Source organism: Staphylococcus sp. HMSC061G12, assembly GCF_001838465.1.
GTDB classification, from domain to species: domain Bacteria; phylum Bacillota; class Bacilli; order Staphylococcales; family Staphylococcaceae; genus Staphylococcus; species Staphylococcus simulans.
The window spans coordinates 26614-84284 of record NZ_KV837157.1 but is presented as its reverse complement, the minus strand read 5'-3'; the positions used below and the strand labels follow the sequence as shown (position 1 = coordinate 84284).

The window sequence follows — 57671 nt, the reverse complement described above, 5'->3', positions numbered from 1 at the left end:
CTATTTAAAGGTAAATTTACGCGTCCATCATTATCAGGACAATCAAAACAAGATAAGGTTGAATTCCAAAATGATGAAGTTGAAGGTTCATTTGTAGACCGTTTATATGATGAATCATCGCATGTGACTGGTTATGATGATAAAGGTTCTACAAAAGGTCGCGACTATGTTTTCTTAGAAACATTCGGAAAAACTTATGAAGATTTTATCAACTCATTAGCACCAAGTGAAAGTGAAACAGTTGTTAAGTCAATGAAAGATAGCACATCACCAGAGGACTCAGAAGAATTACAATCACTATAAAACTTTAAGAGGGGAATTCCCCTCTTTTTTTAATGAAAAATTTAAAATCAGAAAGAAGGAATATAATTATGACAAGAGCATCAATTGAACTTATTACAGGATATACAAAAACAGGTAAACCACAGACTAAAAAATACTTAGCAAAGCCGATGATGTCACTTTTTGACACAATTCAAGGTTCAAAGTTATCTGCAAAACTAACAAAAACGTTTAAACAACCGGATTTTGAAGATTTAACACAAGAGGAATTTGACAAGTTGAGTGAAACAGAACAAAAAGAATATCAAGCTAAAGTTGAAGAGTATCAAGAATTGGTTTCAGAACAATTTGAAGTTTTAGATGAAGTTACAGCATTTGTAGCAGAAGGATTTGATAACCAATTCACATCAGAGGAGTTGCAAAAAGGTATTCCAGCAGGCGCTGAAGGTCTTAGTACTTTAGTTACTGTTTTAGAAACACTTATTTCAGGAGATTTAGACGATACAAAAAAGTTCGTGACAGAGAAGAAGAAATAAACCTTGAAGATTTAACTCCTGAAGGCAGATATAACAACTATATGAAGCTTGCAAAAAAGTTGATTGAAGATGGTATGGATGCTGAAAAAGTAGCAAATATGCCTATTCATTTCTTTTTAGAAATTGTAAGCAGCAAAGTGGAAAGCAAGCAAAAAGCAAAAAGCTTTGCAGATATTTTCTAAAGAAAGGAGGTTAGTGTATGGGGAACCCAATAGGTAATATGGTCATAAGAGTTGATTTAGATGGCTCAGGTTTTAATAAAGGAATGGCCGGATTAAATCGACAAATGCGCATGGTATCTCGTGAAATGAGTGCTAATTTATCAAAATTTGGTCGTTATAATCAATCTCTTGAAAAATCTAAAGTTAAAGTAGACGGGTTAACTAAAAAACAGCGTGTACAAACTCAAAAAGTAAAAGAGTTAAAACAAGAATATGACAAATTATCTAAAGAAACTGGGGAAAATAGCGCGAAAACTCAAGCAGCAGCTGCAAAGTATAATGAAGCATACGCCGAATTAAATAAGTATGAAAGAGAACTGAAAGAAGCAACTGAAGAATTGAGAGCTCTTGAACGACAACAACAAGCTATGAATACTACTATGGGAAAGATAGGTAGTAAGTTCTCTGAAATAGGACCTAAATTCCAAGAAATAGGTCAAAAAATGCAATCTGTAGGACGTAGCATGTCTATGTATGTTACTGCTCCTATTGTTGCAGGTTTTGGTGCTGCTGCTAAAAAGAGTATTGATTTTGATGATTCAATGCGAAAAGTGAAGGCTACATCTGGTGCTACTGGTTCAGAATTCCAACAATTAAGAGATAAAGCCCTTGAAATGGGAGCTAAAACTAAATTTAGTGCATCTGAATCAGCAGAAGCTCTTAACTATATGGCCTTAGCCGGCTGGGATACCAAAGATATGTTAGGCGGTATCGATGGTGTTATGCAATTAGCTGCTGCCTCTGGGGAAGATTTAGGACAAGTGAGTGATATCGTTACTGACTCGTTAACAGCATTTGGTATGAAAGCTAAAGATAGTGGACGATTTGCAGATGTATTAGCACAGACAAGTTCTAAAGCTAATACCGATGTACGTGGTTTAGGTGAAGCGTTCAAATATGCTGCTCCAGTTGCAGGCGCATTGGGATATACTGTGGAAGATACATCTATAGCTATCGGTTTAATGTCCAATGCTGGGATTAAAGGTGAAAAAGCCGGTACAGCATTACGTACCATGTTTACAAACTTAGCTAAACCAACAAAAGCTATGCAAAACAAGATGGAAGAGTTAGGTATATCTATTACTGATAGTAACGGTAAGATGCTTCCTATGCGTGATGTAATGGATCAGTTGCGTGATAGGTTCAAAAACTTATCAAAAGACCAACAAGCAAGCGCAGCTGCAACTATCTTTGGTAAAGAAGCAATGAGTGGTGCATTGGCTGTTATTAATGCTTCAGATGAGGACTACAAAAAGTTGACTAAGTCTATTGATAATTCAACAGGTGCAGCTAAACGAATGTCGGATGAAATGGAAGGCGGAATTGGTGGTTCAATCCGTCAAATGAAATCCGCTTTAGAATCTTTAGCTATAAGTATCGGAGATGTGTTAGCACCTCACATTAAAAGAGCGGCAGAAACTTTAGGTAATTTAGCGCAAAAGTTGTCAGATTCTCCTGGTTGGGTTAAGACTGCAATAGTAAGTGTTGGTTTATTTGCTGCAGCATTAGGACCAGCTATTCTTGTTACAGGGATGTTTACATCTGCAATAGGTAGCATTATGACTACTTTAGGTCCTGTGATGACAGGCATAGCTAAAGCTGGTGGAGTAATGAATTTCTTAGGAAACAAAGCGCCGTTTGCTGCTAAAGGCTTGACTTTAGTAGGTGGAGCTTTTAAATTCATGCTTGGTCCAGTAGGTTTAGCAATTGCAGCAATAGTAGCAATCGGTACAGCATTTGTAATTGCTTATAAAAAATCTGAAACATTCAGAAATATAGTTCACTCTGTAATAGATCCAGTGATGAATGGCCTAAAAAAGATGTGGGATGTTGCTAACCAAATATTTAATGCTTTAGGAAGTTTATTATCTGGTAAAACATTACCAACAGTGGATTTATTATCCAAGATTATGCCTAAAGAAACTGCTAGAAAAGTGACCGTTACTTTAATGCAAATTAGACAAGTATTTATAGACGCTTTTAAAGGTATTTGGTCATATATACAAGAAATAGGTAAGAAGTTATCTGATTTTTGGAAGGAAAATGGAGATACTATCATCCAAGCATTAGCCAATATTTGGAGTGTCATATCGACTGTCTTTATAGAGATTAAGAACTTTTTATGGCCTATTTTACAAGAGTTAGGCGGTCTTGTTCAAACTATATTTATGAATGTTATAGTTCCAATTATCAAAATAGCAATGGGAATTATATGGAATGTAATGAACTTTTTATGGCCACTAATCAAGATATTAATCGTTGATACTTGGAATAATATCAAAAATATTATCAATGGAGCTTTGGATATCATTTTAGGTATTGTTAAGATATTCAGCGGACTATTTACTGGCCAATGGAAGCAAGTTTGGAATGGTGTTAAACAAGTATTCAGTGGTGCATTAACGCTTATATGGAACCTTATTCAACTTTGGTTCATCGGTAAAATACTTAAAGTAGTTAAGATATTCAGCGGACTATTCAAAGGTGTTATAAGTTCTGCTTTTAAACATATCAGAAGTGTAATAAGTACAGTACTGAAGTTTATTTGGTCTATTATCAGCACGATTTTCAAACGGATATTAAGTATCACTAAAACGATATTTGGTGCCGTGGCAAAATTCATTAAGCATATATGGAATGGTATAAAAAATGCCATCGTTGGAGCAGTTAAATTTATTTATAACGGAGTTAAACGTTACTTTACCGCAGTTAAAAATACAGTGAACAAAATATTTACTGCTGTAAAAAGTTTTGTCGTCAAAACATGGTTGAATATCAAAAACACCGTTGTAAAATATGCTAAAAGCTTATGGACTGGCGTACGTAATACATTTAACTCTTTATCCAAAGGTGTTCGTAATATTTTTAGTCGCTTACGCAGATGGTTAGCAGATACTTGGAGAAATATTAAAAACACAGTAACTAGATACGCCTCTCAGTTATGGGCATCAGTCAAGAAGACTTTTAATAATTTATACAACGGTACTCGTGATATAACTAATAATGTTAAGAGAAAAGTAACAGGTATCTGGCAAGGAATAAAGAAATCTGTAACTGGTATTGCTAGTGCGTTATGGAGTTCTGTTAAGAAGACCTTTACAAACATGCGTGATGGATTAGCTAATATCATTGGTAAAATTAAAGATCATATCGGCGGCATGGTAAGTGCTATCAAAAAAGGTTTGAATGGTCTTATCAAGGGCTTAAACTGGGTAGGTTCTAAGTTGAGCTTGCCTAAAATACCTAAATTATCAACTGGTACACAAAGAATTAATCGCCACGTTAGAACAACATCTGATGGTCGATTAAAAGATGGCACTATGGCTATTGTGGGTGATAGAGGACCGGGTAACGGAAAAGGTAAAGACGGTCGTCGTGAATTAATACAGTATCCTAATGGACGAATGGCTATGACGCCAGCAAAAGATACAATGACATGGTTGCCAAAAAATTCAAGAGTAATAAGTGGTAGCATGAGACAACGTTATGAAGAGGCAGAAGGTGCAGGTATGGCGCCTAGATTTAATTTAGGTACGATTCCTAGACTTAGTACAGGTACTTGGTTTGGCAACGCTAAAGATTGGGTTGGAGATAAACTGAAAGGTGCCGGTAAAGTTGTTGGCAATAGTGCAAAATGGCTCTCTGAAAAAATCGGAGATGTTATGGACTACATGGACGAACCAGGAAAATTACTTAACAAAGTGCTTTCCATGATGGGTATTGACTTTAGTTCTCTTACAAAAGGTATGGGTATCGTTGGAGATATTACACGTGCTGCATGGAAAAAAATAAAAAAAGGAGCACTAGATTGGATTAAAGGTGGGTTTGAGGCTCAAGCAGGAGATGGATCTGTGTTTGAAGGATATGGAATTCTACAAAAATATTCTGCTCCGCCATATCCGCCGAATCCTAATTATCCTTTCAATGGCGGAGTCCATCACGGTGTCGATTATGACATGCCTGTTGGTACGCCTGTGCGTACACCGATGGCTGGTCGAGTTAGAAGTTGGTACGATAACTACGGCGGCGGTAATGCTATCACTGTTTCAAAAGGTAAAACATTTTTATGGTTCATGCATCTTAGTAAGCAACTTAAGAAGACAGGAGAACAAGTTAAAGCAGGACAACTTATTGGTAAATCAGGTAACACGGGTTCAATGACTAATTATCGACATCTTCACTTCCAAGTCAATCAGGGCGGAGAATCCAACAGTAACTCTGTAGAACCGCTTAGCTGGTTAAAGAAAAATGGTAAAGGTATCGGCGGTAAATCAGGAAAATGGAATGGTAATATTCGACAAGCATTAAAATTAGCCGGTTTGCCTACATCTCAAGCATACGTAAATGCGTGGGCGAGACAGATTCAAACGGAATCAGGTGGAAATGCTAAGGCTATCGGTGGTACTGATGGTTTAGCGGACGGTCGTGCAATGGGGCTTGTGCAAGTTAAACCTGGTACATTTAATGCTTTTAAATTACCAGGACATGGTAATATCATGAATGGTCTAGATAACTTAATTGCTGGTATGCGTTATGCAAAAGCTAGATATGGAAGTAGTATATTATCAGTAATAGGTCGTGGACATGGGTATGCGACAGGTGGACTCGTCCACAATGGCTTATATCATTTAGGCGAAGAAGGGTACCCTGAATGGATAATACCTACTGACCCAAAACGAGCAGATGATGCAGCTAAATTACTTGCATTGGCTAATAAGGATATTAGTAAAAACAAACGTCCTAGCCAATTGAAAAGTGTCAATAACCTTTCTGATGATGGTCATACAGTGAGTGTCTTAGAGAAGAAAATGGATAAAGTAATTGGTTTGCTTGCTAGATTGGTTAGTGCTGGTGACACAATTGCAGATAAGGATTATGAACCAGTCATTGATAAATACGCACATAAACAACAAGTTTTTGACGCAATAGATGATTATAATAGACAAAAACAAAGACATAGAAGGTTTAATCCTGGAGGAGTTTAAAATGCTAGATACAATAAAAGTTAATAATAAAACAATTCCATGGTTAGTAGTAGAAAGAGGGTTTAAAATACCCTCTTTTAATTTTGAAATAGAAACTGAAGATGTACCGGGAAGAAAAGGTTCAGTTTTTAAAAAGAGAGAGGTGAAAGGTTATGAATTTGACTTACCTTTAATAGTAAGTAATGAACATCTCTCACACGGTGGAATGAAAAAACACGATGATATTTTAAATGAGATAGTACGTTTCTTTGATTATGATTATGAAGTTCCATTACAATTCATGACACAAGATTGGTACTGGAATGCTTTTTTTGAAGGTCCTGTAGAAATTGATAAGACACCTAGAGGAGTATTGTCATTTGTTATAAAGGTTGTTTTGGTAGACCCATACAAGTATGCAGCAACCGGCAACTACAACACTGCTATATCAGACCAAGTGTCTATTGTGAATAGCGGTACAGCTGATACACCCGTCACAATAGAAGCGAGGGCATTAAAAAATGCTAACTTCTTCCAAATTGCCAAAGGCGATGAGGACTATTTTATGATTGGTGACGATGATGTAGATAAACCACTCAATGACTATTCACCACTCATTTTAGGTGATGAATTGCGCGTGTTTAAAGGCTGGAATAAACAAGATACCAAAGACTTCACTGATAACCATACAGGCGGTGACGTTGGTGGTGCTTTCAGTCAATCTTCAAGCAAGGAGTCATTCTACCTAAACACAGAAAGCGTAACGGGTAGTGGTTGGCAGGGCGCTATGTATAAACGTAGCTTTGTCAATTATGCGAGCGCTCAAGACTTTTCAACGACTGTTAAGTTTGGCCTAAATCAACGTCGTAAAGGCGCAGTACACTTCGCACAGTACCTCTACGATACAGACGGACGAGTGATCGCTTCAATTGGTTACAGTAATCCTAACGCCAACTCAAACACAGGACGTATCATTGTTACACTGTTTAACCAAAATGGCGACCAAGTTAAGATATACGACTATAAAAACAATCCTAGCTTATACAACATGGATGAGTTTGTGGTCTATATTAAGTTGGAACGTCGTAGCAATCAATTTAAAATAAAAACCTGGAAATATAGAGAGATTCCTTATCCGTTAAGAAAAATCGCGTTTGATCAGCATGAAAAAATTTATATGGATAGCGGTAAATTCTACACACGACCTATTGCTTCGTTATCTTTATATTCTGCTAAGAATGGTAATAATCCAGTCATGCCGCTATATATTTTCGGTACTTATACGAGAGAGCTATTGCCTAAACCTAAAGGGGCAAGAGATATGATTATCAAAAAAGGCGATGAAATCTTGATTGATATGCGTAATCATAATGTATTAGTAAATGAAGAGCCTTTTTTATCTGAAAAAACTTTTGGTTCTAACTATTTCAATGTAGAAAAAGGGCATACAGAATTAATTATCTCACCGTTAAATACATTTGATACAACGGTTCGTTGGCAAGATAGATATTTATAGAAAGGAGGTTGCAATTTGCTGCATATTTTAGACTATGAAGATAAAATTATAGACTTTATTTCCGAAGATGACGCATCAATTATTAACGCAAAACATAACCGTGATATTAATAATCGCTCAGAAACGTTTGACTTTACAATACTGTCAGAACGAGCTATAAATATGCAAAAGAATTATAGAGTCATTATTCAAGATAGCACTGGTCAGTATAGAGAATTTATTATCGAACATATTTCACAAGATATGGATGGATATACTGAAATAGAAACAACAGCTTCATATTTAGAAGATATAACCGGTGCGCCTCCTTATGCACCAGGGAGCTTTGAGAAAAAGACAACCACAGAAGCCTTATATGATGTATTGAAAGATACGGGATGGCAAGTGTCAGAAGCTACTGAATATGGGGGTATACGTACGACATCATGGACTGGTTTTCATACACGTTACGATATACTGGTGCAATTGTGTACGACTTACGATATGATAGTTGATTTTTATATCGAGTTAGGTAGTAATACAGTTGATGGTCGCTACGTTGTGCTGCGTAAGCGAAATCCTATATTTCAAGGTAAAGAAATAGTTAAAGGTAAAGACTTAACTGGTTTAAAGCGAATTGTTGATATGAGCGAAGTTAATACCGCATTATTATGTGTGGGTCCTGAAAAAGAAGATGGTTCACGTATTACTTTAACCGTCAAAGATGATGAAGCCCAAGCGCAATTTGGATTGCCAGGAAGATATATTTGGGGTATCTATGAACCTGAAACTGAAGATGAGAATATGACTGAAGCACGATTACGTTCATTAGGTACAACTGAATTGAACAAACGTAAAAAAGAAAAAATTAGTTATGAAGTAACATCTCTAGATATAAAAGAATACCAACCACATGAAGTTGTTCATATCGGCGATATGGTACGTATCAAAGATAGAGATTTTACGCCTCCGTTGTATTTAGAAGCTGAAGTAATCGCTGAAGATTATGACATGGTTACTAAAGAATCAACATATTCCTTTGGCGAGTATAAAGAATATCGTGAAGATGATTTACGACAAGAGTTTTATAAGCATCTTAGTAATATTAGACAACGAATGAATGATAACTTCAGCAATGTAAATACTATTGTTAGGGAGACCAACAGTCAATTACAGTATTTCGAAAAGAAAATTATTAAGTCGCAAGATGCGCCGGAAAATCCAGTCAATGATATGTTGTGGTTAGACACAAGTAATCCTAAAGTAGCAGTGTTACGTAGATACTGGAACGGACAGTGGATAAATGCGACTGCCGAAAAAGCTGATGATATTGACGCAGTTACACGCGAGAAAGCTTTGTACGATGATTTAAATAACACATTTATAAACCTGAACATTCAACACAGCAAATTATTAAGTGAAGTGTATGAAGTTATAGACAGTGAATACCTTGTCGATACTATATTGAAACAACAAGTTCAACAAAACTTAGATAGTACAATCAATGTTTATAATACTATCAAGACAAATCTTGAAAGTATGACACCAGAAACAGCAACAATCGGCAAACTTGTCGATACACAAGCACTGTTTTTAAAATATCGCGAATTGCTGAAAACACTATACAATTCATTAGAAAACGCTAAGATTGCAATAGATGATCGTTTCAAATTACTGCAATCTCAATACACAGATGAGAAATTCAATGATGCAATGTCTAAAGTAGCTGAAGGCATCGGCGGCACATGGAACGCTGAAACAGGTCAATTACTTGCAGATATTCCAAGTCAACAAGAATTAGAAGGCGCGTTGAAAACCTATATTAACGGCCAAGACGCCGCATTAAAGCAGCTTATTGACGGTGAAGTCAACAGCAAGATAACACAAACTAAGAATGAATTAAGCAGCAACATCAGCGCAGTGAGTGCTAAGGTAGACGGCATTCAAGTAGGCGGACGCAACTTGTTACCTACTTCTTATGGTTATTACAATGTCACCGGTTTGTATGGCTACATTAAAGTAAGCGATGACAACACACAAAAAGTCATAACAATTACAGATAATGACAAAACTATTGATATGTCTGGAGTATTCTTTGGTTTTACAAAAAATGGTTATGACGCAAACGCAGGTGTACGTTGGGAACATTCAGCAGGAAAATTGATACGAAATTTTGATAACGATGTATCGTTGAAAAATTATAATTTCTTTTCATTTTTCCCTAAAGACAAAGCTACATTGGATAAGATATTCAAGCGGTATAAAATCAAACTTGAAAAAGGTACGATTGCGACTGATTACACAGTAGCACCAGAAGATGTTCAAACTAATATTACAAAGGCGCAATCAGAGGCGACTATTGCCGCAAAAGCTTATGCGGATGCCCAGGACACATTGAGAAAAACAGAATTACAAGCATACGCAGACGGTGTTGTAACTAAAGAAGAACAAAGAGCTATCGCAGATGCTCAAGCAAAATTAGAAGAAGCTAAGGCATATGCAGAGGAAACTCAAAAGGCAGCACAAGCTTATACCGATGAAAATCTTGAACCAATTACAACAACGCAGACACAACAATCATCGGATATTAAGCAGCTTAAAGGCGTTATAACATTGAAAGCTGACAAAACAGAATTGACAACGATGTATGATACAAACATCAAGCCGCTGCAAACGCAAATCAATGAACAGAAAGCGCAATTAGATGTGTTACCGGAACAAATCAGTAGTAAAGTATCGCAAACAAGTTACGACGCAGACCAAAATAATATAGTCACGCGTTTAAACAGCGCAGACACGCAACGCCAACAATTAAGTAATGCGATTAATGACCGTGTGACCATCAAAGAATATACAGATAACAAGACAGCGACTACTAATGAAATCAATACAGCAATTAATAATGTACAGGTCGGCGGCAGAAATTTATTAGAAAACAGCGTAAATATTAAAAAGGCTATCAATGATACTTCGAACAATTATAATCAGTATTGGGCTACTTTAATCACAAGTGCACATAGTAAATTACAGTTGGGCGAAACCATAACGATAAGTTTTGATGTGCAAATGGAACGCGGTGAAATACTAAGAGTATATGATACTTTAACCAACTTTGATTTCATGTTTGGAGAAAAGGTATTTAAAAATATCGGCAATAAAAAACAAAGGCTGTCATTCACTTTACCATTAGTATCAACAACTAAAAGCAGTACAGTTTGGAACTTAAGTTTTTACAACAATAACAACGGCGACCGATTTACAATTGAAAATATCAAGATAGAAAAAGGAAATAAAGCAACGGACTGGACACCTGCACCGGAAGATGTCAAAGCAGATATTGATAAAACAAAAGCAGAAACTGATAAAACGCTTAGTGTTATGCAAACACAGATTAATCAGAATGGTACTGACATCAATGCACGTGCAACAAAAGAAGAGTTTAACGCCAGTAAGAAAACACTATCGAATGTAATAAGTGATTTATCTATTAATACGACAACAGGTCTGACACTTTCATATGATGAAAATGGTAATATTCAATCACATACTGTTGGCCCCGATGGCATTATGTTGAAGGGTGACCGTGTCAATATCAATGTGAACAAAGATTTTCAAGTGTTAGCTGGTAATGTAAATAATAAAGTCGGTAAAGATGAAATCATTAATCGTTTAAACTTATCACCAGAAGGTTTAGACATCAATGTAAATAACTTAGGTATACGTGGCGGGGATACTACAAATTATTTATCAATCAAGAATCAAGAAATATTATCCCGTGGTACATTCACAAGGACATGGGGCGGCGTAACTGATACACCTAGTGCAGAAATTGGAATTAAAGATGGATATATTCTTTCCAGAAATAAAAAAACAGGATATAACCTTTATATGACTGAAAAAGGACTATCCACAATGATGTCCGGCGGCGTCGGTTCAGAACAAGCTGGTGCATTAGAATTTCATTACGATTTATTTAATGATAATTCACGTGGTGTGCGCCTTTCGTCTACTTATGGAGTTGTATTCCTGCACTCTGAAAATAGTCGTATCTATACTCGATCCAGATATACAACAAATATTGAAACTTGGGAAGCGTCTGTATATATTCGACCTCAAGTTTATTCTCGTCCAGGTACTAACGAATTCAGTTTTTATCTCAAAGATAATGACAATGCTAAAGATACGGATGGTACATTGCTATTCGGTGAAATCTATGACGATAAAGGTCAAGCGGGGTCTGGTATTAGATTTAAAAAGGCAGGATTTTCAGGACAAACTGAAGGGGACTATGAACCTGTCGTATATGCAACAGATAAATTTGGAAACATCGGAACAGGTAGTTTTCACGCAAGAAACTTTTATGGGGATTTCCAATCAAGAAGTGGTTATTTGTATCTCAAAGCTGATGACAGGGTTCGTATCACAGACTACAAAGGTTATAACAACGGTAATCCGACATATGGTGATTTGCAGTGCAGATGGATACAATCAGAAAGTATCCGTACAACAAGCACCAACTTTTATATCGGTACATCAACAGGTGAAGTAAGAATTACTAACAACTTACTTTATAACGGCGGGGACATTGGCTATAAAGATATACGTTTCAAAAACTATGTAGCAATGTCATCAGAGAGATATAAATATGATATTAAAGAGTGGAATTATAGTGTGCTTGATGCATACCGCAATGATCTAAAATTATATTCTTATAAAAACAAATCTGAAAAAGAGGAAGAATATGTTCGTGACCATCACGGTATTATTATTGAAAGAGAAATACCGATTGAATGGAGACATCGTGATGGTTTTGATGGCAATGAAGTGTTGTTTTGGAATACTAAAGCTATACAAGAATTGATTGAAAAAGTAGATGAATTGGAGGAACAAATAAATGAATCAAAATAACCAATTACAAGCAGATCCAAATAAAGTGATTAACAACTTATTGAACAGAATCACTGAGCTGGAAAAAGATAATGCAATTTTGTTCGCATTGTATCAAGAGGAATTAGAAAACAAACAAAATACTGATGAAAATGACCGTGGTGTAAGTGAGTAACTTATACCACTATTTTTATACAAATTTTTAGGAGGAATTTATTATGGAAAGAATCAAGGAATTTTACTTAGTGGAAATTAATAAATATGGAGAAGAGAGTGCATTAATGCAAAATTATTCGAATGGCTTCGTCAGAGGGGCTTCGCCTAATACTGCTTATAAATTTCAAGAAAAAGAACAAGTAATCCAAGCTTGTAAGGTTCAAAATATGCTTGCTACTATTTTGAACAATGGGACTAAAACTTATTTTGTGGAACAAAATATTGAACGTGAAATGTATGATGAGAAAGGTGAAGTATATGTAAAAGGCGAGGTGCAAGAGGTATAGCCTCTTTCCCTAACTTTTTTAGAAAGCAGGTGAATGGATGAAAAAGCTGAATCTATCAGAGATGATAGCAAGCACCCTATTATTCGGAACAGGGTTATTCACGTTGTGGAGAGGGTTGTTCTGGACAATTGAGCAAGACTCGATTTTAGGCGATTCTGCTTTTTATAGAGAATTACACAACCTGTTACCGATATGGATATGGGGTGTGTTGTTTTTACTTTCAGGCATATTATTAATGTGTGCAAGTTATTTACTACCTAAACAAAATCAAAAAAGTTATTGGCTAATCACAATCGGAAGTCTTATATCATTCGTTATGTATTTTATTATAACAAGTGCAAGTGTTTACAACGCAATTAATTGGTTATCTCCTATTCAATTCGCTACACTTTCAGGGGTTTATTTAGTGCTGATGTTTTTCGGAGGTTTCGAAATTTATGCCGAGCGAAGATAAATATGTACTACGTCATGAATGGGAAAGAGCGAATCGTAATATAGATGGGAAGATTAATGAAGTAGATAACAAGCATATAGCATTGCATAACGATTTAAAACTACTGGTCACACGATTAAACGATAGTAACGATGCATTAATTCAAAGCCAATTAACTACAAATAAGACTTTGGAAAAAATCAACGACAATCTTATAGGATTTAATAATCGTATCAAAGACGTTGAACATACTTCTGATATAACAATAAAAAGGTTAGATTCGATTGAAAACTTTGTATCTGAAAGGCAAAAAGGAAATATGCAGATATGGGTTGCAATCATTGGTGCTATATCTACTGTATTAGTCGGAGCATTAGGATTTGCAGCAACATTCTTTTAAAGTCGGTACTTCGGTATCGGCTTTTTTACTATATGGAGGGATTTTATGAATTGGAAATTAAGAATTAAAAATAAAACAGTGTTGACTGGGATAATCGGCGCTTTACTATTATTCATTAAACAAGTCACAGAATTATTCGGGTTAGACTTATCCACACAGTTAGAACAATTGAGTGCCTTAACGGGTACAATTATTACTTTACTTGTCGGCTTAGGTGTTATTGTAGATCCGACAAGTAAAGGTATTAAAGACAGTGGTATTGTACAAACTTATACAAAGCCTAGAGATAGTAATAATACAGATGAAATGGTTCAGTGGCAGAATCAAGCGATTGATAAAGAATTTGCCTACGCTGGATTTAACGATGTTATGGCGGGAGAAGTTGAATTCGAAGAAGGTCTGAGAGATATTGAAGACAATAACCGTTTGGTTAGAAATTATGATAATAGTATTGAAAATTCAGGCGTAATGCTTGATACAAATGAACAAGTGAGTGGGGTGATTGAAGATGACCAAAACACAAAATCAAATTAACAATATAGTCAACGGTTATCTTGGTAAATATGTAGATTTTGATGGGTATTATGCTTACCAGTGTATGGATTTGGCAGTTGCTTATGTATATGATTTGACGGAGGGAGCAACAAGAATATGGGGGAATGCAAAAGATGCGCCAAAAAATTCGTTCCCTAAAGGTTGGAAAGTTATAAGAAATGAAGTGTCTACTGTACCTAAAAAAGGTTGGATTGCCGTTTGGACTACCGGAATGTATTCAACTTATGGTCATATTGGTATCGTTTATAATGGGGGTAATACTTCCCAATTGCAAGTATTGGAACAAAACTACGATGGATTAGCCAATTCACCTGCTAAATTAAGATGGGATAACTATGCAGGACTCACACACTTCATCATTCCACCAACAAATGGTAGTACAAATCCTACAGGTTCAGGTGTTAAGACAGGAGTAAGTGCTAAAACACCATTGAAAAAACGTAAAATAATGCTAGTTGCAGGTCACGGATATAACGATCCAGGCGCCGTTGCAAATGGTACAAATGAACGTGACTTCATTAGAAATAACGTTACTAAAAGAGTTAAATCATATCTTGAAAAAGAAGGGCATGAGGTTGCATTATATGGTGGAAATTCTCAGCCACAAGATATGTACCAAGATACTGCATTTGGTCAGAATAAAGGCAACTATAAAGACTATGGGCTATATTGGGTGCAGTCACAGGGGTATGAAATTGTCGTTGAATTCCATTTAGATGCTGCAGGTAGCAGCGCAAGTGGTGGTCATACTATTATTCCTTATGGCACTAAGGCAGATAGTATTGACAGCAATATTCAAAACGCAATTCACAAACATGTCGGAACAATCAGAGGTATTACTGGTCGAGCTAATTTATTAAATTGCAACGTTGCAAAACAAATCGGCATTAACTACAGGCTCGTTGAGTTAGGTTTTATCACGAATAATAATGACATGAATAACATTAAAAACAATCTTGACGCTTATTGTAAAGATATTGCCGAGGCAATTAACGGTGGCGCTATCAAAACTGGGCTAGGTAGTGCTAAGAAGAAAGTTAAAATGGTAAATACACCTAGAGGTTGGAACAAGAATAAATATGGCATATTGTGGAAGAAAGAAACTGCTAATTTCACTTGTAATGTACCTCAAGGCATTATTACTCGACGTATTGGCCCAGGTCGTAAATACCCACAAGCTGGGGTTCTGAAAAAAGGTCAGACTGTTAGGTATACAGAAATTCAAAACAACGATGGTTTTATTTGGATTAGTTGGATGACTAGTTCCGGATACACTGTATATATGCCAGTAAGGCAGGTTAAGTCAGACGGAAGTTTAGGGCCACTGTGGGGAAGTATTAATTAAAGGCTGGGCTACATGCCCGGCTTTTTTCATGTTATAATTACTATGAAGTTATTAAACAAGGTGGTTAAAATATGAATGTTGGTGATAAATATAATATGTTGGAGTGTACAAAGTACATAGGTAGCGATAAAAGAGGAAAAAAGTTTTTGTTTAAATGCGATTGTGGCAACGAAGTAGAATATATTGGTACATATGTTAAAAATAATCGCTATAAATCATGCGGTTGTAGAAAATATAATAAAAATAAAGATGAAGATATATTGAGAACAAAGTTCAATAGATTAAAACCTATTGAAAGAGTTGATAATATAAACAGAGGCAAAGCTTTTTTATGCAGATGTGACTGTGGTAACACTAGTGTAGTTCCGTTGGGTTCTTTAAAAAATGGCAGGATAAAATCTTGTGGATGTCTAAACAGTGAAGTTCAATCTGAGTTTATGAAAAAATATAACAATAAACATGGGAAATCCAATACACCTGAGTACAAAGTTTGGAAAGGTATGAAAAGTAGATGTAATAACCCTAACTCAAAAGGATATAAAAATTATGGTGGAAGAGGTATTCAAGTTTGCAAAAGATGGGAAAATTCTTTCGAAAACTTCATGAAAGATATGGGCGAACGTCCAAACGAAGATTATCAAATAGATAGGATAAACAACGACAAAAATTATAGCCCAGATAACTGTAGGTGGGTTACTAGATCTGATAACACATTAAACAAACGACATAAAAAAGGCGCTTCTGGATTCAAAAATATCGTATCAGATGGAACAAGTTATTATGCAATGGTAAAAAGACAAGGTTATGTAAGAACATCACAATACGCAAACCTAGAAACATCATTAAATAGACGTAACCTATACATCGATGAATATAACAAAAATCCTCAAAAATGGATAAACGATACCGTTAGTAATAATTATACAAAATAGGTTATTCATGGAACGAATTAGCACCACCTAATCATGGTGTGGGCGAACTTTGGGATAGTATCAGTTAAATAAATATGTTATTATTTACTTACCGCTGTTGTCATTGTAAAAAGTTTCTTTTCACAATTGATACTATATTGTAAGTTCGTGGATGATAGTGTCCATGACTTGAGGGTTATCTAAATAGGTAACCCTCTTTTTTTATGGTATAGTATAATTCAAATAGCGGTACTTTAAGAAATTGTCGGAATAATTGTATTTGTAATTAAAAAGTGAAATATAGAGTGGTATTAGTAAAAAAGTTATGATATAATTTTTTTCAGACACTGTTTTCACAACTCAACACTCTAAGGTGTAAATAGACTTTAAGCATGATTTGAGAGTTACCTATAAGTAGCTCTCTTTTTTATTGAAATAAAGGGTAGTAATTACTAAAAAAACATGGTAAAATAAATATAGAACATGGTTTTTACTCTTCGTTATTCTATTGTGTAAATAGATATTATGCATGAGAATAGAAAGCTATCTTTTTTGGCAGCTTTTTTATTATCTTATTTTAATATTAAACAAATTGTGTTAGTATATTAAACAGAAGATATTTTGGAAGATAATTTTCTAATCATAATCTTACCACCTTTTATGGTGGTGTTTTTTATGTTATATTAAAAACGTGGGTTAGATATATGGTATCTATGTAGAGAAACTATTTAAATAGTTTCTCTTTTTCATTGATTATGTAAAAGAAGAATGCTATTATGCTTTTGCAGTATGTATTCAATGTGCATATTGTATCCTTACTTCCTTAATGCTAGATTCAAAGCATTTCTGTTATTTTATTGTGTGTTTTCGTTACTTTCTCTCTAATCTATCCCAAACGAGAACACAGCCACCTTTCGAGGTGGCATACATAATGTGATCCACTTAACTATTTTAGGTGTGTCTTTTGACAAAATTAAAAACTTGTATTAACATGATTGGTACAATATCAAAAGATATTGTTCGTGTGTTATTGTTTCTCTATTTTCTTCTGCTTAGAATGTTGAAAAAGTCTTGATGATTTAAGTATGGATAATAGGGGGAGAGGTTGCTTAGGCAACCTCTTTTTTAGTTGATAGTAAATATAAGCATAAATGAATAGTACCATCAACATAGTGCTGTTTTATTTTTGCTAATCTAATAAATTTGCTTTTTAATATTTACTTAACATTGGAAATATGTTAAAATATTCTTTGTTCATCTTTAATTTGCTTAAGTGAACTTGAAGTTTGATTACTTCCATTTCTATTATTTTATATATGCTTTGTGTCACTTGTGTTCCCTTCCTAAAATGCACAAGTGACAATTTTTATTACATATCAATTAGATTAGTACATGACTTTTAATACATTATATTGACTGCATCAAAGTAATGTATTATTATTTGATATACAATACCTTTTTAGGTATTGCCTTACTTATTATTTTTTGCTTTATTTTCTCTTTAATAGAGTGATCCTTACTTTTATTGGTATGACCACTTTTTATGTTACGAATGTTGTTGAAAAAGTCTTGTGTGTAAAGCAATAATAATAAGGAGAGGTTGCTTCGGCAACCTCTTTTTTATTATTGCATGGTTAATACTATTGAAATTATATATTTTTTTGATGAAAAAAGAGAGAAATGTTATAGTAGTTATTGAGTGTTATTCACTCATATAATTTTTTGCGCCTTAAGCGTTATCTGATATAGCCCGCAAACCTACATCAGATGACGCTTTTTAATTTGTAAGATCCCACCATTAAATAGGCAGTTTTTTTGATACCATTTTTGATACCATTTTGTTTAAAAACAGAAAAAGTTTAGAAAATTTAAGTGCTTGAAATCGCATGAAATCAACGTTTTAAATTTCAAAAAATCCTAAAAAACTTCATTTCCAATCGAAATGGAAGGTTCTATCGGTTAATCCAATAGTGTTCATTGAATATAAGTATTAAAATACGCAGCATGCATACTTAACCGTATGTGTGCTGCTTTTTAATGTCTGAAGTTAAGTGAAAAGATAAGTGTAATGAAACAATATAGAGATTTACCGAGATTTAAAGAGAATTATGTCAGGCATGTCAAACAAGTTCAGGGTTAATACGATTTTTGGTAATTTATTAAGCAAATTAGGACATGTTAAAGTCTACTAATACATTTTTTTTGAAATTTAACGTGACGTAAAATTCTGAAATGTGGTATAAGTAAGTGATAAAATAAAGAAAATGTTTAGAGGGGAAACCTATGAAGAATAATCCAACTTTGTTAAAGATTCTAGCAGCAGTATTTATATTGTTAACAATTATCAGCCCGTTATTTGCGATTGGAAGTATAATTTGTAGTGTGAAAATCAAAAAATACAATGATGTCGTTGGAGATCGTTTTCTCACGATTTCTATAATTTGTGCAGTAATATTTATGGCGTTTCATTTTATCTACTATCTCACTTACTTATTTTAAAGTTATTTTAAAAGCCAGAAAGTAAACAGTTACACTGTATCTTACTTTCTGGCTTTATTTTAGTTCATAAAAGTAAATGATTAAATGATAAAAAGTCGTTAGTTGTATCTTTTAGAGATAAATTCTGTATCGATGTCTTATTGTTGAATAAGTTATTTATACAAAAGATTGACTGAGTAAAACTTTGAAGTGATTCATTTAAATTCTGTATAACACATTCAATATAGATTTCTTCAGTGCTTTTATCTATATTTACATTAAATGTTTGAATGTATTTGTATAGTAATTTAAGTGTTGGTTTCTGCTCAAACAACTTAGACTTTTGAGATTTTAAATTAAATAGTGTATAGCCATCGTCACAAAGTGTGATAGTCTGCTTATCATCGCTAAAGATAGCATAAAGAATGATGTTATCCATCGTGCAATCTTTATAAGGAATTTCTACGCGTAGTGTATTTGAATTTATTTTCTTGAAATCTACTTGATTAGATATCCAACGTTAAAGTGCAGTATTACTCCTAGAGGGATTGTTTTATTAAAAGTATTTTTTAAAGGTACTACAATTCATCTGAAAATTCGGTACAATGGTAATTAATCATTGTACTTCGTGAAAAGCGTGGAACTTGTTCGGTTTACATAAATAGAGAGATGGGAAATTAATAAGAAATATACGCTTTTTGACAGAGTCAATAAGAGTTTTAAGGGAGCGTCGGCCATCATGATTATAGCTATCATTATTTTAATTTTTGTTTCTTTCTTCTTTTCTGGCAGTGAAACGGCATTAACTGCTGCGAATAAAGTGAAATTACAGACTGAAAGCAGGAAAGGAGATCCAAAGGCAAAAAGGTTATTGGCACTTTTAAATAAACCTAGAGATTTTATCACAACGATTTTAATCGCAAATAACAGTGCGAATATCGTGTTGCCTACGCTAGTTACTATTCTTGCTGTACAACATGGTTGGAACGTGGGAATTGCATCTTTAGTGATTACAGTTGTGGTAATTATTGTTTCAGAAGTGATACCAAAATCTATCGCAGCAACTTATCCTGATGCGATTTCTAAATTAGTCTATCCGGTAATTCATTTATTCGTGGTAATCTTAACGCCGATTACTAAAATTTTAAATGGTTTAACTGGTTTGATTAACCGAATGCTTGCGAATGATAAATTCCAAAGCCAAACCATGTCTAAAGAAGAAGTGCGTACAATGGTAACCATTGCAGGGGCACAAGGGGCATTTAATGAGAATGAACGAGATCGTCTTCAAAGTGTTTTAACTTTCCAACAATTGCGTGTTAAAGATGTAGATACAACACCACGTGTCAATGTGACTGCATTCTCAAAAGATACACCATATGACGAAGTGTATGAAATAATTATGTCACACCCATATACACGTTATCCGGTCTATGATGAAGACATTGATAATATTGTGGGAGTCTTTCATTCAAAATACTTATTAATATGGAGTCGTCACTATGATAAAACATTAGAAGATTATATTTCTAAACCGCTTTTTGTGAATGAGCACAATAAAGCTGAGTGGGTCATGCGTAAAATGATTGCGACACGTAAACACATCGCCATTGTATTAGATGAATATGGCGGTACGGATGCGATTATTACGATGGAAGACTTAATTGAGCAATTGCTTGGTTTAGATATTGAAGATGAAATGGATCAACATGAACAAAATAAAGTCGATGAACGTTTGAAAAATAGACAAAAGCCAAAAGCGAATCAATCATCTTTATAGGGAGTGTTCACATATGTGGTCAGATACAAAAATCACTGCACAACTTGGAATCAAGTATCCAATTATTCAAGCCGGAATGGCAGGCAATACAACGCCTGAATTAGTCGCTAGTGTGAGTAATAGCGGAGGCTTAGGAACGATAGGCGCAGGGTATTTCAGTTCAGAAAAACTTGCGGAGGAAATAGATAAAGTTAAATTATTAACTACTCAACCTTTTGCGGTTAATTTATTTGTGCCGAGTAAAAAACATATCAAGCGTGCGCAAGTTGATTTAATGAATGCATGGTTAAATCCTTATCGTCGTGCATTGGATTTAGAACAACCCGTAGTGAATTTATCTGAAACACAACAACTTGAACAACAAATTGATATCTTGATTGAAAAACGCGTACCCATTGTTAGCTTTACATTCGGTATTCCAGATGTCCATTTAATTCGTAAAATGCATGAACATCATATGATTGTGATGGGTACCGCGACTTCTGTTGAAGAAGCAATTGTGAATGAAGAAGCAGGCATTGATATTATTGTGACACAAGGTAGTGAGGCAGGCGGACATCGTGGATCATTTTTAAAACAAGAAGATGGAGAATATCCAATGATTGGCAGTATTTCACTTGTACCGCAAGTAGCTGATGCAGTGTCTATACCTGTAGTCGCAGCAGGCGGTATTATGGACGGCAGGGGGGGTACTTGCTAGTCTGATTTTAGGTGCGTCAGGTGTACAGATGGGAACAGCCTTCTTAACATCACAAGAAAGCGGTGCAGATATTGCGTATAAGCAAGCAATTTTAAATAGCACAGAAACATCAACCGTATTAACAAATGCTTTCAGTGGCAAAATGGCACGAGGTATCCGTAATGATTTTGTAGATTACCTGTCTACATTTCGTGGAGAAGTGCCAGAATATCCAATTCAAAACCAATTGACTTCAGCAATCCGCAAAGCATCGACTGCCAATCATGATCACTCATTAATGTCATTATGGAGTGGTCAGACACCAAGACTTGCGACAAGTCGTAAAGCGAATGAAGTCGTTGAATCTATAGTGCAGCAAATTGAAGATATGCGATTTCAATCATAGAGATGAAGAGTAATAAGTACTGCGTTGTTCATTGCGCAGTACTTATTTTTACTTCAATTCTAAGATGAAGTGAACAGGTTCTAGACATAAAATATGATAGAATGAGATTGGTGATTATGTATGATAGATATTGGACTGACAGGGTGGGGAGATCACGATTCTCTTTATACTGATCTAAGTCGTAAAACAGACAAATTAAAGACTTATGCGAGTCATTTTCCAGTGGTAGAATTAGATGCGTCGTATTATGCGATTCAACCCGAACGCAACATTAGAAAGTGGATAAAAGAAACACCCGATCGTTTTAAGTTTGTGGTGAAAATTCATCAAGCATTGACTTTGCATGCGGATTTTAAAGACTTTGCTGAGACACGAAATGAATTATTTGAAGAGTTCAAGTTAATGATTCAACCATTAATTGAAGCGGATAAACTTGCGATGGTACTTGTTCAGTTTCCACCATGGTTTGACTGCAAGACTCAAAATATTAATTACATACGTTATGTACGTGAACATTTAAAACATGTACCGGTTTGTATAGAATTCAGAAATCAAACTTGGTTTGAAGGGGAGATGAAAGAACATACTTTAACCTTTTTAACAGAACAAGGCTTGATTCATGCGATTGTCGATGAACCGCAAGTCGGGGAAGGTTCAGCACCTTTCGTCAACCGCATTACAACGGATACAGCCTTTGTACGTTATCATGGACGTAACCGTCATGGTTGGACTAAGCAAGACATGACAGACGAAGCGTGGCGAGATGTCCGCTATTTATATGACTATACAACAGAAGAGTTAGAAGAACTTGCACAACATGTGCGTATTATTCAGCAAAAAGCTAAAAAGATTTATGTAGTTTTCAATAACAACTCAGGCGGTCACGCAGCAAACAATGCGAAAGAACTTCAACGAATTCTTGGTATTGACTACGAAGGCTTAGCACCGCAGCAGCTTAAATTATTTTAGGAAGTGATGATATGGTGAGTATTCTCTTACTCATTTTAATAGGAGCCTTATCAGCGATTTTAGGCTCGCTTGTCGGAATTGGAGGCGGATTAATTATAGTTCCGACATTAGTCTATTTAGGTGTGGAACATGATTTACTCCATGGGATTACGCCTCAAATAGCGATTGGAACTTCCTCAATTATTTTAATTGTGACAGGTTTAGTGTCTACATTAGGGTATTTAAAATCTAAGCAAGTAGATACTAAAAATGGTTATATATTCTTATTCGGATTATTACCAGGCTCCTTATTCGGTTCATTTATCAGTCGTTATTTAACGTTAGATTCATTTAATTTGTACTTCGGTATGTTTTTGATTCTGGTTTCGATTTTATTATTAGTACGTAATTCAATTAAGCCGATCAAACTCTTTGAAAAGAAAAAGTATGAAAAAACATATGTAGATAAAGATGGGACGATTTATCATTATCACGTGCCGCCTGTATTTGCGTTCGTGGTAACATTTTTCATTGGAATTACAACAGGACTCTTCGGTATCGGCGGAGGCGCTTTGATGACACCGTTAATGTTGATAGTGTTCAGATTCCCACCGCACGTTGCGGTAGGTACAAGTATGATGATGATTTTCTTCTCTAGTGTGATGAGTTCTATCGGACATACTTTCCAAGGTCACGTTGCTTGGCATTATGCGCTTGTTTTAGTTATTTCAAGTTATGTCGGAGCTAAAATCGGTGTTAGAATCAACCAATCTATCAAGTCTAATACAGTAGTTGCTTTACTGAGAACGGTGATGCTGTTATTAGGGGTTTATCTTATTATTAAATCATTGCTTTAAAGGAGGCGTCGAGTTTGAAATTAACGATTTATCATACGAATGATATTCACAGCCATCTGCATGCTTACGAGCGTATTGCTGCGTATATGGCAGAGCATAGACCATTACTAGACCATCCTTCACTTTATATAGATATCGGCGACCATGTTGATTTATCAGCACCTGTAACAGAAGCAACACATGGCCTTAAAAATATAGAATTATTAAATGACGCACATTGTGATATTGCGACAATCGGTAATAATGAAGGGATGACCATTTCACATGAAGATTTAAACGCATTATATGAAGATGCTGATTTTGCGGTTACTTGCAGTAATGTGTTTGATGAAGATGGCCATTTGCCACACCATATTACATCGAGTTATATTAAAGAAATTGAAGGTGTACGTATCTTATTTGTTGCCGCAACTGCACCTTTCACACCGTTCTATCGTGCTTTAGATTGGGTTGTTACTGATCCGATGGCTGCGATAAAAGATGAGGTAGAGAAACAAGCAGGTAATTATGATGTATTGATGATCATGAGTCATTGCGGTATCTTCTTCGACCGTAAATTATGTGAAGAGATTCCTGAAATTGATGTTATTTTTGGTAGTCATACCCATCATTATTTTGAAGAAGGCGAAATGAAAAATGGTGTTTTAATGGCAGCAGCAGGAAAATACGGTCATTTCTTAGGTGAAGTTAATTTAACGATTGAAAATAAGAAAGTCGTACATAAAACAGCAATCCTGCATCCTGAAGACACCTTGCCAGAAGTTGAAACGAACTTTAAAGAAGAAGGTAAAGCATTGATGAGCACGCCTTTAGTTGATCATCCTGTAAACTTAAAAAGAAAGACAGATATGATTACCAAAACAGCGTATTTACTTGCGGAAAGTGTATGTGAGTTCACACATGCAGATTGTGCAATTATTAACGCTGGGTTAGTAGTCAAAGGCATCGAAGGGCCGAACGTCACTGAATATGATGTGCATCAAATGTTGCCGCATCCGATTAATTTAGTACGTATCAAAATTACAGGCCGTGATTTAAAACAAGTTATCTTAACAGCTGAAGAACAAGCGTATATGCACGAACATGCGCAAGGTTTAGGATTTAGAGGCGATATTTTCGGCGGTTATATTTTATATCAAATGGGTTATATTGAATCAGAATCTCGTTTCTTTGTTCAAGGGGAAGAGATAGTTGATGATCACATCTATACATTAGGAACTGTTGATATGTATACGTTTGGACGTTATTTCCCTCTATTTAAAAACTTGCCGACAGAATATTTGATGCCAGAATTTTTAAGAGATATTTTCAAACAGAAATTATTAGAATTATGAATTATGACTTATAGCGTTTTCATTTTGTTATAAATTCGTTATAATAAGATGAAGATGAGTACACAGGAGGGTATGTGTTGTAATGGCTACAAAAAATAATGAGATTTTACGTAAACCGGACTGGTTGAAGATAAAGCTGAACACGAACGAGAACTATACTGGTCTTAAGAAGATGATGCGTGAGAAGAATTTAAACACTGTTTGCGAAGAAGCAAAGTGTCCGAATATACATGAGTGTTGGGGTGAGCGCCGAACAGCTACATTTATGATTTTAGGTGCAGTATGTACACGTGCTTGCCGCTTCTGTGCAGTTAAAACTGGCTTACCTAACGAATTAGACTTAGACGAGCCGGAACGTGTAGCAGAGTCAGTAGAAATTATGAACTTAAAACACGTGGTAATCACAGCAGTTGCCCGTGATGATTTACGTGATGCAGGTTCAAACGTTTATGCTGAAACAGTAAGAAAAGTAAGAGAACGCAATCCATATACGACAATTGAAATTTTACCATCAGATATGGGTGGCGACTATGATGCGCTTGAAACATTAATGGCATCTAAACCAGATATTTTAAACCACAATATCGAAACAGTACGTCGTTTAACTCCGAGAGTTCGTGCGCGTGCAACATATGACCGTACTTTAGAATTCTTAAGACGTTCTAAAGAATTACAACCAGATATTCCAACGAAATCAAGTATCATGGTTGGATTAGGCGAAACAATTGAAGAACTTCACGAAACAATGGATGATTTACGTGCAGCAGATGTAGATATTTTAACAATTGGACAATACTTACAACCTTCACGTAAACACTTGAAAGTTGAAAAATACTATTCACCATTAGAATTCGGTAAATTACGAAAAGTAGCAATGGAAAAAGGATTCAAACATTGCCAAGCTGGACCATTAGTACGTAGTTCTTACCACGCAGATGAGCAAGTTAACGAAGCTGCGAAAGAAAAACAACGTATTGGTGAAGAAAAATTAAACGAATCAACTGAAGCATAATTGATAAGTATAGATTTGAATGAGGAAGAAGCGGGCTGAATCAGTCCGCTTCTTTCGTCATTCAACTACTGTTATAATGTATAATATAAGTAAATCTTCAAGATTGAAGTCAATAACACACGAGACATTGAAACAAGCAAAAATGCTCAAGAATAGAATTGATAGGTGACATACATGATAAAAGTAGGAGATAAATACTTCGAAATGATCGAACAATATCGTGATTGTTTCGATGAAGAACAATTTGCGAACCGTTATTCAGAAATACTAGATAAATATGATTTTGTAGTCGGTGACTTCGGCTATGAACAATTAAGACTCAAAGGTTTTTACAAAGACTCTAATAAAAAAGTAGAAATCAGTAAACGCTTTGCGACGATTCAAGATTACTTACTAGAATACTGCAACTTCGGTTGTGCTTATTTTATTTTACGTCGCATTCCTGAACGTGAACTGAAAAAACTGCGTGCACAAGAAGAAATAGAAGCCAATGCATCAGATAAATTACATGATGTTAAAATTGCGCCAAGTTTACCTTCTGACCAAAAACAAAAGGACAGCTGATCGATAGCTGTCCTTTTGTTATATCAATTTTAAAGTTGTTATTACTGTTTAATATTAGTACTCTCCACTATCAAATGTGCCACTAGGGATGACATCTTTTAAATATGCTGTCAGTTCTTCTCCCTCTGCTTCACTGACACCTAATGTATAAGCAATATAACCATCTTCTGCTAAGTCGTCTGGTCCAATAATTCCGAATTTGTTTGTCTGCATGTTAAGTACCAGTACTTTTCCGTAATGACGATTGGTTTGGAACATCATTAAATCATAACGACTTTCTTCTCCGACCATTCCAACATATTGTACATCAGCTTCTTCGTTATCATCGTATAAAAACATCTCTATCATGATTTCATTGACTCCTTTGTACATTCTCTTTTCTCAAGTATAAACAGAAATGATTTGTACTGCAAAGATGTGATATGATTGAGGGGATGAGGAGTTGAATAACATGTATTTTGTTGATAAAGATAAATTGACGTATAAGCTGAATTACTTACAAAAGTTAACAGAAGATTATTCAGAAAATAAAGAGAACCATTATGCATTTGAAAGAATTGCACAAATGCTGATTGAGTCTTCCGTAGATATCGGAAATATGGTCATTGATGGTTTTGTTTTAAGAGATCCAGGTAATTATAAAGATGTCATTGATATTTTAGAATTAGAAGGTGTGATTTCTAAAGAAACACAACAAGGTATCAATCAAACCGTAGATGTACGTAAACGATTTGTACATCAATATGATCAATTAGATACAAAAGATTTAATCCCTTTATTTGATGCTTCACTTAAAGACTATGAACGTTTTATTGATGAAGTCATCAATTTCTTAAACAATGAAAATGTACCCGTTACAGCATTTGGAAAAGGAGACCAGAAATAAATGAAACAATACAAAGGTTATCTGATTGACTTAGATGGCACAATGTATAAAGGCGCTGATGAAATTGACGGCGCTAAGCAATTCATTGATTATTTAAACCAACACGACATTCCACATTTGTATGTGACAAACAATTCTACTAAAGTGCCAGAAGATGTTGTGAAGAAATTAGCTGGATTCGGCATTGAAGCGAAACCAGAAGAAGTAGTTACATCTGCTTTAGCAACAGCACATTATATTAAACAAGAAAATGCGCAAGCTTCCATTTATGTCATCGGTGAAGGCGGACTTCGTCAAGCATTATTAAATCAAGGTTTAACATTGATTGATGACACACATGTGGATTATGTCGTAGTCGGTTTAGATACTAAAGTCGATTATGATAAATTCTCACAAGGTACACTCGGTGTGCGTAATGGTGCGAAGTTTATTTCGACAAACCAAGATATATCAATTCCGAATGAACGTGGTTTCTTACCAGGAAATGGCGCAATCACAAGTGTGATTACAACATCTACTAAAGTACAACCGACGTTTATCGGTAAACCACAGCCGATTATTATGGATATGGCAATGGATGTTATTAATTTGCCGAAAGAAGAAGTCGCAATGGTCGGCGATTTATATGAAACTGACATTATGTCAGGTATCAACGCAGGTATTGATACGATTCATGTACAAACAGGTGTAACAAGTAAGGAAGAATTAGCAGAAAAAGATCAACAACCAACTTACACATTCAAAGATTTGAATGAGGTAATCAAAGACTTAGAAGGGTAGGTGTTACGATGACCAAAGTGTTAGTGACACGTAAAGTACCAGATAAATTTATTCAACAATTAGAAGAATTTGCGGATGTGAAAATGTGGGATGAAGAATTCGTTCCGATGCCGCGCGAAAAATTCTTAGAAGAAATCAAAGATGCAGAAGCAGCATTTATCACGTTAAGTGAAAGAATTGATGAAGAAACATTAGAAGCGGCACCTAATTTAAAAATCGTTGCGAACATGGCTGTCGGCTATGACAACATCAATATTGCTTTAGCAGAAGAACATGGTGTAACCGTAACGAACACACCAGGTGTCTTAACTGAAACAACAGCAGAGCTCGGCTTCACATTAATGCTTGCGACAGCACGCAGAATCGTAGAAGCAGCAAAGTATATTAAAGATGATGAATGGAAAAGCTGGGGACCTTACTTGCTTGCAGGTAAAGATGTCCATGGCTCCAATGTAGGTATCTTCGGTATGGGTGATATCGGTAAAGCCTTTGCACGTCGCTTAAAAGGTTTTGAAGCGAACGTGATGTATCATAACCGCAGTCGTCACCGTAGAGCTGAAAAAGAATTAGGTGTACTCTATGTCTCATTTGATGAACTGTTAGAAAACAGTGATTTTGTCGTATGTACAGCACCTTTAACAGAGGAAACAAAAGATAAATTTAATGCGGCAGCCTTTAAGAAAATGCGTAATGATGCAATATTTATCAATATCGGCCGTGGTGCAACGGTTGTTGAAGATGACTTGCTGCAAGCATTAAAAGAGGGTGAAATCGGCGGTGCAGGTTTAGATGTATTCAGAGAAGAACCAATCCGTGCAGATCATCCGTTATTACAATTACCAAATGTTACTGCTTTACCGCACATTGGTAGTGCGTCAGTTGTAACGCGTGATAGAATGATTCAACTTTCTATTAATAATGTGAAATCAGTACTGCAAGGCCAACCGGCTATTACACCAGTTACTGATAAATAATAAACAGAAAAAGAATGCAGTGTACATACGAACAGTGTGTATCACTGCATTTTTCTTATTTTACATTTTAATTTTGTGATAGGGCTGAGGGCGGATGTGACAAGCAAATAAAAAGCATTACAATTCTGTTAGGGTGGAAAGGATTGTATTTCCAACCGAAGAGAAGTAAACTGTAAATGCTAAAATATTAGTGCATTTAATAGATATAAAACCGGCTGATAGCGCATTGGTACAGAACACCAAACTTGGTCTGTATTAATTATGAACAAATGAAAAAGATTGTATGGTTTTTCCAATATACAATTGAAAATACATGAGAAAAAGATTATAATGAATTATAATTTTGTTGAATTGGAGAAGACATTCAGCAGGAAGCATTGAGTCGCAAAAAAGAGAAAAAGATGACCGAGATAGAGGGGTGTAAGATGAAATCCAAAGAACAAAATACTACTTCAGAAACATTTAACAAATTAAAACCATATTTATTGACTGCTCTTTATTTAGCGATATTTATTACATTGTATTTGATATATGGCTCAGGAGACACACACAATAACTTTATATACAATGAATTCTAATTAAAGGAGTATAGTTATGACAGATATTATTAGTGTATTACGACATTTTGCAGATAAACAACCGGATACAGTGGCGGTAAGACACATCGATGATACTTTAACGTATCAACAATTAGATGAGAAATCTGACCAATTGGCTTCTCTTATCGAAGAGAGTCAAAAACCAGTTGTGTTATATGGCCATATGTCACCTTATATGATCGTAGGGATGATGGCTGGTATTAAAGCAGGATGCGGTTATGTACCGATTGATACTTCAGTACCTGAAGATCGTACGGCAATGATTATTGAAAAAACACAACCTGAATTTATTTTTGATGTATCAGAACAAGCATTAACTTTTGAACATGGCAAAGTCTTAACTGTCGAAGCTTTAGAAACAGCTTCAAATGCTTCATTTGAACCACGTATGCAAGCTGAAGATGTGGTCTATACAATCTTCACTTCAGGTTCAACAGGCGAACCTAAAGGTGTTCAAATTGAATATGCAAGCTTAACTGAATTTGCGACATGGATGAAAGATTTGAATCAATTCGGTGAAAATCTTGAGTGGTTGAACCAAGCACCATTTTCATTCGACTTATCAGTGATGGCAATTTATCCATGTTTAGTTACTGGTGGTACATTGAATTTAGTAGATAAAGACATGATTAAAAAGCCTAAATTGCTGAATGATATGTTACAAGCGACTCCAATCAATGTTTGGGTTTCAACACCTTCATTTATTGAAATGTGCTTATTATTGCCAACATTAGATGAAAAACAATATCCAAGCTTGAAAGAGTTCTTCTTTTGTGGAGAAATTCTGCCGCATCGTACTGCACAAGCGTTGCTTACACGCTTCCCATCTGCAGTAGTCTATAATACGTATGGTCCGACAGAAGCTACTGTAGCGGTTACTAGTGTACAGATTACACAAGAAATTTTGGAACGTTTCAACCCGCTTCCAGTCGGCCAAGCACGCCCTGGCACAACACTTTCTACAACAGAGGAAGGTGAATTGCTGATTGCAGGCAACAGTGTCAGCGCAGGTTATTTAAAAAACGAAGAAAAATCTAAAGAAGTCTTCAGTAACGTCGATGGCGTACGTGTCTATCGTTCAGGAGACAAAGCAAAATTTGAAGATGATCAATGGTTCATCCAAGGACGTATCGATTTCCAAATCAAAATGAATGGTTATCGTATGGAACTTGAAGAAATCGAAGCATTGTTGAGACAGTCAGATTTAGTGAGAGAAGCGGTAGTCGTACCGATTTATAAAAACGGCAAAGTCGTTCAATTAATCGGCGCAGTCGTACCGACACAAACAGTGGAAGACAATGCGCAGTATTCGCATGATCTTAAACAACAATTGAAATCCAGCTTACCCGAATACATGATTCCAAGAAAATTTGTATGGATGGATCAATTACCATTAACAAACAACGGTAAATTAGACCGTAAACAAATCGCTGAGGAATTGAATTCATGATTCCTTATGGTATGTTTAGTTTCTTCCTGATTGCATTTATTATTCTTATACCTGTTATTATCTTAGGTTTCTTAGGTAAGCGAAGCTATATTTATAATGGTATCAGTACAGCAATCATGGTTGTGATTATCTTTTCTTCCGATAAGTTGAACTTGTTCGGGCAGAAATATTTAAGTATCCAACTGATTAGCTTTATAATATATGTGGTTTGGCAAGCACTTTTAATTATGTGGTATTACCATTCGCGACCTAAGAAGAATACTTTCTTAAAATTCTTTATCGTGATGGCATTATCAATTTTGCCGTTAGCCATTGTTAAAGTATTGACAAGTACATGGCTCGGTGGTCAGCAAATTCAATTCCACGAACATAAATTAATCCAATTTGTCGGCTTTTTAGGTATTTCTTATGTTACCTTTAAAAGTGTACAGTTGATTATGGAAATTCGTGACGGTTCTATTAAAGAAATTAAGTGGGGGAAAGTTTTCCAATTCATTTCATTCTTCCCGACGATTTCATCTGGACCGATTGACCGCTATAAACGATTTGTAAAAGATGATAAAAAAGTACCGACTAAAGATGAATACCGTGGTTTAATCTTAAAAGCAGTGCATATGATTATGCTAGGGTTCTTATATAAATATATTATCGCGTATTTTGTGAATCAATACGGTGTAATGCCGTTGCAATTGCACTTACATGGTTTCACAAACTATTGGTTATATATGTATGCTTACAGCATGTATTTATTCTTTGATTTCGCAGGTTACAGTTTGTTCGCAATTGCGTTTAGTTACATTTACGGTATCAAAACACCGCCAAACTTTAACCAGCCGTTTAAAGCGAAGAATATTAAAGACTTCTGGAACAGATGGCATATGACGTTATCATTCTGGTTCCGTGATTGTATTTATATGAGATCGCTCTTCTACATGTCTAAAAAGAAATTATTAAAGAGTCAATTCGCAATGTCGAATGTCGCGTTCTTTATCAACTTCTTTATCATGGGTATCTGGCATGGCATCGAAATTTATTACATTGTTTATGGTTTATACCATGCGGCAGGCTTTATTGGTTATGGTTATTATGAACGTTGGCGTAAGACACATCCGCCTCGCTTTAATAACAAGTTCACAACAGCACTCAGTGTTATTATCACATTCCACTTTGTCACTTTCGGATTCTTAATCTTTTCAGGTAAATTGATTTAATAAAGGAGATTTAATAATATTATGGAATTTAGAGAACAAGTTTTAGACTTATTAGCAGAAGTAGCAGAGAACGATATCGTTAAAGAAAATCCAGATGTTGAAATTTTTGAAGAAGGTATTATCGATTCATTCCAAACAGTAGGCTTACTATTAGAAATTCAAAATAAATTAGGTATCGAAGTTTCAATTATGGACTTTGATCGTGATGAGTGGGCGACTCCTAATAAAATTGTTGAAGCTTTAGAAGAACTTAAATGAGTTCAAAAATAAAGCCATTTTTGCCGATATTAATCAGCGGTGCCATTTTTATTATCTTTGTATTGCTGCCAGCGAGCTGGTTTACTGGACTCGTTAATCAAAAAACACTTGCTGAAAATCGTGTGTCATTGACTGACCAAGTATTAAAAGGAACTTTAATACAGCAGCGTTTATTTAAACACAACGATGAATTTTACCCGATTTATGGTTCAAGTGAATTAGAGAAAGATGATCCATTCAACCCGGCGATTGCATTAAATTCACATAATGCATCACGTAAACCTTTCTTAATCGGTACCGGTGGGAATACAGATTTAGTCAATGGTATTGAACTTGCATCAAATTATGATGAATTAAAAGGAAAGAAAATTGCTTTCATTATTTCACCGCAATGGTTCACAAATCATGGTTTGACGAATCAAAACTTTGATGCACGTGTTTCCCAAAACCAAATCAATCAATTGTTCCACCAAAAAAATATGAGTGATGAACTGAAACAACGCTATGCGAAACGATTGCTGCAATTCAAACACGTCCACAATAAAGACTTTTTAAAAGCAACAGTAAAGCATAATGGCAAAACGGATGGCAATTATATTTCTAATTTTAAAGAGAATCAATTAGTTAAAATTGAAGCAATCAAAAGTTTAGCTAATTTTAAAGACGTTCCTTTAGAACATGTAAAACCTGTAACAAGTGAAAAAGCATCATGGTCAGAAATGAGAGATGTTGCGACACAATATGGCGAAGCGCATTCAAAATCGAATGAATACCATATCCGAGATAAGTATTGGAAATTAATTCAAGCGAATAAACGTCGTGTTAAACGTGACTATGAATTCAATATCAACTCACCAGAGTTTAATGACTTGAAATTACTTGTAGATACAATGAGAGAAGCAGGGGCAGATGTTGAATATATCAGTATTCCCGCAAATGGAAAATGGTATGATCACATCGGTGTTGATTTAGAGAAACGTAAACCTGTTTATGAAAAAATCAACCGTGTCGTTACTGAAAACGGTGGCCAAATTTATGACCTGACAGATAAGGACTATGAACCTTATGTCATCACAGATGCAGTCCACATCGGCTGGAAAGGCTGGGTCTACATCGACGAGCGTATCGCACAACACATGAAGGAAAAATAATGAATCAAAACGCAAATGGTATGTGAATATCATTTGCGTTTTTTAGTTTGTTAAAAATGTTGAAATTGATTGTTAAGATGTGAAAAATATTAGAAAATGAGTTGACCTTCACGTTACGTCAACCCTTAATGTAAGTATCAGGAGGTGAAAAACATGCAGTATACAGTAAGTGAGCTGTCTGAATTAACAGGACTAAGCAAACGGACGTTACGGTATTATGACGATATTGGTTTGTTTAAAGCACGTAGAATAAAAGAGAATGACTACCGTGTGTATCAATCAGAGGATATAGATACATTGTCTATAATCATGTTGCTACGTCGATTAGACTTTCCGTTATCGAAGATTCAACAAGTATTAGCACAAAATACAAATACACAACAGCTTTTAGCAGAACAAAAGAGACAGTTATTGGAGAAACAACAGGAAATTCAATCTTTAATTCAGTGGATTAATAAAATAGAACAGGAGGAAGTTATGATGCCAGATAAAGAAAAGTTTGAAGTGTTTAAACAAAAGAAAATAAACGAAAATCGTGAACAATACGGTGAAGAAGTGATCGAACGTTATGGTGAGGAAGCGTTAGGTAAGGCAGAGCATCACTTGAGTCATCTTTCAGAATTAGAATATGAACAAGCACAACAGCAAGAACAAATTATCAAAGAAAAACTAAATCAATTATTAGAACATAATCAAATTGATGTACAAGGTTCAGATGCTGAAGCGGTATTTAACGCACATCGTCAATGGTTGAAATTGATGAGTGGTCAATATAGTGAAGGTTATCATCAAGCTATGGCTGAGCTTTATATAACAGATGATAGATTCAAAAAATATTATGATGATTTAGTAGGTAAACAAGACGCAGCAGAATGCCTAAGTCAGATTATTAAAGCTTATACAAAATAAAAAGAAGCACAGCTGTTAAAACAGACTGTGCTTACCTCGTCATGCGATTTATTTAAGTTGATTAGAAGACTTGTTCTACTTCAACTACACCAGGTACTTCTTCAAGCAATGCGCGCTCGATACCTGCTTTTAATGTGATTGTAGAACTTGGGCATGTGTTGCATGCACCATGTAATTGTAATTTAACAATACCGTCTTCCACATCGATTAATGTACAATCTCCGCCATCTCTTAATAAGAATGGACGTAAACGCTCGATTACTACTGCGACTTGATCAAACATTGTTGTATTTTCAGTTGGCATGGATATATCTCCTTCCAAGTATATAATTTCATATTTTGCTTGTTTATTTATTATAATAGACTTAGAGAAAAAAATCTATGGAGGGGAACCAAATGACTAAAGTTAGCGTAGTAGTTTATGGGGCAGATGTAGTATGCGCAAGTTGTGTGAATGCGCCGACATCTCAAGACACGTATGATTGGCTGAAAGCCTTGTTAGAACGTAAATATCCTGATATCAACTTTGAATACACATATATTGATTTTGAAAAAGATACTGAAAATTTAACAGATCATGATCAACAATTTATCGAGCAAATTGAAAATGATGAATTATTTTATCCATTAGTTACAATGAACGATATGTATGTGGCAGACGGCTATGTACAACTTAAACCAATTACAAGATTCATTGATGAACATTTTGTAGCACAATAGAATCAACAGCTAAAACAAAAGAGGGCTTGTTTTAGTTTGAAAACGCTCAAGTACTGAAATACATGTACTTGAGCGTTTGTTTATAATCATCTTTTTATTAACCGTTATGATATTTATACAACCATAAGACACCTGATTTCAAAATAGAGGCGATGCGTCCTGTGAGTGGACGGTCCATCACATAAGCGAAACCTTGTTTGTCTCCAAGTGACCCTAGGAAGCCTTGTACTTTAAGTTCAGGCATTTTATCAGGTAATGCTTCACCTTGCCATTGTTTCTTCAACACATCAGCAATTTGGTCTCCTTGAACCTCAGCAAGTTGTGCACTTGGTGCATGCGGTAAGTTTGCGCAATCACCAACGACATAAACATTGCGATAAGTCGGTACTTGATGATATTGGTTAATAATCACTGCACCGTTTTTATTTACATCAACAGGTAAATTTCGCACCACTGAAACAGGTTGAATCCCTGCAGTCCATACGACTAAATCTACTTCTTCAGGTTCATCATGATTATAAATCAGACCTGGTTCTACTTTATTGATATTTGAATTCGGTACGACTGTCACGTTATGCTTACGGAACCACTTTTCAATAAAGCGACTTAATTTTTCTGGGAAACGTGCTAAAATACGTTCTCCGCGATCGTAAAGTTTGATGTCTAAATCTGAACGGCTTTCACGCAACTCACTTGCAAGCTCAATACCGCTAAGTCCAGCACCCACAATTGCGACTTTTGCCCCCGCTTGCAATTCGTTAATCGTGTGGTAAGTTTTACGAGATTTAGATAGTGTTTGAATACTGTAAGTGAATTCATCAGCACCTGGTACATTATGATACTTATCCTCGCACCCAAGTCCGATAATAAGTTCATCATAATCTACTTTGGTATCACCGACAGAAACAATTTGGTCATCTAAATCAATAGCTGAGATTTCCCCGTAAACAACATTAAGTTTCTCAGATTCCGGAAACTGTAATCGTACATCTTTATCTGATTTGGTCCCCGCTGCCAGAGCATAATATTCTGGTTTCAAACCGTGATAAGGCATACGATCAATCAAAGTGATAGTGTAGTCCTTTGGTAATGCATCTGGTAAAATATGCGATAAAACACGCATGTTACCATAACCGCCACCTAACATTACTAAATTCTTCATTCCGATAACCCCTCTTATCAAGATTTATATAACGCTGCATCACTGCTTGATGACTGAAAGCTATGTTGAATTGTAACCAACGTCATTTTAGAAGCTTTCTCTAAAAATACGCTTTCATTTATTATAATCTTTTTTCACATTTCAGACAAACAATGTTCTAAAAGGAAAAATTCTGTTCAAACCCAAGAGAAAGTCAGTGAAATATGTTATAATTGTATGACTCAAAAATATGAAGAGGTGCATTATGAATCCAATTGTAGAATTTTGCATTTCAAACATGGCAAAAGGCGGAGACTATGTATACAATCAGTTGGACCAAGACCCAGGTGTAGATGTCTTAGAATATGGTTGTCTGCAAAACTGCGGTGTATGTTCGAGTGGCTTGTATGCATTAGTGAATGGTGATATTGTTGAAGGAGATTCACCAGACGATTTATTGCAAAATATTTATAAGCATATAGAGGAAACTTGGATTTTCTAAGTTTTATTCAATAGAAAGACGTGTTACAAGGAGGAATATAATATGTCTACAGTGATTTTGACAGAAGCTGCAGCTTATGAAGTCAAAAGTATGTTAGAAAGCAACGATATGCCAGACGGATACTTGAAAATTAAAGTGAACGGCGGCGGTTGCACAGGTTTAACTTACGGCATGTCAGCAGAACAAGAACCAGGGGAGAACGATGAAGTTATCGAATTCTACGGTCTTAAAGTATTAGTCGACAAATATGATAAACCAGTACTTGAAGGTACAACAATTGATTTTAAACAATCATTAATGGGCGGCGGATTCCAAATTGATAATCCAAATGCGATTGCATCATGCGGTTGCGGCAGCTCATTTAGAACAGCGAAAGTAGCTGGACAACCTGAAGATTGTTAATCAATTTTCATTTATACAATTCAGAGTTGGGGATATTCCTCAACTCTTTTTTAGTTGGAAAATGTTTTTACTTTAAAATTCCAACTAACTATGACCATAATAAAGGTACTTGAGAATCAGTAAATTCTGAAATTATCAGTTGTTTTCTTAGTATTACCTTGAAAAAGTGTTTGGTTAATTATAGAATTAAGAGGAATGGCATTTGTCTTTATTTTGACATTTTTTCAATCAAATGGGGTATATATTAAGATAGCGTATACTAACAAAAATTTTAAGAAAGCATAGGTGAATAAAATGGCTGAAACAAAAAAAGTTATTGTTTTAGGGGCAGGTTATGCAGGTTTGCAAACTGTAACAAAATTACAAAAGATTTTACCAGCTGGCGAAGCTGACATCACTTTAATCAATAGAGATGATTATCACTATGAATCAGTACTTTTACATGAAGCATCAGCAGGTACTGTAAACTATGAAGATATTATCTTCCCAATCGAAAGTGTAATCAAGCAAGATAAAGTGAAATTCCTTAAAGCAGAAGTAACAAAAATCGATCCACAAGCTAAAGTAGTAGAAACAAACAATGGTCGTTTCAACTATGACATCTTAGTGGTTGGTTTAGGATTCATCAGTGAAACATTCGGTATCAAAGGTATGTTAGAACATGCTTACCAAATCGAAAACATCCACACTGCACGTGAATTATCTCGTCACATCTAAGATAAATTTGCGAACTATGCATCTTCAAAAGAAAAAGATCCTAAAGATCTTGCATTCTTAGTAGGTGGCGCAGGCTTCACTGGTATCGAATTCTTAGGTGAATTAACTGAACGCGTTGATGAATTATCAAACAAATACGGTGTAGACCGTGACAAAGTTAAAATCACTTGTGTTGAAGCAGCACCTAAAATGCTTCCAATGTTCGACGACGAATTAGTTAACCACGCTGTTAACTACTTAGAAGAACGCGGCGTTGAATTCAAAATCGGTACACCGATTGTTGGCGCAAACGAAAAAGGTTTCGTAGTTAAAGTCGGCGACAAAGAAGAACAACTAGAAGCGAACACTTCAGTATGGGCTGCTGGTGTACGCGGAAGCAAATTAATGGAAGAATCATTCGATGGCGTTAAACGTGGTCGTTTAGTTGTAAACCAAGACTTAACTGCACCAGGTTATAGCGAAACATTCGTAATCGGTGACGTATCAGCTTACATTCCTGAAGGTGAAGAACGCCCATTACCAACAACTGCACAAATCGCAATGCAACAAGGTGAAAACGTTGCTCAAAACATCAAAAATATCTTACATGGTCAACCTAAAGAGCCATTCAACTACGTAAACCGTGGTACAGTATGCTCATTAGGCGCTAATGACGGTATTGGTGTTGTTTACGGTAAAAATATCGTAGGTAAAAAAGCAGCATTCATGAAAAAAGTTATCGATACTCGTTCAATCTTCAAACTTGGCGGTATCGGCTTAGCATTCAAAAAAGGTAAATTCTAATATTAACCTAATATGATAATACGGCTATATGCATAAAAGCCGGCTAATATAGACTTTAAGAGGTTGGCAAAACTGTTGATAAACAGCTTTTACCAACCTCTTTTGTATCTTATGGAGGAGACATTATGCCAATACAAATAACATTTGACGAACAAAATGAATTAATCAGCAACACGTTAGTACTCGGCTTGCCAGATCACTTGAATCAATTAGGAACAGTCACAGTTCAAGGTCATGATTTATCGGATGCTTTAGATACATATAAGCACCACCATATGATTCATAGTGAAGTGGGTAAAGTCAGTTCGACGTTCTTTGAAACAGGAGATATTAAAGTTCGTTTGATTACGGTAGGACTTGGCAATTTGAAGCAGTTAGATCGTATTCAAATAATGAAAGTATACGGAAACTTACTGCAGTATTTAAAAGCAGAACATGTAACAGAAGCGGATGTATTATTCTCAACATTCGCATCAAAAGCGATTTCTAAAAATGAAATGGCTGAATTATTCGGCCTACAAGGTAAAAAAGCATTATATGTTTTTGATAATTATAAATCAGATAAGAAAGTACCGTATCACTTAAATCTAAAATTACATCAAGCAGAACCAGATGAAATTACTGCCATTAAAGATGGTGAAGTAGTTGGAGAAGGCATTAAAATTGCGAGAGATTTAAGTAATATTCCGCCTAACATTTTAACTCCTGCTTATTTTGCAGAACTTATTTCAGGTCATTTCGCAGAAACGGCAGTAGAAGTTGATGTGAAAGACGCAGAAACGTTACAAGCGGAAGGGTTCGGTTTAATCCATGCGGTCGGTAAAGGTTCCGCAAATGGTCCTAGATTAATCACAATGACTTATCAAGGTGCAGATGATCCTGACGCGGCACCAATCGCGTTAGTCGGTAAAGGTATCACTTATGATTCAGGCGGTTACTCTATTAAATCTAAACCTGGTATGCAAGAGATGAAATTTGATATGTGTGGCGCGGCAAATGTAGTAGGGATGATTGAAGCGGCACATCGATTAGCTTTACCTGTGAATATCGTAGGTATCATTGCATCTGCTGAAAATATGATTAATGAAGCGGCTATGAAACCAGATGATGTCTTTACAGCTATGAGCGGAGAAACTGTAGAGGTATTAAATACTGATGCTGAAGGGCGTCTCGTATTAGGTGATGCTGTTTTCCAAGCAGTACAACACGAACCGAAAGTGATTTTAGACTTTGCGACACTTACTGGAGCTGCTATTGCGGCACTCGGCTTTGATAAAGCAGCTGTCTTTAAAAATAATAACAACGCACCGTTAGATGCTATTACAGCACTGACACAACGTAATGGGGAATGGACTTATGAATTGCCTGTTACGGCTACTGAGCGCAGTTTAATCAAACGCAGTGAAGTCGCTGATTTAGTCAATCATACAAATGGCATGGGCAAAGCGCTCTTTGCGGCAGCCTTTATTATGCACTTCAGTGCTGGTACACCGCACTTGCATTTTGACATTGCAGGTCCAGCAACGACATCTAAATCAGACTACAATGGTCCTAAAGGGCCAACGGGTTATTTAATCCATAGTATAGTAGATTGGTTAAGACAATCTTAAAATTTAAATTACCATAAAATGCCTGTCTCAATTTTGATTGAGATGGGTATTTTATATTGTGTTAGAAATACATAATGTTGTATTGACATCTCTAAAGTGGACTGTTATTATACTAACATAACACTTTAGTTCGATAATGTAGTAAAGGGGTAACGCAAAATGGTTAACGCAGTAGTAGTCGCAGTTTTATTAATGATTGTTTTATGTTTATTCAGACTGAACGTTGTTTTAAGTCTGTTCGTCAGCGGATTAGTTGGCGGTCTAGTCGCAGGGATGTCAGTAGAAAAAGTCATCCATGTCTTTACGGATAACATCGTAGATGGGGCAGAAGTAGCCTTAAGCTATGCTTTATTAGGAGGCTTCGCGGCATTAATTTCTTATAGTGGTATTACAGATTACTTAGTAGGTAAAATCATCAATTTAATCAAAGCAGAGAATACGAAAGTTTCTCGCTCTACGATTAAAGTTATTTTAATTGTTGCTTTATTATTATTAAGTATGAGTAGTCAGAACTTGATTCCTGTACATATTGCGTTCATCCCAATTGTAATTCCACCGTTATTAAGTTTATTTAATGAATTAAATATTGATAGACGTCAAATTGCCTTAGTTATCAGTTTCGGTTTGTGTTTTCCATATTTATTACTTCCTTATGGATTTGGTCAAATCTATCACCAAATTATTCAAACTGGATTTACTAAAGCACACCACCAAATTGAATTTGACATGATCTGGAAATCATTATTGATTCCATCATTAGGATATATCGTCGGTTTAGCTTTAGGTATGTTCTATTACAGAAAACCACGTGAATATAAAAAAGATAAAGCAATTGAAAATGCGCCAAAGGAATTAAAACCATATGTTTTAGGTGTAACAATTGTAGCGATTTTAGCAACATTCTTAGTTCAAACATTCACTGAGTCAATGATTTTCGGTGCGTTAGCCGGTGTGATGGTCTTCTTCCTTTCTCGTTCATTCAAATGGTTTGAATTGGACAAACAATTTACAGAAGGTATTAAAATCATGGCTTACATTGGTGTCGTTATTTTAACTGCGAATGGTTTCGCAGGGATTATGAATGCGACAGGCGATGTTAAAGGTTTAGTAGAAAGTATCGCCAACATGACTGGAGATAATAAATTAATCGCGATTATTTTAATGTATGTAATTGGTTTAATCGTCACATTAGGTATCGGTTCATCATTCGCGACGATTCCAATTATTGCAGCACTGTTTATTCCACTAGGTGAACAACTTGGTATGAGCACAATGGCATTAATCGCACTCATCGGTACAGCAGGTGCCTTAGGTGACTCAGGTTCACCAGCCAGTGATTCAACTTTAGGACCGACTGCAGGGCTTGATGTAGATGATCAACACGATCACATTAGAGATACATGTATTCCGACTTTCGTATTCTATAACATACCGTTAATGGTCTTCGGTACGATTGCGGCTATGATATTATAGAAGTAATCTAGTCGATAGGAGAGAATAGGATGACGAATTTATTAGAAACATTAGAAATGGAAGTGCTTAAAGTCGAATCAGGTTACGTTAAAATGAAAATGCCTGTCAGTGATAAAGTAAAACAACCTTTCGGCTACCTTCATGGTGGCGCAACCATGGCACTCGGTGAAACAGCTTGTTCTATTGGTGCTGCTCACATGGTAGATACGGATAAGGTCATTCCAGTAGGGCTTGAAATGAATACGAATCATATCCGTTCAGCTACAGACGGCTATGTATATGCGATTGCGGAATTGATTCATGGAGGTCGTTCGACACAAGTTTGGAATATCAACCTTGTAGATGATCAAGACAAATTAATTAGTGTCATGCGTGGAACGATGATGTTGAAACCACGTAAATAGATGATAATATTTAAGCAGTAAAGTTACTTTAAGAAGCGTAACTTTACTGCTTTTTTAGTGTGTAAGGAACTATAAAAACGCGATATGTGATTATAAAGATAAATAGATAGAAAAAGGTTCCCTTTGGTCAAATGACGAGGGAACCTTTTCTTTATATTAAGAAACTTTCTCTTCTTGATTGATAAATGCTTTTGAAATACGGCTTGCAGCTTCTCTGCCTCCCGCAAAACTTCTCGCAAATGGACCTAATTCAATATCAGCGAGTGCGCCTGAAACAAATACACCTGGCAACCATTCTAAACTTTCATTTAAGACTGGATGTTTTGTTTCTGTTAAAGGTGCTTGTGTATTTTCCACAAAGCTTTGAATGACAGGCATTTGCATAATGTTATTTTTGAAGCCTGTCGCAAGCAGTATATGGTCATATTCATAACTTTCATTTTCAGTAATAATCCTATGATTTTTTACTGCTTGAATTTCATTCACATGGATTTGAAGTTGTCCATCTTGTACGTGTTTTTTTAGACGTAAATATAACTCTTTAGGCATAGAACCCTTATGACGTTCTTGCGCAATAATACTTAATCGTTCTTTAGATGAATCGATTTCACGATAGCGTGTCATGTTTTTAGGGCCTAACCAACCTGGATCTGCATCGAAGTCATAGACTTCAATGGGTTTATTCATCCATAAGTGAACCGTTTCAGCTCTTGATTCTTCAATCAATTTTAATGTTAAATGGGCTGCTGAAATACCACTGCCTATGACATGTGAGGCATCTTGATAAGGAACTGTTTCATCATCAAAGATATGTTTCACATCAGGCTGATTGATATACATATCTGGAATATGCGGAATATTGTTACTGCCGATAGCGAGAAGGAGATAATCGCTTGTGACAGTGTCGTGTGCTTTCATATCGACTTGCCATTGACCGTCAACACGGTCTATATTAACAGCCACATCTTTAATATGACGACTGTTTAAATCGAATTCATGAAGCATTTTATGCACATGATCCATAAACATATCGCGTTGTGGACGTTGATATTTACCATAAGTAGCACCTGTATATTGATTTGTTTTCGCAAAATGCTTCAAATGGAAAGGGTCAGGATGAACATGGTGTACATGTGGTGAGCGTAAAAACGGCATACCGATACGGCAAGAGAAATCATCAAATTGTTCGCATAGTGAATCATGAGGATCTATAATTGTTAAGTCTTCAGCTGCTAAACCTGAAGCACGGAGTTTAATCGCAATAGTAACGGCGTGAATGCCACCGCCAATAATTGTCCAAGACATAGCGTCACCTTCTTAAATCGTAATTGTTTCGATTTAATTAATATAGCACATTTCTTTTTGCATCACAAGCTGAAGCCCAAAGAAAAGACGCCGTAATATACTGTTGTCACAGTACTTTACGGCGTCTGGATCCATTAAGATTTGTCAGCTGCTTTTGGCTTATCTTTTTGTAATTCACTCATTTCGTCTAACTTAGTCGAACGTGAGTAAGGTGTTTTAATTTTATAAGATGCTTTGATAATTAAGTGACTGGATAAAGGTCCAGTAATCAAGATGAATAAAATCCCAATAATCAATTGTGGATTCACATAATGATCATGGCCAATAAAGAATAAGAAGACACCTAATAATAAACTCATTGAACCTAAGGTTGCTGCTTTACCAGCAGCATGTGCACGGCCATAAACATCTTTCAAACGTAAAAGACCAATGGCAGAAAGGGCACTGATAATCGCACCGACAATTACAAAGAATAATGACAAACTAATCATTATCGCGTCGATCATGTTCAATCACCTTACCTTCCTGCATGTATTTCGCGAAGACAGCTGTACCTAAGAATGCGATGATTCCGATTAACAGGATTGTTACAATCATGTATTTAGTATCTAAGAAGATACTGAACAGAGCAACAATCGCCATAAATTGAATACCAATCGCATCTAAAGCTACGACTCTGTCGGCAAGAGAAGGGCCGAGAATCACACGTACCAGCATACCGAGTATCGAAAGTGCAACGACAATCAATGCGATTATAATAACGACATTATAGGCAAACATTATGCTTCTCCCACCTCTCTGACAGCTTTTTCTAAGGAAGATTTAATACCTTCAACTTCCTCTTCTTTCGTGCTGAAATCTAAACAATGAATATAGATTTTCTTGTTATCATCACTGACGCCAAGAACGATAGTCCCTGGTGTAAGGGTGATGAGTGTACTTAATACGACAACTTCCCATGGTTCTTTTAAATCTGTATCGTAGACAAAGAATGCAGGTTCGTTATCCATTTTCGGTTTAATGACAATGCGGATTACATCAATATTCGCTTTGATGAGTTCAACTAAGAAGATAATCATCAATTTGATTACGTAATAAAGTGTAACCACATAGAAACGTCCAGGTAGTAACTTACGCATTAAGAATACGAGTAATAAACCGAAGACGTATCCTAATACAAAGTTATTAAGAGTGTAGCTGTCATTAACGAACAGCCAAAATATAGCAAGTAATAGATTCACGAGTACTTGAATTGCCATATTATTTCACCCCCAGTACGCTGTCGATATATGCTTTAGGGTCATAGAATGTGACAGCCGCTTCTTTAACGAATGGATACAACCATTCTGCTGCGAAACTAAAGACCACACATAGCGCAACAGCTAGAATTGCGACACTTAATAGGCCGCGGTAGTGTAAATGCGGATTAAATGTATAACCTTTTGACTCTCCAAAGAATCCTCTGATAAAAATCTTCATCACAGAATATAAAATTAAGAGACTAGATAATAAGACGACAATACCACTGATATAAAATCCTTGTTCAAATGCGGCACGAACGATATACATTTTACCGTAGAAACCGCTGAAAGGTGGAATACCTGCAAGGTTTAAACATGCGATAAAGAATGTCCATCCTAAAACAGGATAATGTTTTATCAATCCACCGAACTTTCTGATATCTGTGGTACCAGTGATTTTAAGCATGACACCGATTAAGAAGAATAATGCTGCTTTAATCAACATGTCATTAACTGTGTAATATAACGCGCCGATGATACCAGCTTCATTCATCATTGCCACACCAACTAGGATGATACCAACCGCAATCATGATGTTATATAAAATGATTTTCTTCGTATCATTAAAGCTGATTGCCCCGATAGAACCGAAGATAATCGTTAATAACGCTAAGATCAGTACTGTGTAGTGCGAGAATGTCAGTGTGTGTGCAAAGAATAAACTTAATGTTCTCGCAATCGCATAAACGCCGACTTTCGTAAGCAAGGCACCAAAGAATGCGATAATCGCAAACGGAGGTGCGTAGTAAGCCCCAGGTAACCATACATACATAGGGAAGGCACCGGCTTTCGTTGCGAATACAAAGAGGAACATCACGAATACAATGCTGACAAGTCCGCTTTGTGTATCAGATAAATGTCCCAATTTCTGACTGATATCTGCCATGTTCAATGTTCCGACTACTGCGTACAAGATACCGACAGCCACTACGAAGAAGGCTGAGGATGCAACGTTCACAAGTAAGTATTTGATCGTTTCTTGTAATTGTATCTTCGTACCGCCAATAACGAGTAGGGAGTATGAAGAAATCAAGAATACTTCGAAGAATACGAACATGTTGAAGATATCACCTGTGATAAATGCACCGATAATACCTGTTTCCATGAACATGACTGCGAAATAGTAATAATATGTTTCACGGTGTAAACCGATTGATTGATATGAGAACAAAATAATCAATATAGTTACAATTAAACTAGTAATTACTAATGTTGCACTGAATAAATCAAGTACAAATACGATACTGTATGGTGCTTTCCAAGAACCTAATTCTAATTTCAAAGGTCCATGGTGCCATACGTTGATAAAGTTCCAAATGGCAAGACCTAATGCGATTAAAGATCCGCCTAAAGCGACATAACGTTTAATGAAAGGACGCTTGCCGATAAATACAAGAATCACTGCAGTAATCATAGGTGTAATCAACATCGCAGCGATTAAGTTATCTAGCATCATCATCTTCTGGCACTCCCTTCATTTGTTCTACGTTGTCAGTTCCAAGTTCCTTATAGCTTCTGAAAGCAAGTACTAAGAAGAACGCTGTAACCGCGAATGAAATAACAATCGCAGTTAAGATTAACGCTTGCGGGATAGGGTCGACATAACTTTTTGTTCCGTATTTAAAGATTGGAACAGAGCCTTCACCTAAGCCGCCCATTGTGATTAAAAACAAGTTTGCAGCATGTGTTTGAACTGCGGTACCAATAATGATTCGAATCAAGCTCTTAGACAAAATGAGATAGATACTGATTGATGTTAAGATACCGCAAACAATAATCATAATTATTTCCATTACTCATTCTCTCCAATCGCTAAAATAATTGTCATTACTGTACCGACAACGGCTAATAATACGCCTAGGTCAAAGAATAATGCTGTATGGATTTCCATAGGTTTTAAGAGTGGAAGCGGTACTTCGAATACTTTGTGTGTAAAGAAGTTTTTGTGATAGAACCAGCTTGCAACAGGTGTCATAACACAAAATGTAAGACCAATCGCAATCAGCTTCTTAAAATCCCATGGGAAAATTTTACGCATTGTTTTCACATCGAAGGCCACCGCAACGAGTACTAATGAACTTGAAACAAGTAAACCTCCAATGAATCCGCCACCGGGTTGGTAATGTCCATTTAGGAATAGTGAAAAGGCGAACATGACAATTAAGAAGAAAATGACTACTGTTGAGTATTGAAAGATAATATCATTTTTCTGTTTGTTCATTTTCATCCACCCTTTCATAACCATTTTTATGTTTAGAACGTAATTTAATTAACGTGTAAACTGCTAGACCAGCGATACCTAATACAGATGATTCGAATAAAGTATCGGTACCACGGAAGTCAACAAGGATAACGTTAACCATGTTGTTACCATGTGCTAAACTATGGACATTTTCTTTGTAGTAAGCCGCAATAGAATCAAAATGTTTATTACCATATGCGATTAAACCAAGGATTGTTACTGCGATACCGACACCAGCCGCGATTACGGCGTTTGTTACTTTAAATGAAGTCGTTTCGTTATAACGGTTCAAGTTTGGTAAATGGTAGAAACATAATAAGAACAATGCGGTTGAAATTGTTTCAACTACGAATTGTGTTAATGCTAAGTCTGGTGCGTTAAAGAAGATATAGAATATCGCCATAGAATAACCCACAGCACTCAGCATGATAATACTGAACAGTCTTGAACGTGCAAAGACTAACATAATTGCAGCTGCTAAAATCATCACAACAATGATAACTTCATATGAACGTACACGACTGACATGACTGAAATCAAATGCAAATGGCAATGCAAGTACAGTAACAGCAGTTAATACGATTAAACTGCCCATAATGACAACAAGTTTATTACGGATAAATCCGCTCATATAAGTATGTGTCACTTGTTTAGAGAATACTGGTAAGTTGTCTGCTGAACGATCATAGAAATGATTTAGTTCGAGACGCTCTGGGATATTCTCTAGAACTTTAACCCACTTATGATAAGTGAAGATTAATAGAATACCGATTGCGTAAATAACTAAAGTTGAGAAGAATGCAGGTGTGAATCCATGGAATAAATGGAATTCTGCATCTGGCAACTTCGCATTACGTATTGCTTGGCTTGCCGGATCAATAATCGGTTTTGCTAATAATGTTGGGAATAAACCGAATACCACTACTAATACTGCTAAGAAAGCAGGAGCAATCCACATTAACACTGATGGTTCGTGTGGTTTATGTGGTAAAGATTCAGGTTTGTATGAACCCCAGAAAATTTGACCGATAAATCTGACTGAATATACAAATGTAAAGATACTACCTAAAATCGCAACAATCGGAATCAAGACACCTAACGTGTTCAAGCTGAAAAGAGGTGCTTGTGTAACATTAATCATTGCTTCAAGGAAGCTCTCTTTTGATAAGAAACCGTTAAATGGCGGCACACCAGCCATACTTAACGCTGAAATGACTGTAATCGTAAATGAAATCGGCATAATTGTCATTAAACCACCGAGTTTACGTACGTCACGTGTTCCGGTTTCGTGATCGATAATACCTGCAACCATGAAGAGTGCACATTTGAATGTGGCATGGTTAATTAAATGAAAGACTGCTGCGATAAACGCAGCTGCATAAAATTGGCTTTGTGAACCTTGGAAGTGGAAGCTGACAGCTCCGATACCAAGCATTGACATGACCATACCGAGTTGTGAAACAGTTGAGAAAGCTAAGATACCTTTCAAATCTGACTGTTTTGTCGCATTTAAAGATGCCCAGAATAATGTGACTAATCCAATTGCAGTGACTGTCCAAATCCAACCTTGTGATAATGCAAAGATTGGTGTAAGTCGTGCAACTAAGTAAATGCCCGCTTTGACCATTGTTGCAGAGTGCAGATAAGCACTGACTGGCGTAGGTGCTTCCATTGCATCTGGTAACCAGATATAAAATGGAAATTGCGCTGATTTTGTCATTGCACCAAAGAGTATTAAAATCATAGCCAAGATAAAGAACGGGCTTGATTGAATCTCAGAGGCATGTGCAATAAGATGGCGAATACTTGTTGAATGTCCTGAAAGTGTCATTAAGATAAAGCCGCCGAGTAAAGATAAGCCACCAAATACTGTAATTAATAATGACTTTTGAGCACCGTAGAGTGAAGCCTCTCTAGTGCGCCAAAATGAAATTAATAAGAAACTAGAAAATGATGTCATTTCCCAGAATAAATACAGCATAAAGACGTTATCTGATAACACGACGCCTAGCATTGCACCCATAAAGAGTAATAAATAACAATAGAAATTACCCAATTGTTCCTTTTTGCTTAAATAGCTAATTGAATAGAAGGTAACTAAAGCACCGATACCTGTAATCAATAAACTGAACAATAAGCTTAATCCATCAACATATAAATTGTAGTTCATACCAATTTGCGGCATCCATGGTAATTCCGCAAAACGTGTTTTACCTGACATCGTTGTCGAAATATAAGTTAAGAAATAAATAAATAAAACGACGGGGACAGGTAATGTGAACCATCCTATATGTATACGCTTAATGAAACGATAAACAATAGGGATAATGAGTGCAAAAATGAACGGCAACAATACCGCTGCATGTAACCAACTCATTATTTGTCCTCCTTTGAATATAAGATAACCTCATTATACATCAATGTGAAGTGTGTAAAAACCTTGTTTTCCGGTAACACGCTTACATTTCGGGGGTCTTTTAAATAAGAAGAAACCCATAATAAATTATTTAAAATTTTGTTTGTACTGAATGCCATAATCATTCTTTAGCGTATTTAAATTGTGTAAAGACATTTTCGCATGTTCAGTATTTTCTTGTTTTAATTGTTCTTCATAATTTGTAATCGCTTGTTGTAAAGAATCTACATAATCTAAAGGTTCAACATTGAATTCACGTAATTTTGATTTAGGTGTGAATCTTTTTTCATAATGACTGAGTGCGCGACGTTCATGGAAGAAGACGCCCTCTGTTGCTGTCGGATCATGTAAATCACCTTGTTTAGGATGTTTGATGACTTGTTCAACTTGAACTAAGACTTCACCGTTGTCTTTCTCTTCTACAATTGAAACACCATAGCTTCCTGTTTTATGTGAAAAACGATATAACATTTTAATACTTCCTTTCTGTGGTATATGTTAATATTGAGATACATCAATCTTAACATGAATGGAGTATTAATTATGGCAAACTATCCTCAATTAAATAAAGAAATCCAAGATAATGAAATTAAAGTCGTAATGCACACAAATAAAGGTGACATGACTTTTAAACTATTTCCTGATTTAGCACCAAAAACTGTTGAAAACTTTGTGACACATGCTAAAAATGGTTATTATAACGGCATTACTTTCCACCGTGTTATCAACGATTTTATGGTACAAGGCGGCGACCCAACAGCAACTGGTATGGGCGGTGAAAGTATTTACGGTGGAGCGTTTGAAGATGAATTCTCTATGGAAGCATTCAACTTATATGGCGCATTATCAATGGCGAACGCTGGACCTAACACAAACGGTTCACAATTCTTCATCGTACAAATGAAAGAAGTACCTGAAAACATGTTGAATCAATTAGCTGATGGCGGTTGGCCAAAACCAATCGTAGAAGCATACGGTGAAAAAGGCGGAACACCTTGGTTAGACCAAAAACACACAGTATTTGGTCAACTTGTTGAAGGTGAAAATACTTTAGAAGATATCGCAAATACTAAAGTAGGTCCTCAAGACAAACCAGTTCATGATGTAGTTATTGAATCAATTGACGTTGAAGAAAAATAAGTAGACAAGCATTTCAAATAGATGATGCAGCTCGATTTGTGGTGACGCAAATCGGGCTTATTTTAAGAAAAGATAAAGGAGGTTAATTCTCAGTGGAAAAGAACGAGGTCAATATTGCGTTATATCAACAACTCGCAGATTGGAATCCGATGAACTTTCAGGATCAAACGATGGGGGATGCTGAAGTGTATGAAATGATGGATTCAGTTCATCAAATTGACGATACACAGGCATTAGCACAAAAGTTCCAGGATATCTTTATGTATTCATTTGAAGAAAAACTTCCTATAGAAGAATGTCAGAAACAAGCTGAAGCGGCATTGTCATTAGAAGGTACATGCGGGTTATAAATAGACAGTAAGCTTAAACTAAAAAACATCATATGTATTAAAAAGTAAGCGAGATTATAGAGTGCTATAAGGTTTAACCCTTAAAGTATACTATAATCTCGCTTTGTTTTATTACGTTTGTGTTACGTTTTTGTAAATTTTACATGTAGAAATTATGTTGATGCTTATAAACTATAATGTTGAAAGTCTTATTGTGCACATTAAAATATGCCGGTAATAGTAGATGCAACCGTAGTTTATATGTATTATGCACCATTATTTTTAAAATAAATAACTGAATATTATAAAATGCCATTAAAACTTCATGGAACCTATTTTATATACAATTGTGTCACTCCGTTTTATAATTATAAAGTAGTTCAAAATTTAATATATCGGAGGACATCAAATGAAGAAGTTGGATTTTTTGCCTAACTTAAGAAATCGCTATTCAATTAGAAGATTTACTGTAGGTACAGCATCTATTCTTATTGGATCACTTTTATTCTTAGGTCACAATGGCGAAGCCAAAGCAGCGGAGAGCACAAACGATAACACAGTTGTAGAGGCATCTAAAGATACAAGTACATCCCAACAAGAACCGGTAGAGAACACAGTGCCACAAGATAAAACAACAGACACTATTCAACAAGCTGGAAACACTCAAACTACATCAAATGTATTGGAGACAGTTAAGACAGACGCATTGTCTAAACTTTCTACATTTACACATTTAACTGAAGACACAGTTAAACAATATACTGCTGAAGTCAAACAAGCTCAAACTGAAGCTGACGTTCAAGCAGTTGTTGACAAAGCACAAAAAGCAGAAGCTGAAGCAGTGAAACAAGCTGAAGCCGAACAAACGAAAACAGTTGATTCTACAAAAGAACAATCAGCAGCTACTACTGAAGTTCCTAAATCAACAACTGAGTCAGTTAAAGCAGAAACTAAAGCTGATACAACATCAGCAACAACTTCTGAAACAAACAATACTTCAGAAGCTAAAACAGTGACTTCAACAGACAAAGCAACACCAATAATAGAATCAACACCACTATCTACCGAACAAAAGGTAGATAAAGTGAAAACTGAACTTGCCTCAGATTATGACAGTTCAAAAGTAGATGCAGCATTAGCTGTTATCGATACTACAGATTTAACAGAGGACCAAATTAAAGCAGAAGTGTTAAAACTTTTACTTGAGCAAGGTTCAGCACAAAAAGACTTATACAGCCCACAAGCGACAAAATTAAGATCAGCAGTAGAAGAACCAACGACAGCAGTACGAACATTTTCAGTTGATACCTCTTTAAAAGATGATGTCGTGGTGACGCCTGAAAACTTTAATCAATACTTCATTACTCACGGGATTGCATACTATGATCAAACAAAAGGTATTGCTACATTAACTCCTGATTTTCCAAGTTTCAGAGGTTCAATTACTTTAGATACAAAAATGAACGTTAATAAAGACTTCCATTTTACCGGAGCAGTTAACTTGGGAGACAAATATGAAGGCCATTCTAGAGATGGGGATCCAGGTGGCGATGGACTTGCCTTTGTTTTCAACCCAGGTGATCCTAACGTCATTGGCGAGTACGGTTCGGGACTAGGAATGGGCGGACTTTCTTATGCATTTGGATTTAAATTAGACACGTATGTTAATAAAAGCTTTGACCCTAAAGGTAAAACTAAACCAGACCCGATTGATTTCTATAATAAAGGAGCATTTGGAGCATTTATATTCGCGGACAAAGCGGGAACAGTAACTACTCAACCAGGTTTACCTGGATGGAAAGCAGCATTGTTAGATGTTCAGCCATCAAATAACCAATTTCAACCATTTACGATTGATTATGATGGTGATACGAAAGAAATGACTATCACATATGCAGGTCAAACCTGGAAACAAAGTATGAAAAAATACTTTAGTTATACACATAAAAATGAGTATTCTTTATCCATTTCTGCTTCAACTGGTGGGGCATATAACCTACAACAAGTAAAACTTGAAAAATTCACATATACTGCAGCTGCTTTATTAGAAGAAGATTTTGTAGATACAGATTTACAAGAATTAATCGATAGACCACTCCGTACCTCAGGTGATGTTGATAAGATTATTACTGTACAAGACCCTAGCACATACTTAGCAGACAAAGGCTATAAATTATTAAGTGAAGATACGTCACATGCGCCTACTTATGATAAAACTAAAAAAACAATTAAATTAACAAATGCGAGTCAATTTCTTGTTTACTATGTTAAAGATATTGAAGCACCAAAAATTGGTGATATAGCAGCGCCAACAGTCGATGTTAATACAGAAATGAAACCGTTAGTTTTAGATATTACAGATAATAGTAAGCATCTTAATACGAAAACAGTGACAGGTTTGCCTGCCGGTGTAACATTTGATGAAGCTACAAATACAATCTCTGGTACACCAACTGCAGTGGGTACGTCTACAATAACTGTAACTGCAACTGACCATGCTGGTTTAAGCACTACTAAAACATTTACGTATACAGTAGTGGATACAAAAGCACCAGATGTTACTTTAGTTGTAGATCAAACAACTGAAGCATATACACCGATGACACCAATTACTGTAAATGCTGAAGATAACTCTAAAGTTGCACCGACATTAGCAGTAACAGGTTTACCAACTGGATTATCATTTGACCCAACAACAAAACAAATTACAGGTAAACCAACAGTCGAAGGTACTTTTAAAGTAACTGTAAGCGCAACAGATGGTTCAACGAATGTTGGTACTTCAACATTTAATATTGTTGTTACGCCTAATACAGCGCTTGAAGCATTAAAAGCAGCAGTCGCAGATGCGAAAACTGTAAATAAAAATGACTACACACCAAATAGTGTTGCAGCATTAGATGCGAAGTTAACTGAGGCAGAAGCATTAATTGCTCATCCTGAAAATGGTTCAACAGATCAATTTAATGCGAAAACCCAAGAGGTTAAACAAGCAAAAAATCAATTAGTGCGTAAAGCAGATAAAACAGACTTAGAAAAAGCTATTGCAGAAGCAAGTAAATATACAAACTTAGATCCAACTAAACCAATGGATCAACAATTAATTACAGCTTTAGCTAATGCGAAAAATACAGATACAGATCAAAATGCGACTCAAAAAGCAGTAGATGACAGTAAAAATAGTTTAAATAACGCTATCCAAGAAAAATTAAGAGCGGATGCATATGAAAAACTACAACAAGCTGTGATGAGAGGTGTACAAGTCGCAAAAACAGATGGTTATACACCTAACAGCTTACAAGCCGTTAAAGATACGATTCAAAAAGTAAATCCATTAGTAACAGCGTCTATGTCTGATGATCCAACAGTACGTAAACAATATACTGTTGAACAAATCGAACAAGCGACAAAAGACATCAATGATAGTATTTCTGGTTTAGTACGCCAAGCAGATAAAACAGAATTACAAAAAGCAATCGATAAAGCAGGCACTTTAGGCACATTAAATCCAGCAGATACTGAAGATAAAGCTGTTCAAGATAAATTAGCAGCAGCAAACACAGTTAAAGCAGATGGCAATGCCACAAAAGCACAAGTTGATCAAGCGACAACTGATTTAAATAAAGCGATTGATCAAAAACTTTATCAAGATGCTTTAGATCGTTTGAATGCGGCAATTAAGGATGCGAAAGGTGTAAACCAAGCAGATTACACACCAGCTTCAGTGACACCATTTGATGCAGCAATTAAATCAGGTGAAGCGAAAGCAGCAGATAAAACAGCTACACCTGAACAATTAGATGCAGCAGCAATAGCAATCACTGATGCAAAAGCACAATTACAACATAATGCAGATAAATCAGCATTAGAAGCGGCAATTAATAAAGCCAAAGCATTAGGTGCATTAAATGAAGCAGACGCTGAAGATAAAGCAGTCAAAGATGCCCTAACAGCAGGTGAAGGTGTTAAAGACAATGCGAACGCAACAACACAACAGGTAGCTGATGCGACAAAAGCTATTAATGATGCAATTGCGGCTAAAGAACATGCAGATGCATTAGATGCTTTAAAAACAAAATTAGCTGAAGTCAAAGCGTTAGATAAAGCACCATTCACGCCTGATAGTGTGAATGCTTTAAATGCACAAGTGACAGCTGGAGATGCAGTAGTTGCAGCTGAAAAATCTAAAACAACAGAAGAAATCAAAGCAGCAACAAAAGCATTAACAGATGCACAAAATGCACTTGTGAAACAAGCAGATAAAACAGAATTAGAAAAAGCTATTGCAAAAGCGGGTACTTTAGGTCAACTTAATGCAGCTGATACTGAAGATAAAGCAGTTCAAGATGCTTTAGCAAAAGCAAACCAAGTCAAAGCAGATGGTAATGCAACTCCACAACAAGTGGCAGAAGCAACAGATACTTTAAATAAAGCAATCGATAAAAAACTTTACCAAGATGCCTTGGATGAATTAAATGCAGCAATTAGAGATGCAGAAGCTGTTACAAAAGCTAATTACACACCTGAAACTGTGACACCATTTGAAAAAGCAGTTACAGATGGTAAAGCCAAAGCAGCAGATTCAAATGCAACACCAGAACAACTTAAAGCAGCGGCACAAGCAATTAAAACTGCGAAAGATGCGTTAAAACAAAAAGCAAATAAAGCAGAGCTTGAAAAATCAATCGCAACGGCTGAAGCATTACAACCGTTAAAAGCAGGAGATCCTGAAGATGACGCAGTTAAAGCAGCTTTAGACAAAGCAAAACAAGTTGATGCGAACCAAAACGCTGACCAAGCAGCTGTAGATGCAGCGAAAGTCGAATTAGACAATGCAATTAAAGCAAAACAAACACAAGATGCAGCAGATGCATTAAAACAAGCAGCACTTGATGAGTTAAAAGCAGAACTTGCAAAAGTCGCTAAAATTGATAAAAACAACTTCACACCTGATAGCGTTGCACCATTAACTGAAAAAGAAACAGCAGGCAATGCGATTGTTGCTAACCCTGAAAATAAAACAGTTGATGAAATTAAAACAGCAACACAAGCGTTGAAAGATGCTGAAAAAGGATTACAAGCTAAATCTGATAAAGCAGCATTACAAGCAGCAATTGATAAAGCAGAAGCATTAACAGGTTTAAATCCCGCAGATGCAGAAGATAAAGCAGTCCAAGATGCTTTAGCAGCAGCTAAAAAAGTGAATGATAATCCAAATGCGTCACAAGCTGAAGTTCAAGCAGCTACAAAAACATTAAATGATGCCGTAGCAGCTAAGGAACATGCAGATGCATTAGATGCTTTAAAGGCAGAACTTGCAAAAGTGGCTGGTCTTAATAAAGATCAATACACACCAAACAGTGTAGCGCCTTTAAATACAAAAGAAGCAGATGGTAAAGCCATTGTTGCAGCACCAGAAGCTAAAACAACTGAAGAAATTAAAGCGGCAACGCAAGCGCTTAAAGAAGCAGAAGCCGGTTTAGTAGATAGAGCGGATAAAACTGCATTACAAACTGCGATTGAAAAAGCAGAAGCCTTACCAAACTTAGATGCAGCGGATAAAGAAGATAAAACAGTTCAAGACGCCTTAGCAGCAGCTAAAACTGTTAAAGAAGATGCTAATGCTACACCTCAAGCGGTTCAAGCAGCTACAAAAGCATTAAACGATGCTGTAGCAGCGAAAGAACGTCAAGACGCTTTAGATGAATTGAATAAAGCAATTAAAGCAGCAGAAGCTGTTAACAAAGATAGCTTTACTCCAGATTCAGTTGCACCATTCACAACAGCCTTAAATGATGGTAAAGCGAAAGCAGCAGATACAAATGCAACACCTGCAGAATTAAAAGCGGCAGCCAAAGCAATTACTGATGCACAAAATCAATTACAACCTGTAGCAGATAAAGCAGCATTACAAGCAGCCATTGCCAAAGCAGAAGCATTAAAAGATTTAAATCCAGCAGATAAAGAAGACAAAGCAGTTCAAGATGCTTTAGCAGCAGCTAAAACTGTAAATGATAATGCCAATGCAACACCTGATCAAGTCGCTCAAGCAACTAAAACATTAACTGATGCTTTAGCAGCAAAAGAGCGTCAAGATGCATTAGATGAATTACAAAAAGCATTAGATGCAGCTAACGCAGTTAAGAAAGATAACTACAAACCAAGCACTGTAGCACCGTTCGAAACAGCCGTTCAAGCTGGTGAAGCAGCGAAAGCTGATACTTCTAAGACTCCACAAGAGTTGAAAGAAGCAGCCAAAGCAATCAAAGACGCGCAAAATGCATTACAAGCTAAAGCAAATAAAGCTGAACTTGAAAAATCAGTCGCGACAGCGGAAGATTTAGGTCAATTGGATGCAAATGACCCAGAAGATAAAGC

The 57671-nt window shown here is 35.9% G+C and carries 49 protein-coding genes and 3 pseudogenes (1 of these 52 running past the window's edge); 39 read left to right on the top strand and 13 right to left on the bottom strand.

Going from position 1 to position 57671, the window contains the following annotated elements; translation table 11 throughout:
* From HMPREF2937_RS11260 to HMPREF2937_RS11210, 13 genes and pseudogenes are all read left to right on the top strand, one after another.
* A pseudogene (locus HMPREF2937_RS11260) lies at positions 1 to 276 on the top strand (major tail protein); its annotated part reaches 411 nt to the left of the window's first position; the annotation flags it as partial.
* A 95-nt stretch (positions 277 to 371) separates the two neighbouring features.
* Positions 372 to 818 (top strand): phage tail assembly chaperone G, encoded by a 447-nt coding sequence (gpG, locus tag HMPREF2937_RS11255; RefSeq protein ID WP_070684439.1) that lies wholly within the window; start codon positions 372 to 374, stop codon positions 816 to 818.
* Between the two features lie 59 nt (positions 819 to 877).
* On the top strand, positions 878 to 1000 hold the full coding sequence (gpGT, locus tag HMPREF2937_RS13575) for a phage tail assembly chaperone GT (RefSeq protein WP_096754690.1): 123 nt from the start codon (positions 878 to 880) through the stop codon (positions 998 to 1000).
* A 17-nt stretch (positions 1001 to 1017) separates the two neighbouring features.
* Positions 1018 to 6024 carry a phage tail tape measure protein gene (locus tag HMPREF2937_RS11250; protein WP_070864594.1) on the top strand — a complete coding sequence of 1669 codons (5007 nt, stop codon included), beginning with the start codon at positions 1018 to 1020 and terminating at the stop codon, positions 6022 to 6024.
* 1 nt (position 6025) lies between these two features.
* Positions 6026 to 7519: a phage distal tail protein gene (locus HMPREF2937_RS11245; protein ID WP_070864593.1), complete on the top strand. Its 1494-nt coding sequence runs from the start codon at positions 6026 to 6028 to the stop codon at positions 7517 to 7519.
* Between the two features lie 15 nt (positions 7520 to 7534).
* On the top strand, positions 7535 to 12406 hold the full coding sequence (locus tag HMPREF2937_RS14095; protein ID WP_070864592.1) for a phage tail spike protein: 4872 nt from the start codon (positions 7535 to 7537) through the stop codon (positions 12404 to 12406).
* Complete coding sequence (locus HMPREF2937_RS13825) at positions 12393 to 12560, top strand: hypothetical protein (RefSeq protein WP_155974680.1); 168 nt, start codon at positions 12393 to 12395, stop codon at positions 12558 to 12560. The genes HMPREF2937_RS14095 and HMPREF2937_RS13825 overlap by 14 nt, the downstream gene beginning before the upstream one ends.
* Before the next feature lie 43 nt (positions 12561 to 12603).
* Positions 12604 to 12888, top strand: coding sequence for a hypothetical protein (locus tag HMPREF2937_RS11235; RefSeq protein WP_060804518.1), 285 nt, complete (start codon positions 12604 to 12606; stop codon positions 12886 to 12888).
* A gap of 37 nt (positions 12889 to 12925) precedes the next feature.
* Positions 12926 to 13342, top strand: a complete 417-nt coding sequence (locus HMPREF2937_RS11230) for a hypothetical protein (protein WP_070469054.1) — start codon at positions 12926 to 12928, stop codon at positions 13340 to 13342.
* On the top strand, positions 13326 to 13721 hold the full coding sequence (locus HMPREF2937_RS11225; RefSeq protein ID WP_070469052.1) for a hypothetical protein: 396 nt from the start codon (positions 13326 to 13328) through the stop codon (positions 13719 to 13721). Before HMPREF2937_RS11230 ends, HMPREF2937_RS11225 begins: the two co-directional genes overlap by 17 nt.
* Positions 13722 to 13766: 45 nt before the next feature.
* Positions 13767 to 14255, top strand: coding sequence for a phage holin (locus HMPREF2937_RS13355; RefSeq protein WP_083326946.1), 489 nt, complete (start codon positions 13767 to 13769; stop codon positions 14253 to 14255).
* Positions 14230 to 15621 carry an N-acetylmuramoyl-L-alanine amidase gene (locus HMPREF2937_RS11215; protein ID WP_070864591.1) on the top strand — a complete coding sequence of 464 codons (1392 nt, stop codon included), beginning with the start codon at positions 14230 to 14232 and terminating at the stop codon, positions 15619 to 15621. The genes HMPREF2937_RS13355 and HMPREF2937_RS11215 overlap by 26 nt, the downstream gene beginning before the upstream one ends.
* Before the next feature lie 71 nt (positions 15622 to 15692).
* A complete protein-coding gene (locus tag HMPREF2937_RS11210; RefSeq protein ID WP_083326945.1) occupies positions 15693 to 16553 on the top strand; it encodes a hypothetical protein in 861 nt (286 codons plus the stop codon).
* 2542 nt (positions 16554 to 19095) lie between these two features.
* Here the strand turns inward: HMPREF2937_RS11210 and HMPREF2937_RS14275 are convergent.
* Positions 19096 to 19470, bottom strand: a complete 375-nt coding sequence (locus HMPREF2937_RS14275; protein ID WP_373879078.1) for a DUF1828 domain-containing protein — start codon at positions 19468 to 19470, stop codon at positions 19096 to 19098.
* A 279-nt stretch (positions 19471 to 19749) separates the two neighbouring features.
* Here HMPREF2937_RS14275 and HMPREF2937_RS11195 point away from each other — a divergent pair, with 279 nt between their 5' ends.
* From HMPREF2937_RS11195 to HMPREF2937_RS11165, 7 genes and pseudogenes are all read left to right on the top strand, one after another.
* A complete protein-coding gene (locus HMPREF2937_RS11195; RefSeq protein WP_002481618.1) occupies positions 19750 to 20790 on the top strand; it encodes a hemolysin family protein in 1041 nt (346 codons plus the stop codon).
* 13 nt (positions 20791 to 20803) lie between these two features.
* Positions 20804 to 21875: pseudogene (locus tag HMPREF2937_RS11190) on the top strand (NAD(P)H-dependent flavin oxidoreductase).
* 120 nt (positions 21876 to 21995) lie between these two features.
* Complete coding sequence (locus HMPREF2937_RS11185; RefSeq protein WP_057510735.1) at positions 21996 to 22844, top strand: DUF72 domain-containing protein; 849 nt, start codon at positions 21996 to 21998, stop codon at positions 22842 to 22844.
* A gap of 11 nt (positions 22845 to 22855) precedes the next feature.
* Positions 22856 to 23680, top strand: coding sequence for a sulfite exporter TauE/SafE family protein (locus tag HMPREF2937_RS11180; RefSeq protein WP_002481621.1), 825 nt, complete (start codon positions 22856 to 22858; stop codon positions 23678 to 23680).
* 14 nt (positions 23681 to 23694) lie between these two features.
* Positions 23695 to 25014, top strand: coding sequence for a bifunctional metallophosphatase/5'-nucleotidase (locus HMPREF2937_RS11175; RefSeq protein ID WP_002481622.1), 1320 nt, complete (start codon positions 23695 to 23697; stop codon positions 25012 to 25014).
* An 82-nt stretch (positions 25015 to 25096) separates the two neighbouring features.
* Positions 25097 to 26026, top strand: coding sequence for a lipoyl synthase (gene lipA, locus HMPREF2937_RS11170; protein ID WP_002481623.1), 930 nt, complete (start codon positions 25097 to 25099; stop codon positions 26024 to 26026).
* A 174-nt stretch (positions 26027 to 26200) separates the two neighbouring features.
* Positions 26201 to 26590, top strand: coding sequence for a YutD family protein (locus HMPREF2937_RS11165; protein ID WP_002481624.1), 390 nt, complete (start codon positions 26201 to 26203; stop codon positions 26588 to 26590).
* Between the two features lie 54 nt (positions 26591 to 26644).
* Here the strand turns inward: HMPREF2937_RS11165 and HMPREF2937_RS11160 are convergent, their stop codons facing one another.
* A complete protein-coding gene (locus tag HMPREF2937_RS11160; protein ID WP_002481625.1) occupies positions 26645 to 26938 on the bottom strand; it encodes a DUF3055 domain-containing protein in 294 nt (97 codons plus the stop codon).
* 103 nt (positions 26939 to 27041) lie between these two features.
* Here HMPREF2937_RS11160 and HMPREF2937_RS11155 point away from each other — a divergent pair, with 103 nt between their 5' ends.
* The 9 genes from HMPREF2937_RS11155 (at position 27042) to HMPREF2937_RS11120 (ending at position 34808) form a co-directional block, all read left to right on the top strand.
* Positions 27042 to 27476, top strand: coding sequence for a type VII toxin-antitoxin system HepT family RNase toxin (locus HMPREF2937_RS11155; RefSeq protein ID WP_023016020.1), 435 nt, complete (start codon positions 27042 to 27044; stop codon positions 27474 to 27476).
* Positions 27477 to 28256 carry a TIGR01457 family HAD-type hydrolase gene (locus tag HMPREF2937_RS11150; RefSeq protein ID WP_023016019.1) on the top strand — a complete coding sequence of 260 codons (780 nt, stop codon included), beginning with the start codon at positions 27477 to 27479 and terminating at the stop codon, positions 28254 to 28256. It abuts the gene before it with no gap.
* A gap of 8 nt (positions 28257 to 28264) precedes the next feature.
* Positions 28265 to 29230 carry a 2-hydroxyacid dehydrogenase gene (locus tag HMPREF2937_RS11145; RefSeq protein ID WP_023016018.1) on the top strand — a complete coding sequence of 322 codons (966 nt, stop codon included), beginning with the start codon at positions 28265 to 28267 and terminating at the stop codon, positions 29228 to 29230.
* A 425-nt stretch (positions 29231 to 29655) separates the two neighbouring features.
* Entirely contained in the window at positions 29656 to 29808 is a 153-nt protein-coding gene (locus HMPREF2937_RS13350; RefSeq protein ID WP_002481629.1) for a teichoic acid D-Ala incorporation-associated protein DltX, read from the top strand.
* A gap of 16 nt (positions 29809 to 29824) precedes the next feature.
* The gene (gene dltA, locus HMPREF2937_RS11140; protein WP_070864589.1) at positions 29825 to 31279 is read left to right on the top strand and encodes a D-alanine--poly(phosphoribitol) ligase subunit DltA; all 1455 of its coding nucleotides are present in this window, start codon (positions 29825 to 29827) and stop codon (positions 31277 to 31279) included.
* Entirely contained in the window at positions 31276 to 32490 is a 1215-nt protein-coding gene (gene dltB, locus HMPREF2937_RS11135; protein ID WP_070864588.1) for a D-alanyl-lipoteichoic acid biosynthesis protein DltB, read from the top strand. The genes dltA and dltB overlap by 4 nt, the downstream gene beginning before the upstream one ends.
* A gap of 21 nt (positions 32491 to 32511) precedes the next feature.
* Positions 32512 to 32748 carry a D-alanine--poly(phosphoribitol) ligase subunit 2 gene (dltC, locus tag HMPREF2937_RS11130; protein WP_002481632.1) on the top strand — a complete coding sequence of 79 codons (237 nt, stop codon included), beginning with the start codon at positions 32512 to 32514 and terminating at the stop codon, positions 32746 to 32748.
* Positions 32745 to 33899, top strand: coding sequence for a D-alanyl-lipoteichoic acid biosynthesis protein DltD (dltD, locus tag HMPREF2937_RS11125; RefSeq protein WP_023016015.1), 1155 nt, complete (start codon positions 32745 to 32747; stop codon positions 33897 to 33899). Before dltC ends, dltD begins: the two co-directional genes overlap by 4 nt.
* Positions 33900 to 34052: 153 nt before the next feature.
* Positions 34053 to 34808 (top strand): MerR family transcriptional regulator, encoded by a 756-nt coding sequence (locus HMPREF2937_RS11120; protein WP_070864587.1) that lies wholly within the window; start codon positions 34053 to 34055, stop codon positions 34806 to 34808.
* A 61-nt stretch (positions 34809 to 34869) separates the two neighbouring features.
* On the opposite strand, the gene HMPREF2937_RS11115 is transcribed toward HMPREF2937_RS11120, so the two are convergent.
* Complete coding sequence (locus tag HMPREF2937_RS11115) at positions 34870 to 35112, bottom strand: NifU family protein (RefSeq protein ID WP_002481635.1); 243 nt, start codon at positions 35110 to 35112, stop codon at positions 34870 to 34872.
* A gap of 92 nt (positions 35113 to 35204) precedes the next feature.
* On the opposite strand from HMPREF2937_RS11115, the gene HMPREF2937_RS11110 reads away from it, so the two are divergent.
* The gene (locus HMPREF2937_RS11110; RefSeq protein ID WP_002481636.1) at positions 35205 to 35528 is read left to right on the top strand and encodes a YuzD family protein; all 324 of its coding nucleotides are present in this window, start codon (positions 35205 to 35207) and stop codon (positions 35526 to 35528) included.
* Positions 35529 to 35625: 97 nt separating this feature from the next.
* On the opposite strand, the gene HMPREF2937_RS11105 is transcribed toward HMPREF2937_RS11110, so the two are convergent.
* The gene (locus tag HMPREF2937_RS11105; protein ID WP_002481842.1) at positions 35626 to 36690 is read right to left on the bottom strand and encodes an NAD(P)/FAD-dependent oxidoreductase; all 1065 of its coding nucleotides are present in this window, start codon (positions 36688 to 36690) and stop codon (positions 35626 to 35628) included.
* A gap of 244 nt (positions 36691 to 36934) precedes the next feature.
* On the opposite strand from HMPREF2937_RS11105, the gene HMPREF2937_RS11100 reads away from it, so the two are divergent.
* The 6 genes and pseudogenes from HMPREF2937_RS11100 (at position 36935) to HMPREF2937_RS11075 (ending at position 42560) form a co-directional block, all read left to right on the top strand.
* Positions 36935 to 37171: a YuzB family protein gene (locus HMPREF2937_RS11100; RefSeq protein ID WP_002481843.1), complete on the top strand. Its 237-nt coding sequence runs from the start codon at positions 36935 to 36937 to the stop codon at positions 37169 to 37171.
* Between the two features lie 42 nt (positions 37172 to 37213).
* On the top strand, positions 37214 to 37573 hold the full coding sequence (locus HMPREF2937_RS11095) for a HesB/IscA family protein (protein WP_002481844.1): 360 nt from the start codon (positions 37214 to 37216) through the stop codon (positions 37571 to 37573).
* Positions 37574 to 37867: 294 nt separating this feature from the next.
* Positions 37868 to 39073, top strand: a pseudogene (locus tag HMPREF2937_RS11090) (NAD(P)/FAD-dependent oxidoreductase).
* 125 nt (positions 39074 to 39198) lie between these two features.
* Complete coding sequence (locus tag HMPREF2937_RS11085; protein ID WP_060804862.1) at positions 39199 to 40683, top strand: leucyl aminopeptidase family protein; 1485 nt, start codon at positions 39199 to 39201, stop codon at positions 40681 to 40683.
* Positions 40684 to 40842: 159 nt separating this feature from the next.
* Positions 40843 to 42156, top strand: a complete 1314-nt coding sequence (locus HMPREF2937_RS11080; protein ID WP_002481847.1) for a Na+/H+ antiporter family protein — start codon at positions 40843 to 40845, stop codon at positions 42154 to 42156.
* A gap of 29 nt (positions 42157 to 42185) precedes the next feature.
* Complete coding sequence (locus tag HMPREF2937_RS11075; RefSeq protein ID WP_002481848.1) at positions 42186 to 42560, top strand: PaaI family thioesterase; 375 nt, start codon at positions 42186 to 42188, stop codon at positions 42558 to 42560.
* 156 nt (positions 42561 to 42716) lie between these two features.
* On the opposite strand, the gene HMPREF2937_RS11070 is transcribed toward HMPREF2937_RS11075, so the two are convergent.
* The 9 genes from HMPREF2937_RS11070 to kapB form a co-directional block, all read right to left on the bottom strand.
* On the bottom strand, positions 42717 to 43865 hold the full coding sequence (locus tag HMPREF2937_RS11070; protein ID WP_070864586.1) for an NAD(P)-binding domain-containing protein: 1149 nt from the start codon (positions 43863 to 43865) through the stop codon (positions 42717 to 42719).
* Between the two features lie 134 nt (positions 43866 to 43999).
* Complete coding sequence (locus HMPREF2937_RS11065; RefSeq protein WP_002481850.1) at positions 44000 to 44371, bottom strand: Na+/H+ antiporter subunit G1; 372 nt, start codon at positions 44369 to 44371, stop codon at positions 44000 to 44002.
* Positions 44349 to 44645, bottom strand: coding sequence for a Na(+)/H(+) antiporter subunit F1 (locus HMPREF2937_RS11060; RefSeq protein WP_002481851.1), 297 nt, complete (start codon positions 44643 to 44645; stop codon positions 44349 to 44351). Before HMPREF2937_RS11060 ends, HMPREF2937_RS11065 begins: the two co-directional genes overlap by 23 nt.
* Positions 44645 to 45124 (bottom strand): Na+/H+ antiporter subunit E, encoded by a 480-nt coding sequence (locus tag HMPREF2937_RS11055; protein WP_002481852.1) that lies wholly within the window; start codon positions 45122 to 45124, stop codon positions 44645 to 44647. The genes HMPREF2937_RS11060 and HMPREF2937_RS11055 overlap by 1 nt, the downstream gene beginning before the upstream one ends.
* Position 45125: 1 nt before the next feature.
* Positions 45126 to 46622 (bottom strand): Na+/H+ antiporter subunit D, encoded by a 1497-nt coding sequence (locus tag HMPREF2937_RS11050; protein ID WP_031262781.1) that lies wholly within the window; start codon positions 46620 to 46622, stop codon positions 45126 to 45128.
* Positions 46609 to 46959: a Na+/H+ antiporter Mnh1 subunit C gene (gene mnhC1, locus HMPREF2937_RS11045; protein WP_002481854.1), complete on the bottom strand. Its 351-nt coding sequence runs from the start codon at positions 46957 to 46959 to the stop codon at positions 46609 to 46611. The genes HMPREF2937_RS11050 and mnhC1 overlap by 14 nt, the downstream gene beginning before the upstream one ends.
* Positions 46959 to 47387 carry a Na(+)/H(+) antiporter subunit B gene (locus HMPREF2937_RS11040; protein ID WP_002481855.1) on the bottom strand — a complete coding sequence of 143 codons (429 nt, stop codon included), beginning with the start codon at positions 47385 to 47387 and terminating at the stop codon, positions 46959 to 46961. The genes mnhC1 and HMPREF2937_RS11040 overlap by 1 nt, the downstream gene beginning before the upstream one ends.
* Positions 47368 to 49785, bottom strand: a complete 2418-nt coding sequence (locus HMPREF2937_RS11035) for a Na+/H+ antiporter subunit A (protein WP_023016011.1) — start codon at positions 49783 to 49785, stop codon at positions 47368 to 47370. Before HMPREF2937_RS11035 ends, HMPREF2937_RS11040 begins: the two co-directional genes overlap by 20 nt.
* A 126-nt stretch (positions 49786 to 49911) precedes the next feature.
* Positions 49912 to 50295, bottom strand: a complete 384-nt coding sequence (kapB, locus tag HMPREF2937_RS11030) for a sporulation phosphorelay system protein KapB (RefSeq protein ID WP_002481857.1) — start codon at positions 50293 to 50295, stop codon at positions 49912 to 49914.
* 72 nt (positions 50296 to 50367) lie between these two features.
* Here kapB and HMPREF2937_RS11025 point away from each other — a divergent pair, with 72 nt between their 5' ends.
* The 3 genes from HMPREF2937_RS11025 to HMPREF2937_RS11015 form a co-directional block, all read left to right on the top strand.
* Positions 50368 to 50964, top strand: a complete 597-nt coding sequence (locus HMPREF2937_RS11025) for a peptidylprolyl isomerase (RefSeq protein ID WP_002481858.1) — start codon at positions 50368 to 50370, stop codon at positions 50962 to 50964.
* Between the two features lie 92 nt (positions 50965 to 51056).
* A complete protein-coding gene (locus tag HMPREF2937_RS11020; protein WP_083326944.1) occupies positions 51057 to 51314 on the top strand; it encodes a DUF1871 family protein in 258 nt (85 codons plus the stop codon).
* Between the two features lie 388 nt (positions 51315 to 51702).
* Positions 51703 to 57671 (top strand): lectin-like domain-containing protein (locus tag HMPREF2937_RS11015; RefSeq protein WP_142351446.1); only part of this gene is annotated, 5969 nt, incomplete at its 3' end.

Coding starts and splice junctions, on each gene's coding strand:
- gpG (WP_070684439.1), top strand. CDS start 372: ATGACAAGAGCATCAATTGAACTTATTACAGGATATACAAAAACAGGT.
- HMPREF2937_RS11250 (WP_070864594.1), top strand. CDS start 1,018: ATGGGGAACCCAATAGGTAATATGGTCATAAGAGTTGATTTAGATGGC.
- HMPREF2937_RS11245 (WP_070864593.1), top strand. CDS start 6,026: ATGCTAGATACAATAAAAGTTAATAATAAAACAATTCCATGGTTAGTA.
- HMPREF2937_RS13825 (WP_155974680.1), top strand. CDS start 12,393: ATGAATCAAAATAACCAATTACAAGCAGATCCAAATAAAGTGATTAAC.
- HMPREF2937_RS11235 (WP_060804518.1), top strand. CDS start 12,604: ATGGAAAGAATCAAGGAATTTTACTTAGTGGAAATTAATAAATATGGA.
- HMPREF2937_RS11230 (WP_070469054.1), top strand. CDS start 12,926: ATGAAAAAGCTGAATCTATCAGAGATGATAGCAAGCACCCTATTATTC.
- HMPREF2937_RS11225 (WP_070469052.1), top strand. CDS start 13,326: ATGCCGAGCGAAGATAAATATGTACTACGTCATGAATGGGAAAGAGCG.
- HMPREF2937_RS13355 (WP_083326946.1), top strand. CDS start 13,767: ATGAATTGGAAATTAAGAATTAAAAATAAAACAGTGTTGACTGGGATA.
- HMPREF2937_RS11215 (WP_070864591.1), top strand. CDS start 14,230: ATGACCAAAACACAAAATCAAATTAACAATATAGTCAACGGTTATCTT.
- HMPREF2937_RS11210 (WP_083326945.1), top strand. CDS start 15,693: ATGAATGTTGGTGATAAATATAATATGTTGGAGTGTACAAAGTACATA.
- HMPREF2937_RS11195 (WP_002481618.1), top strand. CDS start 19,750: ATGATTATAGCTATCATTATTTTAATTTTTGTTTCTTTCTTCTTTTCT.
- HMPREF2937_RS11185 (WP_057510735.1), top strand. CDS start 21,996: ATGATAGATATTGGACTGACAGGGTGGGGAGATCACGATTCTCTTTAT.
- HMPREF2937_RS11180 (WP_002481621.1), top strand. CDS start 22,856: ATGGTGAGTATTCTCTTACTCATTTTAATAGGAGCCTTATCAGCGATT.
- lipA (WP_002481623.1), top strand. CDS start 25,097: ATGGCTACAAAAAATAATGAGATTTTACGTAAACCGGACTGGTTGAAG.
- HMPREF2937_RS11165 (WP_002481624.1), top strand. CDS start 26,201: ATGATAAAAGTAGGAGATAAATACTTCGAAATGATCGAACAATATCGT.
- HMPREF2937_RS11160 (WP_002481625.1), bottom strand. CDS start 26,938: ATGATAGAGATGTTTTTATACGATGATAACGAAGAAGCTGATGTACAA.
- HMPREF2937_RS11155 (WP_023016020.1), top strand. CDS start 27,042: ATGTATTTTGTTGATAAAGATAAATTGACGTATAAGCTGAATTACTTA.
- HMPREF2937_RS11150 (WP_023016019.1), top strand. CDS start 27,477: ATGAAACAATACAAAGGTTATCTGATTGACTTAGATGGCACAATGTAT.
- HMPREF2937_RS11145 (WP_023016018.1), top strand. CDS start 28,265: ATGACCAAAGTGTTAGTGACACGTAAAGTACCAGATAAATTTATTCAA.
- HMPREF2937_RS13350 (WP_002481629.1), top strand. CDS start 29,656: ATGAAATCCAAAGAACAAAATACTACTTCAGAAACATTTAACAAATTA.
- dltA (WP_070864589.1), top strand. CDS start 29,825: ATGACAGATATTATTAGTGTATTACGACATTTTGCAGATAAACAACCG.
- dltB (WP_070864588.1), top strand. CDS start 31,276: ATGATTCCTTATGGTATGTTTAGTTTCTTCCTGATTGCATTTATTATT.
- dltC (WP_002481632.1), top strand. CDS start 32,512: ATGGAATTTAGAGAACAAGTTTTAGACTTATTAGCAGAAGTAGCAGAG.
- dltD (WP_023016015.1), top strand. CDS start 32,745: ATGAGTTCAAAAATAAAGCCATTTTTGCCGATATTAATCAGCGGTGCC.
- HMPREF2937_RS11120 (WP_070864587.1), top strand. CDS start 34,053: ATGCAGTATACAGTAAGTGAGCTGTCTGAATTAACAGGACTAAGCAAA.
- HMPREF2937_RS11115 (WP_002481635.1), bottom strand. CDS start 35,112: ATGCCAACTGAAAATACAACAATGTTTGATCAAGTCGCAGTAGTAATC.
- HMPREF2937_RS11110 (WP_002481636.1), top strand. CDS start 35,205: ATGACTAAAGTTAGCGTAGTAGTTTATGGGGCAGATGTAGTATGCGCA.
- HMPREF2937_RS11105 (WP_002481842.1), bottom strand. CDS start 36,690: ATGAAGAATTTAGTAATGTTAGGTGGCGGTTATGGTAACATGCGTGTT.
- HMPREF2937_RS11100 (WP_002481843.1), top strand. CDS start 36,935: ATGAATCCAATTGTAGAATTTTGCATTTCAAACATGGCAAAAGGCGGA.
- HMPREF2937_RS11095 (WP_002481844.1), top strand. CDS start 37,214: ATGTCTACAGTGATTTTGACAGAAGCTGCAGCTTATGAAGTCAAAAGT.
- HMPREF2937_RS11085 (WP_060804862.1), top strand. CDS start 39,199: ATGCCAATACAAATAACATTTGACGAACAAAATGAATTAATCAGCAAC.
- HMPREF2937_RS11080 (WP_002481847.1), top strand. CDS start 40,843: ATGGTTAACGCAGTAGTAGTCGCAGTTTTATTAATGATTGTTTTATGT.
- HMPREF2937_RS11075 (WP_002481848.1), top strand. CDS start 42,186: ATGACGAATTTATTAGAAACATTAGAAATGGAAGTGCTTAAAGTCGAA.
- HMPREF2937_RS11070 (WP_070864586.1), bottom strand. CDS start 43,865: ATGTCTTGGACAATTATTGGCGGTGGCATTCACGCCGTTACTATTGCG.
- HMPREF2937_RS11065 (WP_002481850.1), bottom strand. CDS start 44,371: ATGATCGACGCGATAATGATTAGTTTGTCATTATTCTTTGTAATTGTC.
- HMPREF2937_RS11060 (WP_002481851.1), bottom strand. CDS start 44,645: ATGTTTGCCTATAATGTCGTTATTATAATCGCATTGATTGTCGTTGCA.
- HMPREF2937_RS11055 (WP_002481852.1), bottom strand. CDS start 45,124: ATGGCAATTCAAGTACTCGTGAATCTATTACTTGCTATATTTTGGCTG.
- HMPREF2937_RS11050 (WP_031262781.1), bottom strand. CDS start 46,622: ATGATGCTAGATAACTTAATCGCTGCGATGTTGATTACACCTATGATT.
- mnhC1 (WP_002481854.1), bottom strand. CDS start 46,959: ATGGAAATAATTATGATTATTGTTTGCGGTATCTTAACATCAATCAGT.
- HMPREF2937_RS11040 (WP_002481855.1), bottom strand. CDS start 47,387: ATGAACAAACAGAAAAATGATATTATCTTTCAATACTCAACAGTAGTC.
- HMPREF2937_RS11035 (WP_023016011.1), bottom strand. CDS start 49,785: ATGAGTTGGTTACATGCAGCGGTATTGTTGCCGTTCATTTTTGCACTC.
- kapB (WP_002481857.1), bottom strand. CDS start 50,295: ATGTTATATCGTTTTTCACATAAAACAGGAAGCTATGGTGTTTCAATT.
- HMPREF2937_RS11025 (WP_002481858.1), top strand. CDS start 50,368: ATGGCAAACTATCCTCAATTAAATAAAGAAATCCAAGATAATGAAATT.